At 67.9% G+C, this 40,646-nt stretch carries 32 protein-coding genes and 1 riboswitch (1 of these 33 only partly in view); of the genes, 3 read left to right on the top strand and 29 right to left on the bottom strand.

What is annotated here, in order from left to right:
- The 23 genes from CY652_RS20330 to CY652_RS20225 form a co-directional block, all read right to left on the bottom strand.
- A partial coding sequence (locus tag CY652_RS20330) for a tetratricopeptide repeat protein (protein ID WP_146010164.1) occupies positions 1–172 on the bottom strand: 172 nt, incomplete at its 3' end.
- A gap of 109 nt (positions 173–281) precedes the next feature.
- Positions 282–4,556, bottom strand: coding sequence for an autotransporter domain-containing protein (locus CY652_RS20325; protein WP_102132522.1), 4,275 nt, complete (start codon positions 4,554–4,556; stop codon positions 282–284).
- A gap of 240 nt (positions 4,557–4,796) precedes the next feature.
- The gene (locus CY652_RS20320) at positions 4,797–6,500 is read right to left on the bottom strand and encodes a ShlB/FhaC/HecB family hemolysin secretion/activation protein (protein ID WP_180970700.1); all 1,704 of its coding nucleotides are present in this window, start codon (positions 6,498–6,500) and stop codon (positions 4,797–4,799) included.
- A gap of 59 nt (positions 6,501–6,559) precedes the next feature.
- Positions 6,560–7,348 carry a 3',5'-cyclic-nucleotide phosphodiesterase gene (locus CY652_RS20315; RefSeq protein ID WP_102132520.1) on the bottom strand — a complete coding sequence of 263 codons (789 nt, stop codon included), beginning with the start codon at positions 7,346–7,348 and terminating at the stop codon, positions 6,560–6,562.
- A 7-nt stretch (positions 7,349–7,355) separates the two neighbouring features.
- Positions 7,356–9,578, bottom strand: a complete 2,223-nt coding sequence (locus CY652_RS20310; protein ID WP_102132519.1) for a CHASE2 domain-containing protein — start codon at positions 9,576–9,578, stop codon at positions 7,356–7,358.
- Positions 9,579–9,597: 19 nt separating this feature from the next.
- Positions 9,598–11,817, bottom strand: coding sequence for a SulP family inorganic anion transporter (locus CY652_RS20305; protein WP_102132518.1), 2,220 nt, complete (start codon positions 11,815–11,817; stop codon positions 9,598–9,600).
- 37 nt (positions 11,818–11,854) lie between these two features.
- The gene (locus tag CY652_RS20300) at positions 11,855–12,589 is read right to left on the bottom strand and encodes a FecR family protein (RefSeq protein WP_146010163.1); all 735 of its coding nucleotides are present in this window, start codon (positions 12,587–12,589) and stop codon (positions 11,855–11,857) included.
- Positions 12,574–16,350, bottom strand: a complete 3,777-nt coding sequence (locus CY652_RS20295; RefSeq protein WP_102132516.1) for a two-partner secretion domain-containing protein — start codon at positions 16,348–16,350, stop codon at positions 12,574–12,576. Before CY652_RS20295 ends, CY652_RS20300 begins: the two co-directional genes overlap by 16 nt.
- 498 nt (positions 16,351–16,848) lie before the next feature.
- Complete coding sequence (locus CY652_RS20290; protein ID WP_180970699.1) at positions 16,849–18,567, bottom strand: sensor histidine kinase; 1,719 nt, start codon at positions 18,565–18,567, stop codon at positions 16,849–16,851.
- Positions 18,568–18,725: 158 nt separating this feature from the next.
- Positions 18,726–19,412: a response regulator gene (locus CY652_RS20285; protein WP_102132514.1), complete on the bottom strand. Its 687-nt coding sequence runs from the start codon at positions 19,410–19,412 to the stop codon at positions 18,726–18,728.
- A 360-nt stretch (positions 19,413–19,772) separates the two neighbouring features.
- Positions 19,773–20,459, bottom strand: a complete 687-nt coding sequence (locus CY652_RS20280) for a cysteine hydrolase family protein (RefSeq protein ID WP_102132513.1) — start codon at positions 20,457–20,459, stop codon at positions 19,773–19,775.
- Entirely contained in the window at positions 20,456–20,845 is a 390-nt protein-coding gene (locus CY652_RS20275; RefSeq protein WP_102132512.1) for a nitrile hydratase accessory protein, read from the bottom strand. Before CY652_RS20275 ends, CY652_RS20280 begins: the two co-directional genes overlap by 4 nt.
- Before the next feature lie 46 nt (positions 20,846–20,891).
- Positions 20,892–21,485 carry a nitrile hydratase subunit alpha gene (nthA, locus tag CY652_RS20270; protein WP_102132511.1) on the bottom strand — a complete coding sequence of 198 codons (594 nt, stop codon included), beginning with the start codon at positions 21,483–21,485 and terminating at the stop codon, positions 20,892–20,894.
- Positions 21,482–22,177, bottom strand: coding sequence for a nitrile hydratase subunit beta (nthB, locus tag CY652_RS20265; protein ID WP_102132510.1), 696 nt, complete (start codon positions 22,175–22,177; stop codon positions 21,482–21,484). The genes nthA and nthB overlap by 4 nt, the downstream gene beginning before the upstream one ends.
- A gap of 8 nt (positions 22,178–22,185) precedes the next feature.
- A complete protein-coding gene (locus CY652_RS20260; RefSeq protein WP_102132509.1) occupies positions 22,186–22,944 on the bottom strand; it encodes an ABC transporter ATP-binding protein in 759 nt (252 codons plus the stop codon).
- The gene (locus tag CY652_RS20255) at positions 22,945–23,748 is read right to left on the bottom strand and encodes an ABC transporter permease (RefSeq protein WP_102132508.1); all 804 of its coding nucleotides are present in this window, start codon (positions 23,746–23,748) and stop codon (positions 22,945–22,947) included.
- Between the two features lie 2 nt (positions 23,749–23,750).
- The gene (locus CY652_RS20250; RefSeq protein ID WP_219723790.1) at positions 23,751–24,740 is read right to left on the bottom strand and encodes an ABC transporter substrate-binding protein; all 990 of its coding nucleotides are present in this window, start codon (positions 24,738–24,740) and stop codon (positions 23,751–23,753) included.
- Positions 24,740–24,898 (bottom strand): hypothetical protein, encoded by a 159-nt coding sequence (locus CY652_RS24570; RefSeq protein WP_180970698.1) that lies wholly within the window; start codon positions 24,896–24,898, stop codon positions 24,740–24,742. The genes CY652_RS20250 and CY652_RS24570 overlap by 1 nt, the downstream gene beginning before the upstream one ends.
- Before the next feature lie 6 nt (positions 24,899–24,904).
- On the bottom strand, positions 24,905–25,831 hold the full coding sequence (locus tag CY652_RS20245; protein ID WP_180970696.1) for a LysR family transcriptional regulator: 927 nt from the start codon (positions 25,829–25,831) through the stop codon (positions 24,905–24,907).
- 71 nt (positions 25,832–25,902) lie between these two features.
- A complete protein-coding gene (locus CY652_RS20240) occupies positions 25,903–27,573 on the bottom strand; it encodes a carbon-nitrogen hydrolase family protein (protein ID WP_102132528.1) in 1,671 nt (556 codons plus the stop codon).
- A gap of 8 nt (positions 27,574–27,581) precedes the next feature.
- Positions 27,582–28,565: an ABC transporter substrate-binding protein gene (locus tag CY652_RS20235; protein ID WP_102132505.1), complete on the bottom strand. Its 984-nt coding sequence runs from the start codon at positions 28,563–28,565 to the stop codon at positions 27,582–27,584.
- A 42-nt stretch (positions 28,566–28,607) separates the two neighbouring features.
- Positions 28,608–29,390 (bottom strand): ABC transporter permease, encoded by a 783-nt coding sequence (locus CY652_RS20230; RefSeq protein ID WP_102132504.1) that lies wholly within the window; start codon positions 29,388–29,390, stop codon positions 28,608–28,610.
- On the bottom strand, positions 29,387–30,193 hold the full coding sequence (locus CY652_RS20225; protein ID WP_102132503.1) for an ABC transporter ATP-binding protein: 807 nt from the start codon (positions 30,191–30,193) through the stop codon (positions 29,387–29,389). Before CY652_RS20225 ends, CY652_RS20230 begins: the two co-directional genes overlap by 4 nt.
- A 301-nt stretch (positions 30,194–30,494) precedes the next feature.
- Here CY652_RS20225 and CY652_RS20220 point away from each other — a divergent pair, with 301 nt between their 5' ends.
- A complete protein-coding gene (locus CY652_RS20220) occupies positions 30,495–32,207 on the top strand; it encodes a sigma-54 interaction domain-containing protein (protein ID WP_102132502.1) in 1,713 nt (570 codons plus the stop codon).
- A gap of 177 nt (positions 32,208–32,384) precedes the next feature.
- On the opposite strand, the gene atzF is transcribed toward CY652_RS20220, so the two are convergent.
- From atzF to CY652_RS20190, 6 genes are all read right to left on the bottom strand, one after another.
- On the bottom strand, positions 32,385–34,220 hold the full coding sequence (gene atzF, locus CY652_RS20215; RefSeq protein ID WP_102132501.1) for an allophanate hydrolase: 1,836 nt from the start codon (positions 34,218–34,220) through the stop codon (positions 32,385–32,387).
- Between the two features lie 16 nt (positions 34,221–34,236).
- The gene (locus tag CY652_RS20210) at positions 34,237–34,893 is read right to left on the bottom strand and encodes an urea amidolyase associated protein UAAP2 (RefSeq protein ID WP_102132500.1); all 657 of its coding nucleotides are present in this window, start codon (positions 34,891–34,893) and stop codon (positions 34,237–34,239) included.
- 11 nt (positions 34,894–34,904) lie between these two features.
- The gene (locus tag CY652_RS20205; protein WP_102132499.1) at positions 34,905–35,660 is read right to left on the bottom strand and encodes an urea amidolyase associated protein UAAP1; all 756 of its coding nucleotides are present in this window, start codon (positions 35,658–35,660) and stop codon (positions 34,905–34,907) included.
- 57 nt (positions 35,661–35,717) lie between these two features.
- Positions 35,718–35,851: riboswitch (guanidine-I (ykkC/yxkD leader) on the bottom strand.
- Between the two features lie 228 nt (positions 35,852–36,079).
- Positions 36,080–36,940 carry an ABC transporter ATP-binding protein gene (locus CY652_RS20200; RefSeq protein ID WP_219723788.1) on the bottom strand — a complete coding sequence of 287 codons (861 nt, stop codon included), beginning with the start codon at positions 36,938–36,940 and terminating at the stop codon, positions 36,080–36,082.
- Between the two features lie 41 nt (positions 36,941–36,981).
- Positions 36,982–37,920: an ABC transporter permease gene (locus CY652_RS20195; RefSeq protein WP_102132497.1), complete on the bottom strand. Its 939-nt coding sequence runs from the start codon at positions 37,918–37,920 to the stop codon at positions 36,982–36,984.
- A gap of 63 nt (positions 37,921–37,983) precedes the next feature.
- Complete coding sequence (locus CY652_RS20190; protein WP_102132496.1) at positions 37,984–39,144, bottom strand: ABC transporter substrate-binding protein; 1,161 nt, start codon at positions 39,142–39,144, stop codon at positions 37,984–37,986.
- A 306-nt stretch (positions 39,145–39,450) separates the two neighbouring features.
- On the opposite strand from CY652_RS20190, the gene CY652_RS20185 reads away from it, so the two are divergent.
- Both CY652_RS20185 and CY652_RS20180 read left to right on the top strand, forming a co-directional pair.
- Positions 39,451–39,717, top strand: a complete 267-nt coding sequence (locus CY652_RS20185; protein ID WP_146010162.1) for a hypothetical protein — start codon at positions 39,451–39,453, stop codon at positions 39,715–39,717.
- Positions 39,718–40,010: 293 nt separating this feature from the next.
- On the top strand, positions 40,011–40,646 hold the 5' portion of the coding sequence (locus CY652_RS20180; RefSeq protein ID WP_219723787.1) for an efflux RND transporter periplasmic adaptor subunit. It continues 459 nt past the right edge of the window; 636 of the gene's 1,095 nt are visible here — the first part of the coding sequence; it begins with the start codon at positions 40,011–40,013; its stop codon lies off the right edge, out of view.

Genomic DNA, 40,646 nt, shown 5'->3' with positions numbered 1-40,646 from the left:
CGTGCGCCATCAGCCCCAGCAGGTGCAGCGCGTCGGCCTGGCCCGGCCACGCCGACAGCACCCGCTGGCACCACTGCTCGGCCTCGTCCGCCTGGCCCGCGTTCCAGTGTGCCTGCGCTCGCGCCAGTGCCTCGGATATGTTCAACGCAGGAGAACTGGCGTCGTTGGACATGGGTACAGAAGTCACGCGGCCGCACACGAAAAATGCCGACGATACGATGCCGCGGCCGCCACCGGGCAAGATCGTCCGTCGAACCGGAATGGTTTGCAGAAACGGTTCGTCAGAACTGCTGCTGCAACCGCAGGATGCCGGTTTGCGACACGAAGCCCCCGCCGGCCTGCAGTTCATAGCGCACCGACAGGCTCAGGTTATTCGCGCGCAACAGCGTCGCGCCGATCGAGACGTCCGCGAGGTCGGACACCGGCGTCGCCCCGACCGTCGTGAACGCGGTCTGGCCGGTCGGATCGCCCGCGAAGCTCGCGCCGGTTAGCTGCCGGTCGTGGTCGTACTCGTGCAGCCACTGCACCTGCAGGTCCGGCACGATCTCGCCATAGCGCGTCTCGAAGCCCTTCGACAGCCTGAACCCGAGCCCGCTGCGCACCGAATTCACGTGGCTCGAACCGACGTCGAGCGCCGCGCCGTCGCCGCCGCTCTCCGTATAGTCGCCCTGGTGCAGGTAGCTGTAGGTCAGGCTCGCCACCGGCGTGAGCGTCGCTCCGTACACCGCAAGCGGCCAGCCCGCCTCGGCGCGCGCGACGTACTGCTGGCCGTCGAAGTGGCCGCTCGCCGCCCCCGAGATACCCGTGAGATCGATCTGTCGCGTCGTGTCGTACTCCTGCTGCGAAATCGCCGCCGACAGGTTCACGTACCACGGGTTGCCCGTGTAGCCCGCATAGCCGATCAGCCCGTAGTTGTTCACGGTCGCGTGATCGCCCGAGTTGTCGCTGCTGCCGTTGATCGACGTGTTGCTGTAGCTGAACACGCCGCCGACGCGCCAGCGCTCGCCGACCCCGCGGTCCGCGCCGACCAGCAGCCCGCCGTAGTCCGCGCTGTAGCCGTCCACGTCGTCACGCTCGCCCTGGCTCGCATGGCCGCCGTAGCCCTGCCCCCAGACGTTCCACTGCGCGGGCGCATCGCCGGTCGAGACGCCGGTCGCGCCCTCGGCCTGCGCGGTGCGCAGCGCATCGACGTGCGAGCTGACGACACCGAGCGCATCGAACGTCGGCACGGCCGCCGCGCCGCTCGTCTGCACCGGGCCGAGCTGCCGGCCGATACTGTTCGCGGCCGCGGACGAGCCGCCCGACAGATCGCCGAGCACCGCATCGTAGAGGTTCAACAACCGCGGGTTGCTGATACCGGTGTAGGCAAACAGGCCGCCCAGCGCCGAGCGGGCGTCCGGCGCCGTCGCGGGATCGTTCTCCGCGGTCGCGCCGGAGGACGACGAACCCGCCGGGGACGAGCCCGACGATGACGAACCCGTCGTCGAGCCCGACGACCCCGTCGAGCCGGACGAACCCGGCGACCCGGACGACGACGTCTGGTCCACCGTCGCGCTTTCGACGTTCAGCACGAGGTCCTTGTTCGCGCCGTTCGCGACGACCGAGCCGGTCACGGTGCCCGTATAGCCGTTCATCGAGTAGGCCAGGCCGCTCGCGCTGCTGCCGACGCTCGTCGCGCCGCCGTAGTTCGCGGTGCCCGCGGTATCGACGACGACGTAGCGCTGGCCGGCCGCGAACGCATAGCCGTTCGACTGCAGCGTGACGCTCGAACCCTGCGCGATCGTCGAGTCGCCGGTCACGACGAGCCGGCCGTAGCCGCTGTCCGTCGCGATCGAGCCTTGCGTCGACGCGGAGCCCGCGACGCCGATCTGCAGCGTCGCGGCGGCGGACTGGCTGTAGTCGCCCGTGATCGTCACCGGCTGGTTCACCTGCAGCACCCCGCCGGTATTCTTCACCGCGTAGCTGCCGACGTCGATGTCGTCGTTCAGCAGTTCGTTGCCCGATGCGAACACGACGTTCGATTCGGTGTTGCCGATCGTGCCGACCGTCGTGCCGCCGCCATAGCCGGTCAGCGTGCCGAACACGGTGCCGGTGCCGCCGGCGATCGTCAGGTCGCCGGCGGAATTGTTCTCGATGTTGCCGGCGATCACGCCGGTGTTCTCGATCACGCCGAGCGACCCGCCGTACAGGCTGATCGCGTTCGCGTCGCCGGTGATCGTGCCGCTGTTGACCAGCGTGCCGATCGTCCCGCCGTTGTTGAACAGGCCGTTGCCGGATGCGCTTTCGATCGTGCCGCTGTTCGTCAGCGTGCCGATCGTGCCGGTGTTGCCGATCCCGCTCTCGGCGCCGGAGATCAGGCCGGCATTCGACAGCGTGCCGATCGTGCCGGCGTTGCCGACGCCGGTCTTCATGCCGGAGATCGTGCCGGTGTTCGTCAGTATGCCGATCGCGCCGAGCGTGGTCGTGGCAGCCGGCGTGCCGAACGTGTACGTCGCGTTCCTGACCCCCGCGCTCATCGTGCCGGCAATCGTGCCGCTATTCGTCAGGTTGCCGATCGTGCCGGTGTTCAGGATACCGACGCTGCCGGAGATCAGACCGCCGTTCGCCAGCGTGCCGATGTTGCCGACGGCCGCGTTGTCGATCGCCGGCGACCCGGAAATGGTCGCGCCGGCGGCGTTGTCCAGTTGCGCGATTTCGCCCGCGTTGCCGATGCCGATTCCGCTGGTGCCGGAGATCAGGCCGGTATTGGACAACGTGCCGATCGTGCCGCCCACTAGCGCGCCGTTTTCCGTCTCGCCGCCATACTCGTTGATCAGGCCATAAGGACCGGCAACGATCGTGCCGCTGTTCATCAGCGTGCCGATCATGCCGGGATTCAGGATGCCGTAGCTGCCGCCGGAGATCAGGCCGCCGTTCGTCAGCATGCCGATGGTGCCGACGTCTACACCGAAACCTGCGTTCTGGATACCCATCCCCCCCCCGGAAATGGTCGCGCCGGCGGCGTTGTCCAGTTGCGCGATTTCGCCCGCGTTGCGGATGCCGATTCCGCTGGTGCCGGAGATCAGGCCGGTATTGGACAACGTGCCGATCGTGCCGCCCACTGGCGCGCCGTTTTCCGTCTCGCCGCCATACTCGTTGATCAGGCCATAGGGACCGGAAACGATCGTGCCGCTGTTCATCAGCGTGCCGATCATGCCGGAATTCAGGATGCCGTAGCTGCCGTCGGCAGAGATCAGGCCGGCATTCGACAGCGTGCCGATGGTGCCGACGGCTACACCGAAGAAACCTGTGTTCTCGATACCCACCTCCCCCCCGGAAATGGTCGCGCCGGCGGCGTTGTCCAGTTGCGCGATTTCGCCCGCGTTGCGGATGCCGATTCCGCTGGGGCCGGAGATCAGGCCGGTATTGGACAACGTGCCGATCGTGCCGCCCACTAGCGCGCCGTTTTCCGTCTCGCCGCCATACTCGTTGACCAGGCCATAAGTATAAGGACCGGCAACGATCGTGCCGCTGTTCATCAGCGTGCCGATCGTGCCGGAATTCAGGATGCCGACGCCGACGCCGGAGATCAGGCCGCCGTTCGTCAGCATGCCGATGGTGCCGCTGTTACCGAGCGCCGTCCCCACGGCCGTGCCGCCGATCACGCCGTACTGGCCGTTGCTCACCGAACTGATCGAACCGCTGTTCTCGAGCGAGCCGATCGTCGCCAGCGTACCGCTCACGCCGGTGTTGACGATCCCGTATGCCGTGCCCGTGATCGTGCCGTCATTCGTCAGCATGCCGATCGTGCCGCTGTTGGCGAGCGCCGTCCCCGCGGCCGCGCCGCCGATCACGCCGTACTCGCCGTTGCTTACCGCACTGATCGAACCGCTGTTCGCGAGAGCGCCGATCGTCGCCAGCGCACTGCTCGATCCGGTGTTGGCAACCCCCGTAACCGTGCCGGTGATCGTGCCGCTGTTCGTCAGCACACTAATCGCGCCGCTGTTGCTGAGCGCCGTCCCCACGGTCGCGCCGCCGATCAGGCCGTACCGGCCGTTGTTCACCGAACTGATCGAACCGCTGTTGCCGAGCGTGCCGATCGTCGCCAGCGCGCTGCTACCGGTTCCGTTGTTGAGAATCCCGACGCCGACAGTGTCGCCGGTGATCGCCGCGCCGGTCTCGTTGATCACCGCGGCGATCGTCCCGGTGTTGCCGATGCCTGCCGCCACGCCGTAAATCGCGCCGCTGTTCGTCAGCGTGACAACCGAAGACCCAACCAGGACACCGGTGTTATTCGTCTGACTGGTGGAATAGTTTCCCGAGGTGATCGCCCCGCTGCTGTCGATCGTCAGATCTCCGCTCGTCCACGTCACCCCGGGAGAAGACTGCGCCCGCGCCACCCCGGGCCCCATCGCCGCGACGGCGGCCGTTACCGCGAGCGTCAGCGCGCCGAGCGCCGGGCGGACTTCGCGGCGAGCGCCGCTGCCGCCGTTCTTGCCGTGTGCGCGCGCGAGTTCCGATACTGCCTGCCACATCCCCTGGCTGGCGTTCCATATCACACGATAGATGCGATTCATCCGGTCCTTTCCCCGCCCGTGGCTCGCGAGTCGCCTGGTCGTCCGCTTTGCGCGCGACGCTCCGGCAGCCCGACTATGCGATGTTTCGATCGAATATCGGGGTGGTCGCCCCCGATTGGTTTGGACGAAAGCCTAAGGGGCCGCAATCGGACTGTCGATCCCAGGAGCCTGGTAGACCGCGCGCCGCCATCAGCCACGCGAAAGGCGGCCGGCAACCGGCGCGCCGACGGCCCGGGCGCGTCAGAACCCCTTGCTCACCTGCGCCCACAGCCGCACCGACGACGTGCTGCCGGCCAGTTCCGGACGCCCGCCGAGCGGCGTCGCGAGCGACGCCGACACGGCGATCCGGTCCGGCCCGGCCCAGTTCAGTCCGACGCCGACGCCCGCGAGATTCGCAATGTTCTCGCCGGCCGCGTAGCGAGTCTCGTCCACCTTGACGTGCGCGCCGTCGAAGAACGCAATGGCCTGCCATTGCCCATACCACGGCAGCGCGAACGTATGCCGGTACTCGGCGGTGAAGAGGTAGCCGGAATCGCCGCCAATCGCGTTCGCGTCGTACGCGCGCACCGTGTCCGCGCCGCCGACCAGCAACTGCTGCGACGCGTCGAGATTGGTGCTCGCCCACTGCCCCGTCAACGCGAGATAGAGGGCGTCGCGAGGCCCGAGGGCCTGCAGCCGCGTCGCGCTCACGTCCCCCTTCGAGAACGTGCCCTGCGTGCCGGCGAGCGCCGCGTCGGCCTCCTCGTCCGTCGCGCCATCGAAGCCGACGTGCCCGTACATCCAGCTCGCGTTCCATGCGTTCACGCCACCGCCGAGCCAGCCGTCGCGCAGGTCGCCGGACACGCTCGCGGTCATCGTGTCCAGATGCCGGTGCGTCTGTGTCGCGCTCGCGTCGATGTCGTCGTTCAGTTGCAGATGGTCGTACTGGAGCTGCGCGTTCACGTCCAGCGCGCGCGAGCGTATCAGCGGCTGCTTCAGCCACAGGCTCGCGACCTGCGCGGTGCCGTGCGCGTCGAGCGCCGAGAACGCATTGCCGAGCCGGTAGTCGAGTGCCGACCACGACGCGCCCGCGCGCGTGCCGATCCCGTCGAGCAGCGCCTCGTAGGCGAGCCGGCCATAGTTCATGTCGCGGCCGGACGTCATCGCGCTCGCGCTGAACACGTCGCCGAGGTGCAGCGGATCGATCAGGTTCACCGTCGCGCTCACCCGGGCACGGCCGGTGTAGCGCTCGCCGTCGTCGTCGGCCGCCACGCTGCCGATGACGAACGGCGTCGGCGCGACGTCCACCATCAGATCCGACGTGCCGGTCGTCGCGCCGGGCTTCAGCGTCGCGTGGATCGTCGTGCCCGGAATGTCGGACAGCAGCAGCAGGTTGTGGTCGAGCGGCGCCTGCGCGACCACCGTGCCGCCCCGCAGGCCATCGAGCGTCGCCGACAGCAGCCCGTCGAGCACGCGGCTGCGGTTGCTCAGCACGACCTGCCCGTAGCGCGCCTCGATCACGTCGATGCGCACGATGCCGTCGCGCACCGTCTGCGGCGGAATCACCGCGCGCGCGAGCGGGTAGCCGTGCGCGTGATAGTAGTCGGCGATGCGCTGGCCCAGTTCGCCCAGGTCCGCGAGCATCAGGTCCTGGCCTTCCGCACCGGCGACGAGCGCGTGCAGCGTCGCGGTGTCGATCCGCGTGTTGCCCGCGATCTCGATGCGCTCGACGCGGAACGCCGGACTTTCCGGCAACGCGCCGGGCGGCGCCGGCGGCGCGACCTCGAGGCCCGGCGCGTTCGTGCCGGCGGGGCTCGGCGCGAGCGGCGGCTGCACCTGCTGGAGGATCGTGCCGGCGCCGGGCAGCGCGGGCCCGGCCGCGTGCGCGGCCGATGCGAACAGCGTCGTCAGGAAGGACGTCGCGGCGGCCAGGCGGCGGCTGGCAGGTCGAAGCGCGTAGGTCATGGTGTCGGAGTAGCGAAGGGGCCCGGCGGTCGTCGCGGGCGGATCGGAGAACGGGAGGGCTAGAAGTCGAACACGTGCCCGCGCGCGAGCCGCTTCGGACGGAAGCGGCGCAGCAGCGCGCGGTTCTCCCGCATCGTCTCGCGCTCGGCGCCGGGCTTGATGTGCGTGATCCATAGTTCGAAACGCGGGTCTTCGGCCGCGAGCAGTTCGGCGAGCAGGCTCGGACACAGGTGCTTCGACGCGCGCGCGAGATCGCGCTGCGCGTCGGGAAACGCGGTCTCGACGATCAGGTGGCGCAGCGACCCGATCCGCGCGAGCGCATCCGCGAACGCGCCGCAGACGGTCGTGTCGCCGCTGAACGCGAGGCTGCCGCGCGCGCCGTCGAGCCGATAGCCGACCGCCGGCACCGTATGCTCGGCCGGCAGCGCGACGATCGTGCGCGCGCCGTGCACCGGGTGATCGCAGGCAACGGGCTCGCCGACCTCGAGCGCGGCGAAGCGCAGAAACGGCCGCGCCGCGTCGGGAATCCGCGTGAAGTCCGGCCACAGCCGGTCGTTGAACAGGTGCTCGCGCAGTGCCGCCTCGGTGTCGCGCGTGCAGTGGACGACGAGCGGCGCGGCGCGGCGCTCGCCGACCGCGTCCATGATCAGCGGCAGGCAGGCGACGTGATCGATATGCGTGTGGGTGACGAAGACGCGGTCGATCCGCGCGAGCGCCTCGCGGCCGAGATCGCCGACGCCCGTGCCGGCGTCGATCAGCATGTCGTCGTCGACGAGCAGCGCCGTCGTGCGCGCGCCTGCGCGGCCCGCGCCGATCCCGCCGCTGCACCCCAACACCGTGACTTTCATCCGCGCCTCACTTGGTCTCGAACAGATGGACGCCGTCCCAATCGGGCGCGGGCTCGCCGGCGTTCAGCAACGCGGCGATCCGCTCGCGCCACAGCGCATAGAACCGGCTGGCCGGGTGTGCGGCCGCGAGCTCGGCCACGCACCCGGCCGCGCCCTGCCAGTCGCGCGCGCGATACCGCTCAAGCGCGCCGTGCCAGCGCTCGAGTTCGTCCCGCACGGCCGGCGCGAGCGCCGCCGCCTCGCCGAGCGGCTCGTAGATCGCCACCGGCTCGCTCTTGCCCTTGACCCGCACGAGATCGAGCTCGCGCCACGCGATCTCCGGCGCGGCCGCGCGCGTCGCCTCGCCGGCGACGATCCCGACGCCGTAGAACTTCGTCACGCCTTCGAGCCGCGCCGCGAGGTTCACCGCATCGCCGATCACCGTGTACGCCTTGCGCACCGCCGAGCCCATGTCGCCGACGGTCATCGGCCCGGTGTTCAGCCCGACGCCGATTTCGAGCTCGGGCCAGCCGCGCGCGGCGAGGCGCCGGTTCAACGCGGGCAGCGCGGCCTGCATCCCGAGCGCGGTCAGCACGGCGTCGCGCGCATGCGCGTCGCTCGCGAGCGGCGCGCCCCAGAACGCCATGATCGCGTCGCCAATGTACTTGTCGAGCGTGCCGCGCTGCTGCCGGACCACCGCGGTCATCGCGTCGAGGTATTCGTTCATCAGGTGCGCGAGCGCCTCCGGCTCGAGCCCTTCGGAAATCGTCGTGAACCCGCGCACGTCGGAGAACAGCACCGTCAGTTCCGCGCGCCGCCCCTGCATGCTGTAGCGGTCTGGCTGGCGGCTCATCTCGGCAACCAGCTCCGGCGGCACGTACTGGCCGAACAGGTCGGCGAACTGGCGGCGCGTCCGGTATTCGGTGAAATAGCCGAGCGACATGTTCCAGACGAACAGTCCGACGGTCAGGACGACGGCGCTCGCGAGCGGCAGCGCCCAGTTCGCGTAGCGCCACAGCGCGAGGTCGCCGGCGACGAGCGCGGCGAGCAGCAGCGCGCTCGCGAGCGTCGCGAGCAGCGGCCGGCGCCACGGGAAGGCGAAGATCATCAGCATGCCGGCCAGGAGCAGCGCGACGACCTGCGCCGCGTTCGTGTAGCCGGGCGCGTGCGGGACTGTGCCGTCGAGCATGCCCTCGATCAGGTTCGCGTGGATCTCGACGCCCGGATACGCGCGGCCGACCGGCGTCGAGCGCAGATCGACGAGACCCGGCGCGCTCGTGCCGACCAGCACGATGCGCCCCTGCAACTGCGAAGGCGGCACGCGGTCGGCAAGGACGTCGCTCGCCGACACGTAGCGGAAGCTGCGCGCGTAGCCGCGGTACGGAACGAGCGCCGCCCCGTGCGCATCGACCGGAATGCGCAGCGTGCCGCCGGGCGTCTTCAGCTCGATCGCCTCGAGCGCGGCGCCCGGCGCGGCCTTCGACGCGTCGCCCGCGCCGTAGTCGAGCGACACCGCCGGCTCGCCGAGCAGCGCGCGCACCATCGCCAGCGACAGCGATTCGTAGACCTGCCCGCCGTGCCGCGCGAGCAGCGCGACGCGCCGCACGCTACCGTCGAAATCGACGACCGGATTGAAGAACCCGCCGTCCGCCGCCGCCCGCTGGAACGCCGGCAAATTGGCACCATAACCAGGCCAGTCCGCGAGCGCGGACGCGCCGGCGCCCGCCGGCAGCGCGAGCGGCGCCGGCAGCAGGCCGCTCGGCGCCGCGCCCACGCCGAAGTAGTAGCCGAGCACGACCGGCTTGCCGTCGAGCGCGCGCGCAAAGCGCGCGTCGTAGTCGAGCCGTCCGCGCAGTCCGTCGAGCGCGCTCCGGTACGCGGCATCGCGCTGCAACGGCCCGCGCGCGAGCGCGTCGAGCGAGGCGAGGCCCGAGCTGTGGTCCGGCTCCGGCATCACGATGTCGAAACCGACCAGCGCCGCGCCGTCGCGATCGAACAGCTTGCCGACCAGTTCCGCCATCCGGTCGCGGCTCCACGGCCAGCGGCCGACCTCGGCGAGGCTCTTCTCGTCGATGTCGACGATCGCGATCTGATCGGCGGGCGTGCCGGGCATCGTCATCCGCAGCCGCGTGTCGTAGATCAGGTTGTCGAACGAATCGACGAACCACAGCGGGTAATAGCCGGCTGCGTGCCCGAGCAGCACGAGCAGTAGCGCGATGCCGCCGCCCCAGCGCAGGACGCGTCGTTTCACGGCTCGCTCCGTCGCGCGTTCAATGCAGCGCCCGCAATGCGTCGTTCGCGGCCGACAACCGCGACGCGAGCACGCGCACCACGAAACGGTGGAACTCGCGCGCGGTCCCCGGCACCTCGATCTCGAGCCGCTGCAGCGCGTCGAGCGACAACCGGCACACCCGCGTCGCGCAGTCCGCGCGCACGTCGGCGCTGCGCGGCTGCTGCGTATAGAGCGCCATCTCGCCGACGATCGTGCCGCCGCCGTACGAACGCAGCCGCAGCACGCGAGCGTCGTCGAGCGGCAGCGAGACCGTCACGCGCCCGCGCTCGACCAGATACACCGCGTCGCCCGGATCGCCGCGCCGGAACAGCGTCTCGCCGGCAGCCAGGTCGCGCCGCTCGAGGCGCGCGTCGAGGTCGTCGAGCGCCGCCGCGCTGAAATGCGGATGCAGCACCGAGCGCAGGTTCGGCTCGCCGGGCTGCGGCGACGGCTTGAGCACCGCGAGCAATTGCTCTTCTACCCATTCGAGGCCGCCGTCGAGATCGGCGAAACGCCGCGGCGCAGCGTCCGGGCCGCCCGCGCGCGCGAGCATCTCGCCGGCCGGCTCCGGCAGCGCGGTCAGCACCAGCGCGATGCCGTTCGCTTCGCAGTACTGCCGCAGCCGGCGGAACGTCAGCGACGTGGACGCGTCGAGCCCGTCGATCTGCGCGAAGTCGACCACGACGAAACGCGGCGCGTCCGCGCGCGGAGGCCGCGCGGCGAGCCGCCCGCGCAGCCGCTGCAATACCGAACTCGCGGTGCCGAAGAACAGGAAGCCCTGCAGGCACAGGCCCACTACCTGGTCCGCGGACGCGTTCAGCAGCGCGAGGTCGTCGATCGAGCGCTCGACGTTCGAGTGCCGGCTCATCCCGTCGAACTCGCTGCGCACCGCGCTGATCCGGCTGTAGCTGAGCACGAACAGCACGCACGCGGCGACGATCCCGAGCCCGACGCCGGCGACCACGCCCCACACCGCGATCACGACGACGATCAGCGGGATCAGCAGGTATTCGGACAGGCTCAGTTTCGCGTAGGCGGCGATCAGCCATTCGCGCAGGAGCCCGATCGCGAGATAGAACTGCAGGCCGATCAGCACCGGCTTGGGCAGCCAGCCGATCAGCGCGGGCGCGCACGCGATCGCCGCGAGGCAGCCGAGCGCGCAGGCAAGACCGCTCGCGCGGCCGGTCGCGCCCGCGCGCAGGTTCAGCAGCGAGCGGCTCAGCGACTGGTAGCCGACGATGCCGCCCGAGAGCGCGGACAGCAGGTTCGCGATGCCGGCCGCGCGCAGCTCGCGGTCGAGGTCGATGTCCTTGCCGGCTGCGAGGCCCAGGCTGCTCACGTTCAGCAGGATCGTGATCGAGGCGACGACCGCGAGCACGACGAACTCCGGCAGATGCACGGCGAGCGCGCGCCAGTCGACGAGGCCGGGCGAGAGCCGCTCGGGCAGGTTGAGCGCGCCGAGCGGCGCCGCGTCGAACAGGAGCCCGAGGCGATGGGCGGCGGCGAGCGGCATGCCGCCGGCGTGCAGTCCCGCGAAGAACACGAGCGCGCCCGTGCCGAGGCCGGCCGGCAGCAGCGCGATCGACGGCACGCGCCGCGCGAGGATCAGCAGCGTCGCGCAGGTCACGACGGCGGGCAGCCATTCGATCCAGGGCACCGCGGCGAGTGCAGCGAGCGTGTCCCAGTGCAAGCCCGTGCCGGTCAGCATCCGGAACGAGCCGCTCGCGAGCAGATAGCCGGTGCCGCCGAGAAAGCCGCCGAGCACGGGGAACGGCAGAAACTGGATCGCCGAGCTGCGCCGAGCGGCGCCCAGCGCGTACTGAATCGCGCCGGTCAGCGCGGAGCCGAGCGCAAGCGCCGCCAGCACGGTCGCAAGCACCGTCGCACCGGAACCGCCGTCCGCGCGCGCGGCGCCCGCGATGCCGGTGGTCAGGCCGACGAGGATCGCGACCGCGTTCGAGTCGGGGCCGCCGATCGCGAACGGCAGCGAACTCGCGCACGCGATCACGAGTCCCGCGACGACGCAGCAGATCAGGACCGCCGGCATCCCCGCCGACAGGAACCCGGCCAGCGAGCCGCTGAAGATCATCGCGCTATAGCCGACCGAGTAGCACAGCGCGACGAGCGCGGACAGCAGTCCCGCGCAGACGTCGGGAAAAAGGCTTGCCGCGGGCGGAAGCGATACGCGCGGCGCGTCCGGATACGCAGCGGATTTCATCGGCGCGCTCCCCGCGTCCCGGCTTGACGCGGCCATCTCATTCGCACGCGGCCGCCGCGGCGGCCGACGGCGTGACCGCCGGAATCTCGCTCGCCGGCAGCAGCTCGAACGCGCCGGGCCGGCCGCTCAGGATCGTGCCCGAGCCGGCCGGGATGTCCTGCTGCCACGTAGGGGTGCTCACGTGGATCTCGCCGCGCGCAACGCCGATACTCTCGTGCGATGTCGAGTCGTCGCCCGCCGCGGCGCCGGCATCACTTGCTCCGCCGGCGGCCGGAACCGGATCGTCGCGCACCCACCATTCGGTGCCGCGAATCCCGATCGTCGCCCGCTGCGTCTTCAGCGCGAACGCGTCCGGGTTGCCCTGATGGCCGATCAGCCCGGAGATCACGCGCAGCCCGCCCTGCAGCAACGTCGTCGCGCTATGGCTGTCGGCGGGATGATCGGCCGAGAAGTGATAGTCGTCGAGGCGGTACAGCGTGCCGGGCTTCAGGTAGATCCGTTCGTGGTCCGCGAGGGCGAGCACGGCCTCCGCGCCGGGGCCGGTTTCGACCGTATCGCCATCGTCGACCGGCGCGCCCAGCGCGACCGGATGCTTCGCGCCGCCGGACGGTTGCACGGACACCGCGCCGTGCACGTACGCGAACGTGCCGACGGGGCCGCCCGCGCCGGGAGCGCCCGACGCGCTCGCCGCGCAGACGAGCATGCCGGCCAGCAGCGCGGCCGCGCGCGCGCATGCCGGACCGAGCCGCATCCGGATCAGTAAGCCCGACATGAGAGCCTCCAAGAAGTGAATGAAGAGTGCTCGACGCTCGCGTCGGTCTGCGTCACGCCCGACAGGTTCAGGCCGCCGTCGACGACCTGCAGCGTGCCGTTGCCGGCGATCGGCTGTACGACATTGACCACCTCGGCATGCGCATCCACCGAAGCGCTGAGGGCAATCAGCGAAAGGCCCCCGATCGCCACGCCCGGACCGATCGTCGATGACGAGGCAAGCGCCGAGCTGAGCGCGGACGACGCCGAGACGAACGACACGCTGTCCACACTCAACGCGCCGATCGTCGGGGGAGCGGCCTCGATCGTCAGTTGGCCGCCGACGTAGTCGATCGTGTAGTTGTCCGACACGAGGCCGCCGGGAATCAGCGCATAGGTTCCCGCAGCGACCGCGCCCTGCGACGAGCCCGAATAGGTCAACGTGCCGCCGAGCGCCGCCGGCGTTTCGCCGTTCACGAAGCCGCGGTACGCGACGCCGTCGCCGCCGCGGTACGCGACGCCGCTGTACGGCACGCTCGCGTCGTTCGCGGCGACGGTCAGCGGTGCGGGATCGACCGTCAGCGTGCCCGCATCGTAGGCGATCGTGTAGTTCGACAGGCCGGAGCCCGTCGCGCCGGCCGCGTCGAGCGCGTACTGGCCGGCGTCCGCGGTCGCCGCCGCGCCGCTGCTCGACAGCGTCACGCCCGTCACCGCGTCGCCGTTCACGAGGCCGCTGACGGTGAACGCGGTAGTGCCGGGATTCGCGCTCTGCCCGTACGTTTTCGACTGGTTCGACGCGGTGATCGTCAGCGCGGCCGGTTCGACCGTCAGCGCGCCGTCGTAGGCGACCTGGTAGCCGGCGGCCGTCGCGCCGATGCCGCCGAGCAGATAGCCGCCGCCGACGTCGCTCGTACCCGTCGCCGAACCGATCCACGCGAGGTCCGAGGTATCGACGAGACTCGTCGCGTCGTTGCCGCTCGGGTCGGTCGCGGCCGTGACGCTCGCCGCGAGGCTCGCCGTGTTGCCGTAGGTTTCGGTGCCGGCGCCGGTGATCACGATGTACGGCAACGCGCTCAGCACCGGATACGGATAGCCGGCCGCCCAGCCGTTCGACGCGCTCCACGCGCCGCTCGCGACCGGACCGGACGTGAACCATTGCTGCGTGGTCAGCCCCGTCGTGCCGATCCCGCTGCCGCTCGTGGTGCCGCCGCCGATCGCCGCGCCCTGCCCCGTGGCCGTCGTGTCCCAGTAGCTGCCGGAGATCGCGCTGTCGCCCCCGGTGGTGTCGTTGTAGCCGAGCAGGCCGCCGACGTACTGGCCGCCGCCGGTCACCGCGCCGCTCGCATACGTATCGCTGATCGTGCCGCCGTCCTCGTTGTCGCCGACGAGACCGCCGAGATACTGCGGGCTGCTGCCGGTGCCCGTCACCGGGCCGGTCGCGTACGCGTCGCTGATCGGCACGCCGTAGTTGTCGCCAACGAGCCCGCCGACGTACTCGTTGCCCGACACCGCGCCGCTCGCGTAGACGTCCTCGAGTACGCCGCCCTCGTACTGGTTGCTGCCGATGAGGCCGCCGACGTCCTGCGTGCCCGACACGCTGCCGGTCGCCCACGCGTCGGTGATGTCCTGGCCCGTGTTGCCGCCGACGAGCCCGCCGACGGAACCGTAGCCGGACACCGCGCCGCTCGCGTAGGCGTCGCTGATCGTGCCGGTATAGGTGTTCTCGCCGACGAGCCCGCCGACCCCGTAGCTGCCGGACCCGCCGGCGACCGTCGCCGACGACCAGGCGTCGTCGATGACGCCGCTGCCGGCGGTATCGCCGTTGGAGCCCACCAGACCGCCGATGTCGTAGGCGCCCGAGCCCGTCCCCGTGACCGTTCCCGTCGTCCAGACGTTGCTGATCTGGCCGTTATGGTTCCAACCCGCCAGCGCGCCCACGAGGCCCGCGCCGCTCACCGTCGCGTTCTCGAGGCCGACGTTGCGCACGATGCCGTCGGCGATCTGGCCGAACAGGCCTTCGTCGATGTCGCCGGTCCCGTTCTCCGTGAGGTTGCTGATCACGTGGCCGAGCCCGTCGAACACGCCGTCGAATTCGCCCGAGCTGCCGATCGGAATGAAGCCCGAACCGCCGCCCCAGCTACTCGTCGCGCTCGCGTCGAGGTTGCCGCCGAGCGCGTAGTATCCCGACAGATTGCCCGAGTAGGCGATTCCTTCCAGGGTCGCCGCGCCCGTACTCGCGTCGTCGGCCGTGCCGAGGCTCGTGATGATCGTGTAGCTCTGCCCATTGATCACCAGCACATCGGTGCCATCGAGGTTCACCTGCCCGGTGAAGCCGCCCGCGTTCATGCCGACGTTCAGGTTGCCGCCCGAACCGTAATAAAACTGGATCACCGCGTTGGTCGCATTGATCGTCGAGTCGACGTTGACGTCGTTGCCCGCGTTCAACATCAGCCCCGCCCCTTCCGGGTTGATGCCCTTCACGCTGATCGGCGCGTTGACGTTGATGTTGTTCGCCGCTTCCAGTACCAGCGTCGCGTTCGCGTTCCAGGTCACGGCGGCGTCGACGTCGATGTCGCCGTTCCCGCTCCCCGCGCTGGACGTCTCGATTTCGACGTCGCCGCTCGCCAGCTCCGCCTCGAGCGTGCTCGCGCCGATCCCGCTGTCGGTCTGCGCCGCGCTACCCGCATTGATCGTGAAGTCGGTCGGGTCGATCAGCCAGGTCCCGGACTTGCCGCCCGGCGCGGCCGTCGTGATCTTCGCGCCGCTTTCGACCTGCACCTGGGCGCCGCTCGTCTCGACCGAGCCGCCGTCGCCGCCGTCCGGCGCGCTCGCATCGAGCGTGCCGCCGACCTCGACCGATCCGGCCTGCCGGCCCGCGAGCAGCGTGATCGTGCCGTTGCGGTTCTGGACCGTCTGCGCGTCGATCACGCCGGTGTTGTTGACCGCGCTCTCGAGCAGCGCGTCCTGCGCGCCGGCGCTCATCAGCACGGTGCCGCCGTCCGCCTCGATCAGCCCGCCGTTCGCCGCGAGCGCGTCGAGGGTGCTGCGCTCGACCTGCACGCTGAGCAGCCCGTCGCCCGCGAAATCCAGCGTGACGGCGCTGCCGCCGGCCAGGGCGACGGTACCGAGTCGCGCGCGGATCGTCCCTGCGTTCGACACCCGGTTGCCGAGCAGCGCGACGTAGCCGCCCGGCGCCGCCCTGATCGTCCCGAGATTCTCGACGCTGCCGGTGCCGCCGCCGCTGAAGGTCTGCGTGCCGGTGCCGATCGAATCGTCGCCGACGTCGAGCGTCGACGCGACCAGAGCGCCGACGTTCACCTGCGCGCCCGGCCCGAACAGCACGCCGTTCGGGTTGATGAGGTAGATCTGCCCGTTCGCGTTCAGGTGGCCGAGGATCACGCTGCCGCTATTGCCGGCGATCCGGTTCACCGCGACCGACTGCGCGTTCGGCTGCACGAAGTCCACTGTGGCGGCGCTGCCGATATTGAAGTGCTGCCAGTTCAGCGACGCGTTCTCGCTCTGCTGGCTGACCGTGAGCGTCGCGCCGTTCTGGCTGATGCGCGCGGAGCCGGACGCGACCGTGCCGCCGGTCGGCAGCGTCGTCGCGCCGATCGCGGCCGCGTCGGCGACGAGCGGGAAGCCGAGCGGCAGCAGCGCGAACCAGGCCAGCCTGCGGGCGCGCGAGCGAACGCGTCCACGCGTGCCGCGCCCCCGCGCCAGCTCCGACGCGACCTGCCATACCCCGTGACTCGCGTTCCAGACGACGCGCCAGGCCCCATTCATTGGATTCCCCGTTGACTGACAGCGTGTGAGCGTGGCGCTCGCGGGTCTTCGGCCAGCGTTCGTCCTGCGCTGTGCCGCGCGATGCTCACCGCCGGATGACGGGGGAATTTAGCAACAACGTTCCGTACCTGGATATCCCAGGAACCAGGTAATTACCTGGACAGAATGCCGTTAGAAAGGGAATGTTCACGCAATCGCCACACGCGAGGCGCCGCGCTATGGCAGGGGCCGACGCAGCCCTCGCAGTCCGGCGCCGCCGTGGGCCGGGATCAGCGCCGCCCGCCCGCGGGCAGGGCGAACGCGGTGCCGGCGCCCATCGGCCGGATCGCCGATCGTCGGGCTTGCGGCCGCGGCAAGATCGAACGCCGCGCCGGGACCGGCGCGGGTCGCGGCGCGGCGTTCGCAGCGTCGTTCTCGCGGCCAGGCGGCGGCCGGCGCCCTCTGTATCGCCCGCGTAGCGGTTCCGCGCCCGACCCAGCAGGCGAGAAGCAGGCGAGATCAGGCCGTCACGTCGACCCGCTGTTCCTGCACGATACCGTCCATAGCCGGAAACCGCACCGACACCTGCGTGCCGCCGCTGCCGGACGTGACCGTCAGCGTGCCGCCAAGGCGGACCGTACGTGCCCGCATGCTCTGCAGCCCCGTGCCCTGCCGTGCGCCCTGCGCACCGTGATCGAAGCCCCGGCCGTTGTCCCGCACGGACAGGTGCAGGAACGCGCCGTCGATGCCCAGATCGATGTCTACGCGGCTCGCGCCGCTGTGCCTGAGCACGTTCGTCAGCGCCTCCTGCAGCAGCCGCATCACGTCCACCGCCTGCGTGCCGGCCAGGCGACAGCCGTCCGCCCCGGCCGTGTTCCAGCGGCATTCGACCTCGTGGTTTTCGAAGAGCCGCATCATCCGGTGCCTCAGCGGCCCCAGCAGGTCGCCCAGCGACGTGCGTTCCGGCTGCTCGCGCGAGGCCGCGTCGATGATGATGCGCAGGTCGTCGCGCAGTTCCCGGAGCACGCCGAGGAAGCGCCCGGGCGGCAGCGCGTCGGGACTGTGCTCGAGCGTCGCGATCGCGCTGACGAGCGTGCCTCCGAAGCCGTCGTGCAGATCGTGGGCGAGGTTCAACCGCTCTCCGAGCCGCGCATTGGCGACCTCCAGCGCATGCTGGTGCTGCAGGGTCCGCGCCAGCTCCTCCCGCGCGGCCGTCACGGTCGCGCCCAGCTCGTCGTTGAACCGCTCGATGCGCCGCAGGTTCGCGGTGAAATGCCAGGCCAGCACGAGCGCCATGCAGACGGTGAGAAGCTGTGCGCAGATCGACGCGTAATAGACGTTGTCATGCAGTATCCCGAGCACCGACAGCATGTCGTGCACGAGCGGCACGACGAAAACGCCCACGAAATACGACAGGATCCGGCAATCGAAACGCGGGCTGCGCCACGCGAACTTCACGAACAGCACGCAGGCCGACAGGAAGATGGCGGACCCGGCAAGCTCGATGAGCGAACGCACCGGCACCACGGCCCCGCGAGGCACGGCGAACATCGCCGCCGCGGCGACCGCGAGCCCGGCCGCAAAGCCTTTTTCCACGCGCGGCAGCCTCCGCTCGGCGAAACGCAGCAGGAACATCGCATAGCACACGCTGAACGCCAGCATCAGTACCGTGCTCACGCGCTCGTACAGGTCGGTGCTCCGGAACGGCCAGGGGCTCGTGGCGTATTGATTGGAGGTATAGAGCAGCCATACCCCGGACATCAGCGTGAACCAGCCGTAGGCTGCCTCCTGGCGGCGCAGCAGCCATAGCGCGAGGAAGAACGCGCCCAGCGAGGCCGTCTCCACCAGCGCGCTCAGATGCAGGTCGCGGCGCAGCAGCCGCTCGCGTCCGTATGCAGCCCGCACGGCGGCAGGCGCGCCGAGCGTGACCGGCCCGAGGCCGGGCTGATAGTCCGCGAGACCCGAGACCCGGACGAGCAGCGTGTTCGTGCCCGCACGCAACAGCGGCGCGGACAGGAGCCAGTAGTGCGGCGTGTCCCAGCTACGGGTAAGCGGTTCCGTGAGACTGGGATCGCGGGCGATCAGCGAGCCGTTCAGCCAGGCCTCGCCGGCGAGGCTCCAGTATTCGACCATCAGCCCGAGGGGCTGCGAGGCGTCGGCCTGATTCCAGGTGAAGCGATACCACACGACGCCGTCGTGATGCGGCCAGTGCGCGCTCCAGGTGTCCGGCAGCGCCACGGGAACCCAGCCGGTCGCCGGCGGCTCCCCGGCGTCCCAGCCGGACGGGGCGGCCTCGACGGCGAATGCGCGCGAGACAGCGGAAGAAGAGGCGGAAGCGGGAGATTCGGCCGCGTGTGCGGCGACCGCGAGGATCGCCGACGCGAGCCACGCGGCGATCAGGGCAGCAAACCGCGCTGGCGCGCCTCGAAAAGCGCTTCCGTACGCGAATGCACCGAAAGCTTTTTGTAGATGTTCTTGACGTGACATTCGACGGTCAGCCTCGACAGCGACAGCGCTCCGGAAATCTCGCGATTGGTCAGCCCCTTGCCGACCATCGTGAGAATTTCCGTTTCGCGGGGCGTGAGAGTCCCCTGGGAAATACAGATGACCGGCGCTGGAACGGCGGGAGGGGCCAGCAGGGCAAGGATGCGCCGCGCGACGAACGGATCGATCGGCGCCCCGCCCCGCAACGCGCTGCGGATCGACAGCGCGATTTCCACGTCGTCGCGCTCCTTGAGCAGGTAGCCCGTGGCGCCTGCCTGCAGCGCCGTGACGATGACCTCCTCGGTGCTCCACGCGGAGATTACCAGAAGCGGAAGCGCGGCATCGCGCTCATGAAGGTCGCGGATCAGGTCGATGCCGTTGCCGTCGGGCAGCCCCACGTCGACCAGCACGAACGCAAACGGTTGCGTGGCGAGAAGCGCTTCGGCTTCGGCAATGCTGCCTGCGCACGACAGCATGTCGTCGTGGTAGCCCACCTCGCCCAGGATGCGGCGCAGGCGTAGCTGCATCAGCGATTCGTCCTCGACGATCAGCAGGGGAGCGGGAAGCAGCGGATCGCCGTCGGGACGGGAAACGGGCATCGGGGGGCGCCGGACAGGATTAGTCGATATACAGGAGGCTGCCACAGGTCACGGCGCGGCGGAATACCTGATACCTGGTAGCAGCCGGTCTGGACCCGTTCCGTGCAGGGAAGCGGCCCGTGGACGATCCCTCCCGGCGAGTAGTCGCGGAACGCCTCTGATAAGGGCTCGTGCAGTTTCACCCGGGGAACGACATGCCGGACCGACTGGACACGCCCAATGCCCGTATCTTGCTGGAAAATGCCGAAACCAACGTGTTTTCCCACGCGACACGGAACGCCGCCTGGATCAGCCCCCGCCGACGCCCCTGCCGGACAGGCTCCCGCCCTTCCACCCACTGCCCGATATGGCACCTGCCAATCAGGACACGCCCCCGGCCAGTTGCGCAATGAAGTCCGCCGAGGTAGCCGTCGTCGCGAGGTAGCCGCCTTCGATCTGCAGCAGGTGCATGGCCATGTCGTGGTCTTTGGGATCGGGCTCCGCGCAGCAATCGCCGAGAACCAGCACATTGAATCCGCGATCGCTCGCCTCGCGGGCGGTCGACGTGATGCATACGCCGGTGGTCACGCCGACCAGCACCAGATTCGAAATGCCCGACGTGATCAGCACGTGGTACAGGTCCGTTCCGTGAAACGCGCCCGTCCCGGGCTTGTCGATGACGATCTCGCCGGGCAGCGGAGCGAGTTCCGCGATGAACTGCCAGCCGGCCTCTCCGCGCACCAGCAACCGGCCGAGCGGACCCCGGCTGCCGATTTCGGCGCCGGCGCGCGCGGTTTTCAGGCGCTTGCTCTCGGGCAGGTCGGACAGGTCGGCACGGTGCCCTTCTCTCGTATGGATAATCCGCAGTCCCGCCGCGGCCGCACGCACGCGCACCTGCTGGATACGCGGCACGATCGCCTTCGCGGCCGAGACGTCGCCGCCGCGCGCGGCCATGTAACCCTGCGGATCGCAGAAGTCCCGCTGCATGTCGACGACGACCAGCGCCGTGATCGCCGGATCGAACTCGCCCGTGATCGGAAAATCGTAGGGGGTGCCGCGAACCTTCATTGCCCACCGTCCCGGCAAACGGGTTGCGGCTCGCCCTCGCCGTGCGCGTGCGAATGGGCGGCCATGAACGCGCCGCGAACGCCCTGCTCGGCGGCCTGCAGGCCGGGCGGGGACACCAGGCCCTTCGCGTCGAGCAGCGTCGTCAGCGCCGCGACCCAGCGCGAATAGTAGGTTTCGTCGCCGTCGATCGGCCCGCCCTGACGCTCGTAAGCGCCGATCTCGACGATAAGCGCCTGCTGAAACTCGCGCAGCGAGAACAGTCCGCGCTCGGCCGCGGCGAGCACGATGCCGAAAGCGCGCGCCGACCACGGCGTCGGAAAGCTCAGTGTTTCGAGGTGTCGTAAATCGGCGAGCGAATCGCACGCCAGTACGTCTGCCGGTTGCATGGCATTCTCCCTGATGATCTGACCGCGGGCCTTCCTGGCCCCCGTGCTAGGCGCTCACCCGCGCGACGCCGATCATCGCGTCCCGGGTAACGAGCGCGGCGAGCGCCGTCTCGTCGAGCGATTCCGTGCCGCTCGGGCGCTCCGGCAACACGAGATAGCGAATCTCCGATACCGAATCCCACACGCGGATCTCGACTTGCGCATCGAGCACGAGGCCCATCTCGGCCAGCATGCGGCGCGGCGCGCGCACGAGGCCCGAGCGATACGCGCTCGACTTGTACCAGGCGGGCGGCAGGCCGAGAATCGGCCACGGATAGCATGAGCAGAGCGTGCAGACGACCACGTTGTGAACGGATGCCGTGTTCTCGACGACATGAAGCCGCTCGGTTTCGGGTCCGCCGATGCCGAGTTCGGCGCAGGCGGCAAGGCCGTCGTCGAGCAGCCGCGCCTTGAACGCCGGATCGGTCCAGGCCTTCGCGACCACGCGGGCGCCGTTCTTCGGCCCGACCGTTTCCTCGTAGTGGTGGACGATCTCGTCGACGCGCGCGGAATCGAGCACGCCGATCTCGTTGAGCAGGCTTTCGATGGCTTCGGTGCGAACCGCCTGCCACGGCTTGTCTTTCGGGGGGCGATGGGTCATGCCGTCTCTCCGTCGATGGGTTCCAGATGATCTTCGCTCAAGTCGATGTGCGTGAAAACGCCGGATTCGGCCTGCGGTCCCCACAGTTCGCGGGCGTCGAAACGCACGTTGTAGACCGGCTGCAGGTTTTCGCCGCGATGGTGGGCACGCGTATCGGGAAACACCCATGCCTGCGCATTGACGATCGCGATCGTGCCGCACTTGCCGCGCGTATAGGCGGTCACGCGCGTATGGCCTTCGGGATGGATGTTGCGCACCCGCACACGCTCGCCGACCCGGTAGCGCGGCGTGACCGTGACGTCCTTGCGCCAGGCGCCCCAACGGATTTTCATCGCCGCCGGCAACGGCCAGTTGCGCGCCTGCGCGTCGACGGGCGTCCGCTCGCGCGCATCGTCCAGATAGTCGGCGATACGCCGCTCGACTTCGTCGCGGCGCAGGATGTTCTTGCGATCGAGCAGCCGCTCCATCGCGAACAGCCACCGTCCGTAGTAACCCACGCCCAGATAGGCCACCGCGTCCATCAGCTCGATCTCGTGGCGATGCTCGTCGAGATTCCATATGCCGGTGGTGTCGAGTATCTGCGTCATGCAGAACACCCGGCTTTCCCAGCGCGCATGGAAAACCGGCTCGTCCTCTTCCTTCTCGACCTTGCCGAACCCGTGCAGGCCGCCCATGTCGTGAATGCCGTTCATCGTTTCGCTCAGTCGATCAAGGTTTCGAGTTGCCGCTGAAGGTCGAGAAACGCCGGCGCGTAGCGGTCCTTCATCTCCGGGGCACGCGTGTCGGCGTCGAGCAGCACGCGCGCCGGACGCTCGCCCAGCACGATCACGCGGTGGCCGACCAGAATCGCCTCCTCGATGCTGTGCGTCACCATCACCATGGTCTTGCCGGTGCGCGTCCACAGGTCCCGCATCAGCATCTGCATACGCCGCCGCAGACCGATGTCGAGCGCGCTGAACGGCTCGTCGAGCAGCAACACCTGCGGCTCGACGATCAGCGCCCGCGCAATCGCCGTGCGCTGACGCATGCCGCCCGACAATTCGTGCGGGTACGCACGCGCCGCGTCGGACAACCCGACCATCTCCAGCATGCGGTCGACCGCGTCGGCGCCACCGGCCGAGGACGCCCGCCTGAACCGGAGTCCGAAACCGACGTTCTGGCGCACCGTGAGCCACGGAAACAGGTTGTTTTCCTGAAAGATCATGACGATCTCCGGCGTCGGCGCCGCCAGATAGCGGCCGCCGAACAGCACGCCGCCGCTCGCCTCGACCTGCGCGAAGCCGCCCAGCGCCTTCAGCAGCGTGGTCTTGCCGCAACCCGAGCGCCCGAGTACGCAGGTAATTTCGCCGGCCCGCACGTCGAGGCTCAGATCGTCGATCGGATAGGGCCGCTCCGTGCCGACAGCCACCGTCAGCCGCTCGACCTGGAAGGCAGGCTCCCGATGCCCGGACATCGGCATTCAGACTCTCCACCACAAGAGGTAGCGGGCAATGAAGCCCAGCAACTTGTCCACGACGAAACCGGACACGCCGATCACGACCATGCCGAACATGATGAGATCGTTATTGAAGAGGTTACGTCCCATCATGATGATCGCGCCCAGCCCGTCGCGTAATCCGACCATTTCCGCGACCAGCACCGCCATCCAGGCGGCGATGAAGTTCGTGCGCAACAGCGTAAACACGCCCGGCAGGATCGCGGGCAGCACGACCCACAGCCAGCGCTGCGGCGCGTTCGCGCCGAGATTGCCGGCCACCGTGAGAAATTCCGGCGGCACCCGGGCGATCTCGGCGAGCGTCGCGATCGTGAGGATGAAATAAACCCCCATGAAAACGATGAACACCGCGGTCGTATTGCCGATGCCGAATACGACGATCGCGGTCGGAATCCAGGCGATCGGCGCGATCGGCGCCAGCAGATGCAGAATCGGCCCAAGGCTCCACGTGGCGAAACGCGACAGACTGAGCAGCGCCCCGGTCAGGATCGCCGCGACGAAGGCCAGCGCCATGCCGGCGAAGACCCGGGCGAACGTCGACAGTACGGAGACGTAAACCGACTCGGCTTGCGAACCCAGTCCTATCTTGAAGTCGCTTTGCGCAACGGAACTCAGGAACTGGCTCGGCGGCGGCAGAATCGACGCGATCACCGAATCGCTGGAATGTCCGGCCCACTCCCACAATCCGAGCAGGCAGCCGACCGAGACCAGCCCCACTGCCGCCGGCAACACGGCCTGCCGGCGCGCCCGTTGCGCATCACGCCCCATGGTCAGTGCTCGATCGACTTGATCATGTCAAGCCGGAAGATGTCGTTCGCGCTGACGTTGCCCTTGATGTAGCCCATCTTCGTCAGATCGGTCACGACGCTCTGGATCGAATCGACGTCGGGGACGAACGAGATGGGTGCCGGCGCCGACTTGAACGAAGCGAGCAGCACCGCCGGCGGCACCCTGAAATAATTGCCCTTCTGCAGCAACGCGACCGCCTTTTCCGGCGAACGGTTGATCAGATTCGCGCCGCAGACCATCCCGTTCAGAAAGGCGCGCACCACCTGCGGGCGATTCTTCAGCGTGCTGTCGAGCACGCTCACGACCGCATTGGGCGTATGCAGCGACCACGCCTGCGCGTTGTTCGCCAGGACCGTGGCGCCCTTCGTGGCGACCATGTCCGTCGTATAGGGCTTGATGTGGCTGAGCATATCGACCTGGTTGGTGCGGAACGCTTCGACCATGGCGAGCAGATCGTTGAAATAGACGAACTGGACGTCGTTGCTGTTGATCCCGTAGCGCGCGAATTCGCGCGTCAGAATCAACTCGAGCGTGTCGCCCTGCAGCGTCGCGATCTTCAGCTTCGGCTTGCCCGCCTTGATATACGCCTTCAGGTCGGCGAACGAGTGGAAGCCCAGCCGGTGGCTTGCGATCACCTCCATCACGCCCCAGCCGCCCGCGGCAGCGATCACGCGAATCGGCACGCCGCTGTTCGCCGCAAAAAACGGCAGCGTGAACGGGTTGAGGCTGAAGTCGATCTGCCCGCCCGCGAGCGCCGCGTTGTTGTCGCCCGGGTTGGCGAAGAACACGGTGTCGACCGCGAGGCCGTTTTGCGCGAAGCAGCCGCTTTCCTTTGCAACGAAAAGCGGCGCCATATCGAGCGCGACCAGGTGACCGACCTTAACCCGGGTCAGGGTCTGCTGGGCCGACGCGTCGCCGATTCCGGCGCACAGCAGCATGACAGACAGGAACGTGGCAATGAAATGTCGCATCAGGCGGTTCTCCGGCTTGTACCCGTGTCGCGGGCGATGGGCTCAATGACGGAGCAAAGCGTAGCCAGCGGAAAATCGGCGATAAATAGCGCGGTTTCAATGTTCGTATCGGCGTGGTCGATATGGCCGGAAACCGCGCGCGCCCGGGTGTCGTCCATGAGCGCTCAGTGCTGCCGGATCGCGTCGGACGTCCGGCCGCAGCCGAGTTCGCCCAGACAATCGACGAAGCCGCGAATGGCCCGCTGGTGCATGCCGTTCGCGTGCGTCACCAGCGAGAAATCGGAATGACGCACGAAATGTTCGGGCAAGAGCTCGACCACGGCGCCGCTCTCCACCCAGGCCCGCGAATAGTGCCTGGGCAGAAACCCGATATAGGTGCCCGTGAGGATCAGGTGCAACGCGGCCTCCACGTTCGTCACCACGGCGTCGGCGTTGCCGCCGTGCGCGTCGGACTCCGGAAACTCCAGCGCGCCGAGAAACACGCGCACCACCTTGCGCGCCGCCGCAATGGCCGACAGCAGCGCGTCCGGCTCGTGTATCGCCGCGAGCGGATGATCGCGCGTGCAGACGAGGCTGTCGGTTTCCCGGTAGAGCGGCCGATACACGAGCGACGGCATGCGGCCGTAGAAAATGCCGATGGCGACGTCGAGACTGTGATCGAGCAGCCGGCGCTCCATCTCCTGCGGCGACAGCACTTCGAGCGCGAGGCGCACCCGGTTGCCGGGTTGCCTCGCGAAGCCCGAGAGCAGATCGCGCAGCGGCGAATCGGGATCGGTGACGACGTTGTCGAGAAACGCGACCCGAAGTATGCCGCCCATCTCGCCGCGCAACTCGCCGGCGTGCATCTGAAACGTATTGATCGATCTGAACAGCTCGATGACGTGCCGATAGCAGGCCTCGCCCTCGTCGGTCAGACTGAAGCCGCTGCGGCCGCGATGGCACAACGTGACGCCGAGCCGCGTCTCCAGTTGCGCCATCTGCGTACTGATCGTCGACTGGCTCACGTTGAGCACCGCCTGGGCGTTCGAGAACCCGCCCGCCTCGACCACTGCGCGAAATACCCGCAGCAGCCGCAGATCGATGTCGCCCATGACCATTCACGCCCCTCCGGTAGCACGGCCGCCCGGCGGCAGCCATGCAGCCGTTCGCGAGAAGTCGGCTGCTACGGCACCGCCGTCAGGACCGTGTAGGTTTCGACAAGCCGGTTGCGCACCATGTCCACCCCCGGAATCATCCGCTTCTGCCGCGCAAGCGCGAGATTGGCATAGGCCGGCATGACCGCGCCCCAGCGGGACACGGGCGCCGCCGCCTGATCGACGTCCCACGTCGGGAAGCCGCTCGGCGGGATGACGAAGGAGCCGCCCGGATACGGCGCGTCCGCGCGATTCGCGCACACGACGTAGACGCGGTTGTCCTCGGCCTTCGGCACGCTCAGCAGGCGCCGCTGGTTCGGATGCTCCCATGCGCAGCACCATACGACGATCTCCGCGCCCATCAGCGCCAGCACCCGGGCCGATTCGGGAAACATGCCGTCGTAATCCATCAGAATGCCGATGCGCCCATACGGTGTCGGAAACACCGCGAAGCCCTCGGACGGCGGCTGCGCCCATGCCTGCGTGCGCGGCCCGGCATGCACCTCGCGCTGCCGGCCGATCACGCCCTGCGCGCTCACCAGCACCGCCTCCGGATACCGCTCCGCGCCCTGTTGCCCGACGCCCGGCAGCACCGCCAGGGCATCGTAGCACGCACAAATATCCGTCAGTCGCCCGATCAGCGCCGGCGCGAGGGCGGCCTGCTCGCGTGCCGCGGCAGCGGACAGACGCCAGTCCGCGGCGCCGAAATACAGCGGCAGCGCCGCCACCTTCACGCCCAGCCGGAACGCGTGTTCGACCATGCCGAGCGCGTCGTCGACCGACTGGGCATGCGACGCATGCGCCTGTACCGCCGCGACCTTCGTCGTGTGCGCCTCGGGCACGATGGCCTCGGCGAGCATCGCGCGAAGCGGCGCATGCTCGAGACCGGACGACAGGACCCCGTAGGTTTCCGGACGCCGGTCCGCAAGCTTCGCGCCGCCAAACGACCAGTGGCGCGCGCCCCGCCACCCCGGCTCGATATCGGCCGACACGACGCCGTGCGTGTCGTACGGAATCTTCGCCTGCACGACCCCGTCGGGCGACACGATCATGCTGCCGCCCGGATAATAGATGCTGCGCTCGACCCCGGCCTTGGTCGCCGCCACGAACCACACGCCGTTCTCGTAGGCCCGCGCCGGCACCCACATTTCGGCCTGGTCCATCGCGAAAAAATTCGCCATGTCGAGGATTACCTCGGCGCCCTGCGCGGCGAGACAGCGAGCGATTTCGGGAATACGGCCGTCGAAGCAGATCAGCAGGCCGATGCGTCCCAGCTCGGTCTCCACGACCGGATTGCCTTTCGTGCCCACCTCGAACCAGTTCTGGTCGTGGGTCGCCAGAAACTGCTTCTGGTAGTGGCAAATCAGTTCGCCTTGCCGGTCGAACAGCAACGCGGTGTTGTACGCGCGGCCGTCGGCGCCGCGCTCGGTGAAGCCCGACGCGATAAAAATGCCGTGCTCGCGACACAGCGCCCGGAGCGCCTCGCAATAAACGCCGTCGAGCGGCTCGGCCAATTGCAGGCAATGGTCGGCCGAATCGAACAGATAACCCGAATTCATGCACTCCGGAAACACGACCAGTTCCGCCCCCTGGCGCACGGCCTCCTCGACGTAATGCTGCACGAGCGCGACGTTCGCCTCGACGTCGCCAAGCGTGGCGAGCGTCTGCACGACCGCCGCGCGAAAAGTTCTACCCGTCATCGAACGGCTCATTTCGGAAAGTCCTTGCTGGTCAGGATAAGAGAGGAAACGTCGAGATGCTTTTGCAGAACGCCTTCTTTCTGAAACACGTCGACGAGCGCCTGATACGAGGCGATGTCGGTTGCGTCGATTTCGTTCCACGCGCGCAGATAAGGCTGCGCGACGACGCTCGCCTCGTTGGGCCGAAGCGCGGTGTAGTGGGCGATCACCGGGCGGTACGTGTCGAACGACTGGTTGGCCATCCGCGTCGCCTGGTCGAGCACCGCCACGATCTTGCGCGCGGTGTCCGGATGCGCCGCGATGAAGCGCGTCGTCAGGACCGACACGCCGGAGTAGAACGGATCGGCAATCTCCGCTTCGGCCGGATTGGTGACGGCGCGCGTCGCGTCGCCCGAAGCGGCCGCGATCGAGCCGACCGGTTCGAGCGACAACGTCGCGTCGACGCTGCCCGATACCACCGAAGGCACCTGAAGGCCGCTGGCGATGTCCTGCAGGTGCACGTCCTTATCCGGATCGAGCCCCGCCTGACGCACCATGTAGCGCGCGATCGTGCGCCACTGGATGCCGGGCAGATGGCCCAGGGTCTTGCCCTTCAGATCCTTGAACGAATGAATCGGCGAATGGTTCGCGACGATCAACGCGTCGTCGATGCGGTGCATCGGTCCCCCGCCGCCCTCCAGCCCGAACACCTTGAAGGTGCCGGGAAAGCGCGACTCGGCCAGTGCCGTGATGCCGGCCGCGGTGCCGGGCGCGCCGACGTCGGCCTGTCCGGATACCAGCGCGTCGACGATCTGGTTCGGGTTCTCGAAGCGGACCGCATTGACCTCTATGCCGGCCTTCTCGAACAGCCCTTCTTTCATCGCCACATAAAACGCAGTGGTCTGCATGATCGGCAACCAGGCAATGGTCACCTTCTCGACCGCCTGCGCCGGAATGGCGGCCGCCAGCGAAACCGCTGCAAACGCCGCAGCCAGCATGGTTGAGAATTTCATCGATACCCCGTCACAAAGTTGATTTTCAGGAACGGCTACTTCCTATTTCCCGGCCCACTTCACAAAATATCGTTCGAGTGCGAGAAACCCCAGATTGACGGCGTAGCCGGCGCAGCCCATGGCGATGATGGTCGCGTACATTTGCGTGAGGTCGTAGACCTGCTCGGCGTCGATGATCCGCCGGCCCATGCCGTCGGACGAGCCGATGAACATCTCGGCGACGATGATCACGACGAGCGCGTACGACACGCCCAGCCGAAGGCCAACGAACGTCTGCGGCAACGACTCGAAGAACATCACGTCGCGCAGCACCCGCGCGTTCGACGCGCCCATCACGCGCGCCGCCAGAATGCGCGTCTTGCGCGCGTTCATCACGCCGTAAGCCGTGTTGAACACGATCACGAGCCACGCGGAAAAAGCCGCCACCGCGATCTTGGACCCCTCGCCGATGCCGAACACGAGCAGGAACAGCGGAAACATCGCGGTAGCCGGCGTCGAGCGGAAAAAGTCGATCAGGAAGGCCGCCGAGCGATAGACGACCGGGCTTGATCCCAGCACCACCCCGAGCGGAATGCCCGCGGCGGCCGCGATGACGAACGCATCGCCGGTGCGCAGCGCCGTCGCCCAGAGATCGGGCCACAGCGTGCCCTGGATCACGTCGGACCAGAGCGCGCCGAACGTCTCGGCCGGTCCCGGCAACAGACGCGGGCTCACCCAGTGGCTCGCATGGGCGAGGCTCCAGAGGACGATCAACGCGATCGGGCCCACGAGGCCCAGGCCCGGACGCGCGAAACGCGCGCGCCACGCGAAGCGGGTCGTGCTCATCGGCTCACCTCGCGCTGGAAGACTTCGAGACTCCGCCGTTTCGCGGCGATGAACTGGGGGTGATGCAGCGTCGCGTCGGTGCGCGGATAGGGCAGTTCGAACGGAACGATGGCCGCGACCCGCGTCGGCCGCCGCGTCAGCATCAGCACCCGGTCGGCCAGATACACCGCGTCCTCCAGATCGTGCGACACCAGGATCATCGTCACCCGGCTTTGCACGAACACCGCCTGCAGTTTTTCGCGGATGAACAGCGTCATTTCATAGTCGAGCGCCGAGAACGGTTCGTCGAGGAACACGATTTCCGGGCGCGGCGCGAGCGCGCGCAGAATCGAGATCAACTGCTGCTGTCCGCCGGAGAATTCGTAGGGGCGGCGATTCAGGTCGAACCGCACGTCGAACTGCGCGACGAGTTCCTCCACCCGTTCGCTCCGCTGACGCGCGTTCATGCCGCGAATCTTCAGCGGATATTCGATGTTCTCCCGCGCCCGCCACCACGGGAACAGCGCGTCGCGATAATTCTGGAACACGTAGCCGATCGTGACTTCGCGCACGTCCCGTCCGTCGAACAGAATCTGCCCCGAGTCGTAAGGCACGAGGCCGGCCATCATGTTAATTAGCGTGGACTTGCCGCAACCGTTGGGACCGAAGACCGACGTGAAAGAGTTGGCCGGCAACTCGAGATCGAATCCGTCGTAGAGCGGCTGCGTGCCGAAGGCCTTGCGAAGACCGCTCACCTGAACGGCCGGACGCCGTTGCCCGCTGCTTGCCGGAAAAGAACCGATCGCTGTCACGCTTGCTTGCATTCGCTTTACCTTGTGTCGCCCGGCTGCGCCAACGGCGCCTGCCGTCTGGCATGAGCGAGACATACGCAATATCCGCGCCAATGCCGGCACAAGCGTTCGCCCTCCCGTCAGCCCGCTCGCCACGGGCCGGCACGCGCCCGTCGAGCGACAACGCATGAACGATCTGCCTCCGGAATTTGTTAACAAATGCCTATTTTGTTCATATAGATTTTGTGAGGCATCGCCACGCCTGGGGTCCGGTAGCAGCCGCCCCCGGCTTGCCACGCTTCGCTTCGTCACCCGAACGCACGGAAATCTCGTCATGTCCATTGCCTCGCCCGCCACCGGGGGCCATCCACGCACAGCGGACGCGCCCGCCTGTTCGTCCGCGCGCGCAGACCTCGCCGTCGGGGTTCATGTCGACGTCGACTGGTCGCGGCAGGAACTCTTTTTTCGCCGCGAACTGGCCAAGGTCGTCGGGCGCTTCTCGAACTCCACCGAGAACCTGCGCGAGGTCTTCCACCTGCTGTCCGAAATACTGGGTTTGAACCGGGGCCGCCTGTTTCTCGTCGATCCGGCCACCGGCATGCTGACGCTGCGTTGCGCCTACGGGCTCACGCGGGAGGAGATGGCGCGAGGCATCCTGACGCGCGGCGAAGGCATTACCGGCAAGGTGTTCGAGTCGGGCCAGCTCAACATCGTGCAGGACATCGATTCCGAGCCGCGCTACCTATGGCGCACCGTGCCGCGCAGCGCGCTGCCCAACGGCACCACGTCGATGTTCTTCTTTCCGATCCATGTCGACGGGCAGACCCGCGGCGTATTCAACGTCAACCGGTTTCGCGGCATCTCCCGCAGCCTGACCGCGGATCTGGAAATACTGCGCGAGGTCACCTCGCAAATCGCCCAACTGCTGCGGCTCGACGACCTCATCGCCGAACGCGTCCAGACCCGTACCGCCGCGCTCGAACACGAGAACCGCACGCTGAAGCAGGCGCTCGATCGCGACGCGCACCGCTACGGGATCATCGGCGGCTCCGCGAAAATTCGCACGGCGCTCAGGCAGATCGAACAGGTCGCGCCCAGCGATGCCACCGTGCTCCTGCTCGGCGAGTCAGGCACCGGCAAGGAACGCTTCGCCCATGCGGTCCATCTCGCCAGCCCGCGTCGCGACTTGCCGTTCGTCAAGCTCAATTGCGGCGCGGTACCCGAAGCGCTCTTCGAGTCGGAGCTGTTCGGGCATGAGAAAGGAGCGTTCACCGGCGCGACCCATGCCCGTGTCGGCCGCTTCGAGGAGGCGCACGGCGGCACGCTGTTCCTCGACGAGATCGGCGACCTGCCGTTGAACATGCAGGTCAAACTGCTACGCACGCTGCAGGAGCGCACCGTCTCGCGCATCGGCGCGCAGCGCGAGCAGCACGTCGACGTGCGCATCGTCGCGGCGACGAATCAGGATTTGCGCCAACGCGTCAACGAAGGGAATTTCCGTCTCGACCTGTTCTACCGGCTCTATGTCGTCCCGATTCACCTGGCGCCGCTGCGCGAACGCCCCGAGGACATCGCGCCGCTCGTCCAGCATTTCCTGCACGAGGCGAATACGCGATTCCAGCGCAACGTGTATCTCTCCGGCGAGGCGCTGGCCGCGTTGATCCGCTATCCGTGGCCGGGCAACGTGCGCCAGGTGCAAAACGTGGTCGATCGCCTTGTACTGCTAAGCGAATTTCCGCTCGTCGACGCGCCAGCCGTGCTGTCGGTGCTGGAAGCCGAGGCCGGTGCGCCCGCTGCGGTCGTGGACGCAACGGGTGCCGCAGACGCCGTGCCGGTGCCGCTACCGCGGCACATCGGACGCGAACAGCGCGATGGCATCATGCTCGCGCTGGCGCGAACCGGCGGCGTGAAATCGAGGGCCGCCCAGCAGCTCGGCCTGACGCTCAGTCAGCTTAACTACCGGATTCGGGTACTCGGCATCGACCCGGCCGACGCCGCCCGCCCCGCCTTCGCGCACCGGGAACCGGCCGGCCGGCCGGGGAGTTGATGCCCGCCATGCCGGCCCGCCGCGCGCCGTCGCTCGACATCGGGCCGGCACCCGCGTTATCGACGTGGGCGCCCGGCACGAATAGCGCGTCGACCGGCAGGATGTGCAACGGGCGTGCCGGCCGCGACGGCAACGAAACGACGCGCCCGTCGCGAAGCCCGTCCCGGCAAACGTCGCTTACGACGCACGACCGCTCGCGAGATACGCCCGCCAGCCGCCGAATCCGGTGATGTCGGCTGCGCCGTCGAGTGCCACGCTTTCGCACAGAAAGCCCTGCACCTGCGTGCCGTCGGCCAGCGCGAGCGTGCCGATGCCAAGCGGTGCCGGCACTTCCGCGACGAACTCGCCAAAACAGGCAAGCGGCATGTCCCACACCTCGACCTCGATGGCCGCGCCGCCGCTCGCGGTACGCACGAGACCCGGCTTCGGCAGGCTGCCCGCCGCGGCGGGCAGCGCGTACAGCCGGTACGTGGGTGCGGTCGCGGTGGTGGCGGCGAGACGCGCGCCACGCTGCGTCAGTTGTCCGTTGAGCGGCTGTCCGGTCAGATGCGCGCCGACCACCGCCACGCGTACCCGCGCGGCGGCGTCCGAGGCGCCGGCCGATGACCCCGCGGTTTCGCGCGGCGGCTCGCCAAGCCATGTACGGGCAAGATCGAGCAACAGCGCGTCTTGATGCGCGCGTCCGACGAGCGTGATGCCGAACGGCAAGCCTGCGTGCGGGCCGACGTCGCAAAGGCCGGCCGGCACCGCCAGCGCAGACAGATCGAGCAGGTTGACGAAGTTCGTGTAATAGCCGAAGCGCGAGTTCACGCGGATCGGATCGGCCTCGAGCTCGTCGACCGTTGCGGTTGTCGGCGAAGTCGGCATGAAGATCGCGTCGATGTCCTGCCAGACCCGATCGGCGACGAGGCGCAGCGCAGCGAGACGATCGAACGCGGCGAACAGGTCGGCGGCACTCCAGCGCGCCGCGCCGCCGACGATCTCGCGAATCACCGGATGCAACGCCTGCGGCTGCGCCTCGAAAAATTCGCGGATCGCCGCAAGCCGCTCGGCGACCCACGGCCCCTCGTACAGCAGACGTGCCGCGGCAAGAAACGGCTCGAAGTCGATCTCGACCAACCGGGCGCCGGCGGCTTCGGCACGCGCCAGCGCGACGTCGAACGCGCGTTGGTACGACTCGTCGCCGTAGAATTCGAGCTGCGCCGCGCACGGCACACCGAGACGCACGCCGTACAGCGAGCCGGCGCGAACCGACGACAGCGCAGACGACGCGGGCGGCGTCCATGCGCGACCGTACGGATCGTCGCCGGCCACGCCGCGCGCGACGTCGAACACCCGCTGTGCGTCGTCGGCCGAGTGCGCGAAAATCGACACGCAATCGAGCGACCGGCATGCCGGCACGACACCGAGCGTACTGAGCACGCCCCGGGTCGGCTTCAGCCCCACCAGACCCTGGAATGCGGCCGGCACGCGCCCCGAGCCCGCGGTATCGGTACCCAGCGAAAACGCGGCGATGCCGAGCGCAACGCTCACCGCCGAGCCGGAACTGGAACCGCCCGACGCATAGCGCGCGTCGAGCGCATTGCGGCACGCGCCATACGGCGAGCGCTGTCCGGACAAGCCGGTCGCGAACTGATCGAGGTTGGTCTTGCCGACCGGAATCGCGCCGGCCGCGATCAACCGCCCGACCACCGGCGCGTGATGCTGCGGTACGTAGGCGTAGGCAGGACATCCCGCCGTCGTCGGAATGCCGGCCAGGTCGATATTGTCCTTGATCGCGAACGGCACGCCATAAAGCGGGAGCGTTTGCGGATCGCGGCCTTCGAGCGCGTGCGCATGACGCATCATCTCGTCCCGGGTGAGCGGGCGAATCCATACGTGATGCGAATCGTCCGCCGCCGTGCGCGCGGCGATCGTTTCGACCAGTTGCGTCGGGGTAAGACTGCCGTCGCGATAACGCGCGCGCAGCGACGCGAGCGTGGGCGGCCGACCGGATTCGTTGTGTCGATTCATGGGCGTGTAGCCTCCTTCATGGTGCTGCCCAGACGAGCAGCCTGACCGGCGTCGGGTCGTAGCCGTTGCACGGATTGTTCAGTTGCGGGCAGTTCGAAATCAGCACCGTCACGTCCATGTCCGCCCGTATGTCGACGTACTTGCCGGGTGCCGAGATGCCGTCCTCGAACGTGAGCTTGCCGAGCGGCGTCACCGGCACGTTCATAAAGAAGTTGATGTTGCTGACGATGTCGCGCTTGGTCATCTGCGTGCCGACGCCGCACGTGCAATGCGTCAGCGCCGTCAGGAAATTGTCGCGGCAGTTATGCATGTAGCGCTTTTCCAGCGCGTAGCGCGCGGTGTTGCTTTCGGCCGCGCAGGCGCCGCCCAGGGTGTCGTGGCGGCCGCAGGTGTCCGCGACGATCGTGCCCATCGGGTTGCCGAGGTTCGACAGCAGCACGCTTCCCGCGGACAGATACAGGTTTCGCTGCGCCCGGATCGTGTCCTGAGCGCTGTAGCGCTCGAGCGGATCGGCGGTGCTGTAGAACAGCGTGTCGACCGCCTGGTTGCCTTCGAGATCGAGAATGCGCAGAACCTGGCCGCGCTTCACTTCGTGCAGCCACGGCTCGCCAGCGGCGAGCGTGAAATCGTAGACCGCGCGACGCGTATCGAGTTGGCTTTCGACGATAGGCATGACGGGTCTCCTCAGGCGAACAGCCGCTCGGTGTTGATGAAGCCGCGCCCGTTTTCCGCGCAGGCGCTGCGGCACGGATCGTCGGCCGGTACGCAGGCATCGGCCGCGTAGGCGCGATACGCGATCAGCCTGACCGGCTTCGGCGCATAGGTCGGGGCGGGATCGAGCGGATGGGGCGCGGTCGAAAATGCGGCGAGCGTATTCATCTCGAAGCGCAGATCGAATGCGGAACCGGCGGGCGAATGCCCTTCGACAAACACCAGCGAACCGTCGTCGCGCGGCGCGACCTTGCTGAAGAAGTTCACGTTCGCCGCCAGGTCGCGAGGGCCGAGCCCGTATCGGGCAAGCTCCAGCACGAGACTGTCGCGACCGTTGCGAATCATCTCGTTGCGATGCCGTTGATAGCCGGCAAGCCCGTATTTGCGCTCGAACAGCCGCGCGTCGCCGACGCCGCCGAGCGGATCGTGCCAGCCCAGCGTGTCGGCCGTGATCGACGCCATCACGCGCCCCATGTCCGAATAGAGCACGAAGCCGCGCGCAAGGTGCGCGGTATGCTGCGCCTTCAGCGTATCGGCCATGTTGTAGCGTTCGAGCAGATCTTCCTGGCGATGGAACACCGCGGACAGATTCGCGCCGCCGTCGACGTCGACGATGCGCAGCGCGAGCCCCCGGCGCAGCATGCCGGACCAATGCGTGCCCGCGGGAATCAGCGTTTCCCACAGCACGTTCGGGATGGGAGGGAGTACAGCCGGGCAACCTGGCGACATCGAGACTCCTCGTATCGGTTGGATAAAAAGCATGAGAGGGCGATTACGAATATCGCGACCTCCCGGGCTTTTATCCCTCCGTGGAGCCTCGCCGACGCCTCGATAGAGGAGAAAACGGCAAGACCGGATTGCTCTCGGACCAGGCGTCGCGCCCGTTGTAAAGCGCGACCGGAACCCTAGCGACCCTGAAGACGATGCAAATTGCTCCGCACCTCTCGTTGCACAATCAAGCGAATTGCGTGCCAGCGCCGCGCAAGCAGGCCGCGAACGTTGCCTGTCAACGCATCGCCGGCGCCGGAAAGCGATACGACGACATCAGCGCAAGCAGGCATCGCACGTCGGCGCAGGGCGCGCGCGCACCATGCGGATGCGCGAACGCACCGTCGGCAAGCGCATGGCGGATAAGTCAGAATCGCCCGTTAATGGCCCAGCGCCGCGTCCAGTTCCCGTCGCATGTCGGCGAACGCGTAACTCGCGCGATCGCGCGGATACGGAATCGGCACGTCGACCACGCGCTCGACCCGGCCCGGATTCGCCGACAGCACGACCACCCGCTGGCTCAGGTACAGCGCCTCCTCGATGTCGTGGGTCACCAATATCATCGTGACGCGCTGCGCCTGCCAAATCTGTAATAGCGCATCCTGCAGGCGCTTGCGCGTCAACGCATCGAGCGAACTCAGCGGTTCGTCCAGCAGCAGCACGTCAGGGGCCGTCACCAGCGCGCGGGCAATCGCGCCGCGCTGCGCCATCCCACCGGACAGCTCGCCGGGCCACGCGTGCCGGCTCCCCTCCAGACCGACCAGCTCCAGATACGCCTGCACGCGCGCGCATTTGGCGGCGTCGTCCGCATCGACGTTCTTCAGCGCCAATGCGACGTTCTGTTCGAGCGTCAGCCACGGCAGCAGCCGATGGTCCTGAAACACCACGCCGCGCGACAGGCTCGTGTCGCGAATCACCTCGTCGCCCAGCAGCACGCTGCCTTCGTAATCCCGATCGAGCCCTGCCAGCAGGCGCAACAGCGTGGATTTTCCGCATCCGCTCGGGCCCACGACGCTGACGAATTCGCCAGGCTGCACGTCCAGATTCAGACGCTCGAGCACCGTCCGCGCCTTGCCTTGCGATACGTAGCGCTTCGTCACGTCGCGCAGATGCAACGCATGGGATACCGGCCGGGCGGCGGCCGCCGCGTCTTGCCCGGCTGTCTGTGTCACGGCCGACATGACTTCGCTCCGTTCAAAGGGTTCTGGTGCGCGGAAGAATGGACGGGCATGGACGGGCATGGACGGGCAACGAGGCGCGGGCGCCCGCTGCCGGCATCCGGTCACGATTGACCGTGCGACGTGTCCGGCGTCTTCCAGCGCAAGGCATGCCGCTGGATCGCATACATGCCGCGGTCGATCAGGAAACCGACGACGCCGATCGTCGCCATGCAGACCAGCAACTGGTCGGTCATCAGCAGCGACTGCGCGCGGAAAATCAGAAAGCCGATCCCCTCCTGCCCGGCGAGGCCCTCGGCAACGACGACCATCGCCCAGGCAAGACCGGCGCTGTAGCGCAGGCTGACCATGATGGTCGGCAACGCGGAAGGAATCAGGATATAGCGTAGCTGCTGCAGGCGCGTCAGCGTCAACGCCCTGCCGAGTTCGATATGCCGGGCATCGGCGTTGCGAATGCCCTGCAACGTATTCAGAAACACCGGGAAAAACACGGTTTTCGCAATCACCAGGGTCTTGGCCGACGTGCCGACGCCGAGCCACAGCACGATCAGCGGAAACCACGCGACGCCGGGAATATGGCGAATCGTATCGAGCGTCGGCCCGAAGAAACGTTCGACCGGGCGCCACAAGCCGGCGGCAAAACCCAGCACGACGGCAGCCAGCGCGCCGAGAACGAACGATTGCACCACGAGCGACACGCTCACCCAGAAATCCTGCAGGTAGGACTGCCGCACCAGCATGTCCCAGAACGACGCCACGGTACGCAGCGGCGTCGGCAGGAAGGCCGGCGAAATCCATTGCTGCGTGCTCGCCAGCGTCCATCCGCCGACGATCAGCAGCGGCAGCACCCACGGCCAGGCGAACCATGCCGCGCCGGCCAGCGTCCGCCAGACGCCGCCCGCCGCCGCGCCGGTCTCCCGGCCACCATCGCGACTCCCCGCATGGGCCGACTCGCGCGACTCATGCGGCGGCGCCTGCGTCGAGGGCTGGGCCAGCGCAGCCGGCCCGCTGTGCGACTGCTGTCGCGATACCGCGTTTCCCATCCAGTCCTCCGAAACAGGCGACCTGGCCGCGTTGCCGCGAACCGTACAAACCGGGCGGCCTGCTTACTGATAAGCCGAGTACTTGCCGCCCGCGAAAAATCGGCCGTCGACCATCGCGTCGATTTGCCCATCGCTCAAATGGCGTTCCGACAGGATGTCGTCGCCGTGCGCAACATACCAGGCCTGGAACTGCTTGATCGTTGTGCGCACGTTGTCCGCATCCGGCTCACCCGCCATGAAATCGAACTCCGACGGATCGGTAATCTGGAAGCGGGCGATCTCCACCGGCACGCGCGTCTCGTGCGCGACGATCTGGGCGGCCTCGTCGGGATGGGCGAGCGCCCACGTCCGCGCCTGCTCTATCGCCACCAGGAACGCGTGAATCGCCTCCGGATGCTGGTCGGCGAACGAGCGCATCGCGAAGTAGGACACCCGGCCCGCGCCGTCCGTATATTCGCCGTGGTCGGGCGTGCGGCCGATGACCTTCACCTGGTGCGACAGATACAGCGCCGCCGCATTCGACGTCCCGAGATGCATCGCCGTCGCGTCGATCGCACCGCTCAGCAGCGCGGCCGTCACGACGTTCGTCGAATCGATCGACTGGTAACGGACGCGCCCGCGCGTCGTCCGGCTGTCGAGCGGCAGGCCGGCCTTGATCAGCGTTTCGAACGGCGCGGTCCAGTAGCAGCTCACGCGGCTGCTCGCAAATTTCTTGCCGTCGAGATCGCGAACGTCGTTGATCCTGTCGTTGCCCGCGCGCGCAAGCAGCGGCGTCCTGTACTTGTCCGACGGCTGCGACTCCCAGACGATCACCGCATCCAGACCGTTCGCGCGATGCACCACGGCGGGATAGATCATCCGCTGCGCCACGGCAATCCCGCCGCTGTTCAGTTGCGCGGCCTCCGCGCCGATCATCTGCGCCGTGCCCGGCGCGACGAGCGTCACCTGGTTCACGCCGATCTTCGCGTATTCGGATTTCAGAAAGCCCTTGTCCTGGGCAATCGCGGTAATCGGGTCGAGTTGCAGCGTAATCGACGTCAGTGCCGGGCCGGAGGCAGACGGCCGGTTGTCGGCAAACGCGGCTGCGGCCGCGACGGCGCCGCCGGCAACGGCCAGGGCAGCCAGCAACGGTGCCGCGCGTCGCTTCAGGCGCCGCAGTCCCGCTCGCGCGGGCAGCCCGTTTTTCGACGGAGTTTGCGAACGATTCGAGGACAGGCGACTCATGTTTTTTCCCGGGAGACGAGGTTACCGACCAGAAACCGGCCAATCCGCGAGATCGTAGAATTCCCGTCGACGCGCTGTCAAAGCATCATTTCAGCTTTTCTCATATTCAGTTCCACGATTCATGGTCTTCATGCCGTTCGCAGCTAAGGTTAGCGCGGACCCTTCTTTGGCGGATACCGTACGCCCTCCTAAAATGACACGCGTCGAGCGCTGCCCCGGGGAAGATTCGCTTTTGCGCGGAAAATCATGCAAGCGCAGCGACAACACGCAACGGCACAGAATATCCGGATCGGGAACGAACACGCGATGGCTGGCGAAAACATACCGGATCACGGCAAGGCTCCTGCGCATACCGAAAGTTCTGCAATGAAAATCGGAATGCCGAGGCTGCCTGTCATCGGTCTCGTCCTCTATGGATTGACCGCGGTATTCACCTTGCAGGCCGATTCGCAGCCGACGCTCGCCGAAACGGCGGCGGCAAACATTGACTATTACTACAGCTCGGCCACGCCGGAAAAACCCGGCGATATCGACGAAGCGTTGAGGTTGAGCTCGACCGAACTGTGTCACTGACCCGCAAGGCCGGCGATACCGACGCCCTGCTGCCCCGCCCCATCGTCGGCAACCGGCCGCCTCTATCGACCGGCACGGCACCGTCAGGACGGATTTGCCCGCCGTTTGCCTAATTTCTTGCGAATTTGATTTGCATAATGCCGCGATCGGGCGTGGACCGCGCTCTCGGTATTGAGGCCTTCACTATGCAAATCCGGCTTTCTGTGCGTCATCGCACAGGCGTTCTGTTTCTGGCCTGCGCGTTGGCGGCGTGTTCGCACGATCAAAAGAGCGTTCAGAAAAAAGTTCAGACGGTGTCCGTAGAAACGGTCAAAACCGTGCCGTTCGCGCAGTCGGTTTCCTTGCCGGGGCGCGCGACGTCGTTTCTGACGTCGCCGGTCACGCCGCAAGTCACCGGCGTCATCCAGAAGCGTCTGTTCGTCGAAGGCAGCGTGGTGCGCGCAGGGCAGGTGCTCTATCAGATCGACCCCTCGCTGTATCAGGCGACCTACGACGCCGACCAGGCGGACCTCGAAAAGGCCGAGGCGGCGCTGCTGTCCGCGAAGCCCATTGCCGAGCGCGACCGCTCGCTCGCGGCCATCGACGCCATCAGCAAGGAAACGCTGGAAGAAGCCGAGGCAACCCTCAAGCAGGACGAAGCGACGATCGACGCCGACAAGGCCGCGCTGGAAAGCGCCCGCATCAATCTGGGCTACACGCGCGTAACCGCGCCGATAACGGGCACGATCAGCGCGTCCACCTACACCCCCGGCGCGCTGGTGACGGCGGATCAGACCACGGCGCTCGCGACCATCTATGCGTACGACCCGATGTATCTGGACGTCACCGAGTCCAGCACGGACGTACTCGCGTTGCGCAAGAAACTGGCGAGCGGCGCCTACAAGACCGATGCGAACGGCAACGCCAGGGTGAAGATCACGCTCGAGGAC

Source organism: Burkholderia sp. WAC0059, assembly GCF_002870125.1.
GTDB lineage: Bacteria > Pseudomonadota > Gammaproteobacteria > Burkholderiales > Burkholderiaceae > Paraburkholderia.
The sequence above is the reverse complement of the archived record's forward strand: the minus strand, read 5'-3'. Positions and strand labels throughout refer to the sequence as shown.

Excerpts from the sequence above, each read along its gene's own strand:
- CY652_RS20325 (WP_102132522.1), bottom strand. The coding sequence starts at position 4,556 with ATGAATCGCATCTATCGTGTGATATGGAACGCCAGCCAGGGGATGTGG.
- CY652_RS20320 (WP_180970700.1), bottom strand. The coding sequence starts at position 6,500 with ATGACCTACGCGCTTCGACCTGCCAGCCGCCGCCTGGCCGCCGCGACG.
- CY652_RS20315 (WP_102132520.1), bottom strand. The coding sequence starts at position 7,348 with ATGAAAGTCACGGTGTTGGGGTGCAGCGGCGGGATCGGCGCGGGCCGC.
- CY652_RS20305 (WP_102132518.1), bottom strand. The coding sequence starts at position 11,817 with ATGAAATCCGCTGCGTATCCGGACGCGCCGCGCGTATCGCTTCCGCCC.
- CY652_RS20300 (WP_146010163.1), bottom strand. The coding sequence starts at position 12,589 with ATGTCGGGCTTACTGATCCGGATGCGGCTCGGTCCGGCATGCGCGCGC.
- CY652_RS20295 (WP_102132516.1), bottom strand. The coding sequence starts at position 16,350 with ATGAATGGGGCCTGGCGCGTCGTCTGGAACGCGAGTCACGGGGTATGG.
- CY652_RS20285 (WP_102132514.1), bottom strand. The coding sequence starts at position 19,412 with ATGCCCGTTTCCCGTCCCGACGGCGATCCGCTGCTTCCCGCTCCCCTG.
- CY652_RS20280 (WP_102132513.1), bottom strand. The coding sequence starts at position 20,459 with ATGAAGGTTCGCGGCACCCCCTACGATTTTCCGATCACGGGCGAGTTC.
- CY652_RS20275 (WP_102132512.1), bottom strand. The coding sequence starts at position 20,845 with ATGCAACCGGCAGACGTACTGGCGTGCGATTCGCTCGCCGATTTACGA.
- nthA (WP_102132511.1), bottom strand. The coding sequence starts at position 21,485 with ATGACCCATCGCCCCCCGAAAGACAAGCCGTGGCAGGCGGTTCGCACC.
- nthB (WP_102132510.1), bottom strand. The coding sequence starts at position 22,177 with ATGAACGGCATTCACGACATGGGCGGCCTGCACGGGTTCGGCAAGGTC.
- CY652_RS20260 (WP_102132509.1), bottom strand. The coding sequence starts at position 22,944 with ATGCCGATGTCCGGGCATCGGGAGCCTGCCTTCCAGGTCGAGCGGCTG.
- CY652_RS20255 (WP_102132508.1), bottom strand. The coding sequence starts at position 23,748 with ATGGGGCGTGATGCGCAACGGGCGCGCCGGCAGGCCGTGTTGCCGGCG.
- CY652_RS20250 (WP_219723790.1), bottom strand. The coding sequence starts at position 24,740 with ATGCGACATTTCATTGCCACGTTCCTGTCTGTCATGCTGCTGTGCGCC.
- CY652_RS24570 (WP_180970698.1), bottom strand. The coding sequence starts at position 24,898 with ATGGACGACACCCGGGCGCGCGCGGTTTCCGGCCATATCGACCACGCC.
- CY652_RS20245 (WP_180970696.1), bottom strand. The coding sequence starts at position 25,831 with ATGGGCGACATCGATCTGCGGCTGCTGCGGGTATTTCGCGCAGTGGTC.
- CY652_RS20240 (WP_102132528.1), bottom strand. The coding sequence starts at position 27,573 with ATGACGGGTAGAACTTTTCGCGCGGCGGTCGTGCAGACGCTCGCCACG.
- CY652_RS20235 (WP_102132505.1), bottom strand. The coding sequence starts at position 28,565 with ATGAAATTCTCAACCATGCTGGCTGCGGCGTTTGCAGCGGTTTCGCTG.
- CY652_RS20230 (WP_102132504.1), bottom strand. The coding sequence starts at position 29,390 with ATGAGCACGACCCGCTTCGCGTGGCGCGCGCGTTTCGCGCGTCCGGGC.
- CY652_RS20225 (WP_102132503.1), bottom strand. The coding sequence starts at position 30,193 with ATGCAAGCAAGCGTGACAGCGATCGGTTCTTTTCCGGCAAGCAGCGGG.
- CY652_RS20220 (WP_102132502.1), top strand. The coding sequence starts at position 30,495 with ATGTCCATTGCCTCGCCCGCCACCGGGGGCCATCCACGCACAGCGGAC.
- atzF (WP_102132501.1), bottom strand. The coding sequence starts at position 34,220 with ATGAATCGACACAACGAATCCGGTCGGCCGCCCACGCTCGCGTCGCTG.
- CY652_RS20210 (WP_102132500.1), bottom strand. The coding sequence starts at position 34,893 with ATGCCTATCGTCGAAAGCCAACTCGATACGCGTCGCGCGGTCTACGAT.
- CY652_RS20205 (WP_102132499.1), bottom strand. The coding sequence starts at position 35,660 with ATGTCGCCAGGTTGCCCGGCTGTACTCCCTCCCATCCCGAACGTGCTG.
- CY652_RS20200 (WP_219723788.1), bottom strand. The coding sequence starts at position 36,940 with ATGCCCGTCCATGCCCGTCCATTCTTCCGCGCACCAGAACCCTTTGAA.
- CY652_RS20195 (WP_102132497.1), bottom strand. The coding sequence starts at position 37,920 with ATGGGAAACGCGGTATCGCGACAGCAGTCGCACAGCGGGCCGGCTGCG.
- CY652_RS20190 (WP_102132496.1), bottom strand. The coding sequence starts at position 39,144 with ATGAGTCGCCTGTCCTCGAATCGTTCGCAAACTCCGTCGAAAAACGGG.
- CY652_RS20185 (WP_146010162.1), top strand. The coding sequence starts at position 39,451 with ATGGCTGGCGAAAACATACCGGATCACGGCAAGGCTCCTGCGCATACC.